Origin of the sequence: Streptomyces lunalinharesii (assembly GCF_039532155.1) — a bacterium.
GTDB lineage: Bacteria > Actinomycetota > Actinomycetes > Streptomycetales > Streptomycetaceae > Streptomyces > Streptomyces lunalinharesii.
This window is the reverse complement of record NZ_BAAARK010000015.1, coordinates 1-56,264: the sequence shown is the minus strand read 5'-3', so window position 1 is coordinate 56,264 and position 56,264 is coordinate 1. Positions and strand designations below refer to the sequence as shown.

The following is a 56,264-nucleotide window of genomic DNA, read 5'->3' as shown; positions in this document are numbered from 1 at the left end:
ATGCCCACCGCGGCGACGGTGGCGAAGCACATCAACGAGGCGCCACCGATGACGGGTTGGGGCAGGGAGGCGATCGTCTCGCCCAGTTTGGGCAGGGTCCCCAGGAACACCATCACCACGCCGCCGGCGGCGGTGACGTACCGGCTGCGGATGCCGGTCATGAGGGTCAGTCCGATGTTGCCGGCGAAGACGGTGTCGGGGAAGGAGTTCATGGCGCCGCCGAGCACCCCGGACAGGCCGTCGGCGGCCAGTCCGCGGCCCAACGCCCGGTCGGTCAGCGGCCGTTCGACCGCCTCGCTGACCGCGATCATCTGCGCGGTCGACTCGGCGAACACCACCAGCATCACCACGCACATGGACACCACGCCGGCGAGCGGGAAGGTCGGGGCCCCGAAGCGGAACGGGGAGACCAGCCCCCACCAGTCCGCGTCGGCGACGCCGGAGAAGTCGGTGAGCCCCATCGGCAGCGCCGCCAGCGTCCCGGCCAGCAGCGCCAACAACACGCTCACCTGGGCCAGGAAGCCGCGCAGGAACCGTCGGAGCAGCAGCAGGAAGCCGATCACCCCGCCGGCCAGGGCCAGGTGGGCGGGCGGGGCGTAGTCCGCCGCCGCGGGGTCCGGCCCGGCGATCATGCCGGGGGCGGCACCGATCAGCGCGAGCCCGACGACGGTGATCACCACCCCGCTGACCAGGGGCGGGAAGGTCCGCAGCGCCCGGGCGAAGGGGATCGCCACCAGCATCCCGAAGAGCCCCGCCGCGATCATCGAGCCGTAGACCGCGGGCATGCCGTACTGCCGGGCGATCATGATCATGGGGGTGACGCAGACGAAGGAGCCGCCGGTCACCAGGGGCAGCCGGACGCCGAGGAACCGCCCGGCGCCCAGGCTCTGCACGACGGTGACGATCCCGGCGACGAAGATGTCCGCGTTGACCAGGGTGCTGACCGCCGCTTCGTCCAGCCCGGCGCCGGCGCCGAACATCAGCGGGACGGCGATCGCGCCCGCGTACATCACCAGTGCGTGCTGCACCCCGAGGCCCAGGGTCCGCCCGGGGGTGGGGTGCGGGGCGCCGCCTGCCGGGGCGGGGCGGGGGCGGCGCAGGGACGCGCAGCGCGATGCCAGGGACATGACAGACCTCTCGGGCACGGAGGGGGCCGGGCGGTGGGGGGCGGCACCCGACCCCCGCTCGGTGCGGCGCGGGGCCGGTCGCAACTGACCTGCGGTACGGACGCGTCGGCGTCAGTCGCCGCGGGCCGCGAGCAGCCGGGCGGCTTCGCGCGGCGAGTTGGCGTTGGGCTTCCCGGCGCGCGAGCCGCCCAACTTCTCGGCGAGGTGCCGGCCGACGGTGGTGGGCGGGTACAGCGGATCGGCCCCCGCCGGCACGCAGCCGGGCAGGCAGCTGATCTCGGCGTCCCAGTTGCCGTCGTGGAAGAACGCGGCGGACCGGCGGCGCACCACGCGACCGCCGGCGTCGGTCGGCGGCAGCACCCGGTGCAGGGTCGACAGCCACCGGTCGTTGGTCCAACGGGCCAGCAGGTCACCGAGGTTGACCAGGAGGCAGCCCGGTTCCGGCAGGACGTCGTGCCAGCGCCCCTCGGTGTCGAGGATCTGCAACCCGGGGACCCGGTCGGCCCACAGCACGGTGACGATGCCATAGTCGGTGTGGGCGCCCATCCCCATCTGGTCGCGGTCGACGACCAGCTCCTGCTCGGGGACCAGGTAGTGGTTCATCCGGAGCACGTCGAGCGAATGGTCGGTGAACGGGGCGAAGTAGTCGGCGGGGAGCCCCAGCGCGTGCGCGAAGATCCCGGTCAGCCGCCGGGCGAGCCCGCCCGCCTGCGCGCACCACTCGGTCACCGCGTCCCGGAACCCCGGCACCGGCGGCCAGAGGTTGGCCGGGTAGTGCGCCTCGGGCAGCGCGAGGCCGGGGAAGGCGGCCGCTTCCGCGCCGACGTTGAACGCCTCGAAGAGGTCCTCGGCGGCCGCGGGGACGCCCAGGCTCAGGCTGAGCTTCTCGGTGCGCGGCGGGGTGTAGCCGCGGTTGACGTCCGGCGACGGGGCGCACAGCGCCTTCTTCTCGTCCATTGGGAGGCCGAAGAAGCCGTCCAGCGCCGCGGCGAACTCCCGCCCCGCGGCCTCGGGAACGCCGTGCCCCCGGATCTGCATGAATCCGACGGTGCGCGCCGCCTGGTCGATCTCGCCCGCAATGCCGGCCCGGTCGGCGGCGGTGCCGTCCGTCCAGGCGGAGATGTCGATGACGGGTACGTCGAGTACGCCGTTCACGGCCGTGGCCCTGCCCATCGCATGCCTTCCTTCCGTCGTGCTCGGTCCTCTCCGGCGGCGCCCCGCGGTCCCCCGCGGCGCCCACCCACCCCTATCCGCTTCAACAGTTTGATGAACGTCTTGTTAACGACCCCGCGGTGAACGAGCCGAAACCAGCCGCCCGTTGGCCGAGATGCCGGTTCGCCTCCCCTGTATCCGAGGAGGCCACGCCGCATACCGAACGACCGACGGACCGCCACCTCCACCCCGCTCCCCGCTCCCCGCTCCTCGCTCCCCGCTCAGCAACGCCCGCGCCCGCCGATCCCGCCGCCGGCCCGGCTGCGACCCGTCTCCGGGTGGGCGACGGGCGGACCACGGCGGGCGACGGGAGCCCGGGTCCGGCCCCGTCCTACGCCCGCAGGGCGACCGCCGCCCGGGACCAGACCTCGTCCGGCTCGGCGCTCGCCACCTCCCAGACGGACGAGGCAACGGTGCCGCACCCCCGGTACCGCCGCATGACCGCCACGTGCGCCGGGGCGCCCAGGAAGCCGGCCAGGGCGACCTGGTCCCGCCAGATCGCCACCGCCCCGCAGCGGCCTTGCCACGGACGGACCCAGAGCCACACGCCGTGCGCGCCGTCCAGGTCGGGCCAGTCGGCCGCGAGGCGGCGCGCCGCGCGGTACACGCCGGGCAGGTCGGCGCGGCGGCGCAGCCGCAGGTCGGTGACGCTGACGAGGGCGGGTCCGGGCCGGCCGTCGTCCGGGCCGGCGATCCACGAGGTCCGCATCATGCCGGCACCCGCCACTCCGGGGAGCGGCCCAGCACGGCCAGAACGCGGTCCAGCGCCCCGGCGTCCGCCGTGGCCGGGAGCCCGGGGCGGAACGCGCTGCCGGGCGCGAGCCGGGCCGCGCCGTCCGGGACGGCCCGGGCGATCGGGAGGGCCGCGTCGAGGAGTTCGGGGTCCGGGTCGTACCGCAGGCCCAGGCTCCGCGCAAGGTCCCAGCCGTGCACGACGTAGTCGATGAGGTGGAAGCCGACGGCCTGGACGGCGGGGAAGGTGCGGTCGGTGGTGAATTCCGGGAGGGCGAAGGGGCGGTCGGGGTCCGTCACCGTCGCGAAGGCCGCGAGGACGCCCTCGGCGGCGAGGCGGTAGCGCATCGCCGCCACCGCGACGTCGTCGCCGAGCGGACGGACCGCCCAGTGCGTCAGGTCCCGCCCCCGCCCCAGGGCGGCCGCCGCGAAACCGTGGTGCTGCGCCGTCAGGTGAGCGAGCAGCGCCGCCAGGTCCCAGCCCGCGCAGGGCGTGGGCCGGGCCAGGTCGCCGGGGGCCAAGCGGTTCACCAGCGCCACGCTGTCCCGCACCGCGCGGGCGTCGAGCCGGCGCAGCCGGTCCAGGGCCGCCGGCGCCGACGCGTCGTCCGCGTCGGCCCGTGCCGAATTCATATGCATGCGCTTACGATCTGCCCGAGCGTACGATCTGTCAAGGGGTATTTTCCTGTGCATGGCCGAGCACGCAGCACCCCGCGACACCCCGCCCGGAGGGCGCCCCACCGACCGTCCCGACCTGGCCGCGATGCTGGTCCCGTTGTGCCGGGCCCTGGTGGACGCCGAACGGCCGGTGCTCGACGCGCACGGGCTGGCGATGTGGGCCTACGCGGTGCTGCTGCACCTCGACGAGACCCCGATCCGCACCCAGGCCGCCCTGGCCGAGGCGATCCGGGCCGACAAGACCCGGATCATTCCGATCCTGGACGACCTGGAGGCCCGCGGGCTGATCCACCGCCGCCCCGACCCCGGGGACCGCCGGGTCCGGCTGGTCTCGCTCACCCCCGAGGGCCGACGGCTGCGGGACACCGTCCAGGCCGACATCCAGCGCGGCGAGGAACGCCTGCTCGCCCACCTCCCGGCCGCCGACCGGGACGGCTTCGTGCGCGGCCTCGTGGCGCTCCACGCGCTGCCTGAGATCCCCCCGCACCAGCCCTCGTCCGGCGCCTGAGCGGGCCGGCGCCACCCCGGCCGCCACACGACACAGAACGCCGGCCGGGCCACCCGAGGGCGGTGGTCCCGACCGGCATCCGCGGGCGCGGCGTCCGGGGGCGTCAGACGGCGCCCGCGTCCCTCACTTCCAGCCGCCGTGCTTGAACCGGCCCTTGTGGGCGCCGTCGTGGAAGATCGGGTTGCCGTTGATGATGGCCGCGTCGAACGAGTAGCCGGCGTACCACCCCTTGCCGTAGTGGTGGTGCTTCCCACCGGCCGATGCGGTGCTCGCCCCACCCAGGACGATGGCGGCGGTCAGGACGCCGGCTGCGATCGCGGCGCGGATGCGCATGTCTGCTCCTCAGGGGAATCGAGGGGGTTCAATCGACCCTCTCAGGAATCACCCCGACGAATATGATTAAAACCACCCCTACCGCCAATCGCGTGAGGCGTGGTCGGCTCGCGGACGGGCCGGCCGCACGACGTCAACTCCCGCCGTTGGAAGCGGTGTTGGCGGCCGGCGCCGGAGCGTCCTGGGAGCCGTCACTCGGCCGGGCGGGCCCCGGCCGCAACCCGAGCGTCGCCAGGACGACGGCGACCGCGAGGAAGCCGGCGAGCACCGCGAAACCGGTCAGGCTGCTCCCGGTGGCGTCGGTGAGCCAGCCCACCAGGTAGGGGCCGGCGAAGCCGCCGAGGTTGCCCAGCGCGTTGATCAGGCCCATCGCCACCGCCACCACCTCGAAGCGCAGGAACTGGCCGGGGATGGCCCAGAAGGGACCGTAGGGCGCGTACACCGCGGCGGCGGTGAGGCACAGCAGCAGCATGCGCGGCAACGCCCCGTCCACCACCTGGCCCAGCAGCAGGGCCACGATGCCGACGACCAGGGGGACGGCGACCGCCGGCCGCCGCCGGCCGGTGCGGTCCGACCAGGCCGCGTTGGCGATCATCACGACCAGCGCGACGGTGAACGGGATCGCGGTCAGCAGCCCGACCTCGGTGGCCGAACCGTCGTGCGTGAGTTCCTTGATGACGGCCGGCAGCCACAGGCTGAAGCCGTAGAAACCGGTGATCCAGAAGAAGTAGACCCCGATGAGGACCAGGACGGTGCGCTGGCGGACCGCGGCGAGGTAGGAGCCGCCGCCGACCGCGGGTTTGGCCGCCTCGTCGGCGGCGATCTCCCGTGCCAGGTGGGCGGCCTCCGCGCGGGAGATCCAGCGGGCCTCGGCGGGGCGGTCGGCGACCGCGAACCACCAGAGTGCCGCCCACAACAACGGCGGCACCCCCTGGAGCACCAGCACCCATCGCCAGCTCGTGTGGTCGAGCATCCAGCCGGAGAGCGGTGCCATCAGCACCGACGACAGCGGCAGGCAGGCCATCCACAGGGCGTTGGCGCGGGCCCGCTCGCGCAGCGGGAACCACGAGGCGAGCAGGATCAGCACGGCCGGCCAGACGCCGCCCTCGAAGAAGCCCAGCACGAACCGCGCGGCGTAGAACTGGGCGCGGGTCTGCACCAGCCCGGACAGCACCGCGGACAGGCCCCAGGCCACCATGAGGATCAGCACGGTCTTACGGGCGCTCCAGCGCTGGGCGAGGACCGCCGCCGGGATCTGCAGGAAGACGTAGCCGAGGAAGAAGATGCCGCCGGCCAGCCCCTTGTCGGCGTTGGAGAGGTCCAGGTCGCCGTGCATGTAGGGCAGGACCACGGAGACGTTGTTGCGGTCCAGGTACGCCAGCATGTACATGACCGCAGCGACCGGGATGACGTAGACCCAGCGCTTGGCCGGCACCCCGCCGGTCGGTGCGGTGGCGGCCGGGTGGTCACCGGTGGGCCGTGGAGCGTCGTTCATCGGGCCACGGCCGTCCCGTAGGCGGCGCGGATCCGGTCCGTGCAACGGCTGAAGTCGGCGGCGGCGCGGAAGGCGGCGGCCATGGTGGCGTGCGAGGCGCGCCCGCTGCCGGCGAGATCGAAGGCGGTGCCGTGGTCGACGGAGGTCCGCAGGATCGGCAGGCCGACGGTGACCGAGACCGTACCGGCGAAGTCGACCGTCTTGGCGGGGATGTGGCCCTGGTCGTGGAAGTGCGAGAGCACGCCGTCGAAGCGGCCTTCGAGCCCCTGGTGGAAGACCGCGTCGGCGGGCACCGGTCCGCGCACGTCCAGTCCGTCGGCCACCGCACCGGCCACCGCGGGGCCCAGCACGGTGATCTCCTCGTCGCCGAAGTGGCCGCCCTCGCCGCCGTGCGGATTGACCGCGGCCACCGCGAGCCGCGGCGCGTCGTGGCCGAAGACCCGCAGTGCGGTGACCGCGTGGCGGATGCTCGCGGCGACCCGGTCCTCGGTGAGCTGGTCCAGGGCCTTGCGGAGCGCGAGGTGCCGGGTGGTGAAGAAGATCTTCAGGCCGCGCACCACGAACATGGTGTCCACGCGGGCCGCCCCAGTCAGCTCGCCGAGCATCTCGGTGTGCCCCAGGTGCCGGGAACCCGCCGCCCAGATGGCCTCCTTGTTGATCGGCGAGGTGACGACGGCGTCGACCTCGCCGGCCAGCGCGGCCCGGGTGGCCGCCTCGATCGCGGCCACCGCCGAACGGCCGGCGAGCGCGTTCACCCGCCCCCAGGGCAGGTCGTCGGGGGCGACGCCGAGGTCCCAGACGTCGATGGTGCCGGGGGCGAACCGTGCCTCGCCGGGCCCGCCCACCGGGTTCACCCGGACGTCGAGTCCACAGAGCGCCACCGCGCGGCGCAGTACGGCGGCGTCGCCGACGGCCAGCCCGCGGCCGAGCGCGGCGCTCGCCGGGTCGGCGAGGGTACGGGCGGTGATCTCCGGCCCGATCCCGGCCGGATCGCCCAACGTCACTGCCAACAGCGGGAGTTGCCCGCCGGGCGACCGCCCGGATCTCGTCGTCTCGGTCGTTTCCGTCATCGTCAACCGTTACCTTTCCGGGGTGAGCGCGGTGCGGGTGGCGGCCGCGCGCAGGTGTTCCAGGCAGTCGCGGGCCGCGTCCGGCCCGCCGATCAGCCCGCCCTTCGTGGCGAAGGGCAGTCCGTCGCGGGGGCCGCCGACCAGGCGTCCGGAAATGGCCAGCGGCAGCACCTCGCTGTCGATGGCGAAGCCGTCGGCGCCCAGTGCCGCGGTGACCGCGGCGGCGACGTCGCCGCCCGAGGCGTACAGCCCGCCGGGGCGCAGCTCGTCCACCGCCCGCCGGGCGACGTCGGCCAGGCAGCGCAGGATGCCCGCCGCGGTGTCCGCCCCGCACGGCGCCGGCCCCGGTGCGGCGGGCCGGACCCGGACGCCGAGGACGGTGGCGCCCTCGGTCGCGGCGGTGCGCAGCCCGGCCAGTGCCCGCTCGGCGTCGGGACGGTCCGGGTCGAGTTCGGTCCAGCGGGCGCCGAGCGCCGCCTCGGTGCGGGCGAGTTGGTCGCGGGTGCGGTCGGTGACGCTGCCGACGACGGCGAGCACCCGGACCGGGGCGACGGCGGGCCGGATGCCGAGTTCGGTGGCGAGGGCGGCGCCGAACGGGCCGGAGTCCAGGGCCAGCCAGTGGATGCCGTCCCGCACCGCCAGTGCCGCGGCGGCCCGGGCGACCGTTTCGAGGTGGGCGTTGTCGGTGGCGTCGCAGACCACCACCTCGGCCGGGCTCGCCCGGAGCGCGGCGGCCACCGCGCCGGGGCCGCACTCGACCACGTCCAGCGGCAGTTCGCCCAGGGTGCGACGGCTCTGGGCGCCCAGCACGGCGGTGACCCGGGAGTGCCGGACCGGGTCGAACGGGTCGCGGGCCACCGCCGTGCGGGTCAGCGGCACCCCGTCGACGAGGTGCAGGCCGCCGACGGTGGTCCGGCCGGCGTCGGGGAAGGCGGGGACGGCCAGGACGCGCAGCCGGCCGGCGGGGGCGCGGGCCGCCAACGCGTCCGCCACCGCGTCGAGTTCGCTGCCCGGATTGCCGCGCAGGGTGGTGTCCACCCGCTTGACGACCAGCGGCGCGTCCCCGGCGGTGGCGGCGGCGGCCCGCACCGCCGCGTAGGCGCGGGCCGGGGACCAGTGCCGGGAGGCGGTGTTGACGACGAGGACGTCCACCCGGTGGGCGTAGCGGGCCACGTGGGTGGGGTCGCTGACGGTGACGGCCCGCAGGCCGCGGCGCGCGTACAGGGCGCCGGTGGCGTTGCTGCCGGTGAGGTCGTCGCCGATGACGAGCACCTGGGCCATGGGCTCCCCCTCCCGCCGGCTCCGCAATGACCGGACCGCGCAAGGAAGTTGCGCGATTCACGCACTGGCAGGGTGGCGAGCGGCGGGACGCCTGTCAAGAGCCGGGCGCCGGGCCGCGACCCTCCTCGGGCGCCGGCCGCCGGCCGCACGGCAGCACCGACCAGCCGGCCGCGGCGAACGCCGCCAGGCGCCGCGCGGCTCCCCCGTCGTCCCCCTCGCCCGCCCCGCAACCGGCCTCCGCGACGCCCGAGATGAGCCCGGTGCCGGACGGCACCGCCGCCCAGTAGGGGAAGCCCCCGCCGCCGGCCAGCTTGGAGCCGTCGGCGAGCACCCAGGCGGTGCGGGCGCACCGCGCCATGGTCTCCTTCAGCGCGGCCTGTTCCGGGTCCGGGCAGTTCACCCCGCGCCGCGGGTCCAGGCCGTCGACGCCCAGGAAGGCGAGGTCCGGGGTGATCCCGCGCAGCGCCTGGTCGGTGCGGGTGCCCAGCAGCGACTCGTTGGGCCGCCGCAGCCGACCGCCCAGCACCACCACCTCCACCTCCGCGTCGGCCAGTTCGACGAGGGTGGACAGCCCGTTGGTGACGACGGTGATGTCGGTGCGGGCGCGCAGTTCGTGCGCCAGCCGCGCCACCGTGGTGCCGGCGTCGAGCAGGACCACGTCGCCGCTGCGGACCAGGGCGGCGGCGGTCCGGGCGATGGCGTCCTTCTCGGTGCGGTGCTGGCGGGCCTTGTCGTGCCAGGACCGCTCGGCGGCCCGGTGGTCGACGGCACCGCCGTAGGTGCGGGTGATCCGGCCGTCCCCGGCGAGCGCGGCGAGGTCGCGGCGGACGGTGGACAGCGAGACCCCGAAGGCGGCCGCCAGGTCGTGCACGCTGCCGTCCCCGGCACCGAGCAGCTCCACCATGCGGTCCCGCCGGTGCCGGGTGGTCGGACGTTCCCCACTGGTCACGTGACTGCGCCCCTCCTCGTCGCGCGTCGCCGCTCTCCCGACTGCCCCGAGTTGCGTGGTTCGCGCAACATGAGGCTAGCAGCCGGGAGTTGTCCCGATCAGGGACCGGTGTCGTCGGGGGCGGGCGGCGGGGTCCGGCCCGGTTCGGGCAGCGCCTGCTCGGTCCAGATCACCTTGCCGTCGCCGGTGTAACGAGTGCCCCACCGCTCGGCCAGCTGCGCGATCAGGAAGAGGCCGCGGCCGCCCTCGTCGGTGCTGGCCGCGTGCCGCAGGTGCGGCGAGGTGCTGCTGTGGTCCGCGACCTCGCAGATCAGCGAGCGGTCGTGGACCAGCCGGACCCGGATCGGCCCGGCGGCGTACCGGATCGCGTTGGTGACCAGCTCGCTGAGGATCAACTCGGTGGTGAACGCCTCGTCCGCCAGCCCCCACTCGATCAGCTTGCGGACCGCGGCGGCGCGCACCTGGGCCACCGCGGAGGGGTCGGTGGGGACGTCCCAGTCGGCGATCCGACCGGCGGGCAGCCGGCGGGTGCGGGCGACGAGCAGGGCGATGTCGTCGGTCGGGCGGTCCGGCAGCAGCGCGTCGAGCGCGGCCTCGCAGGTCTCCTCCGGGGTCCGCTCGGGGCGGCCGCCGAGGGTGCGGCCCAGCACGGCCATGCCGTCGTCGATGGCCCGGGAGCGGTCCTCCACGAGGCCGTCGGTGTAGAGCACCAGGCGGCTGCCCTCCGGGAGCCGGACCCGGCAGGTGTCGAAGGGCATCCCGCCGAGCCCGAGCGGTGGTCCGCCGGGCACCTCGACGAACTCCGCGCTGCCGTCCGGCCGCAGCACCAGCGGCTGGACGTGCCCGGCGCGGGCCATGGTGCAGTCGCCGGTGACCGGGTCGTAGATGGCGTAGAGGCAGGTGGCACCGGTGACGCCGGCCTTGGCGTCGTTGCCGGCGCCCTCCGCGCCCTCGTCCTGGTCGATGCGGGTGACCAGCTCGTCGAGGTGCCACAGCAGCTCGTCGGGCGGGACGTCGAGGTTGGCGAAGTTGTGGACGGCGGTGCGCAGCCGGCCCATGGTGGCGGCGGCGTGCAGGCCGTGGCCGACGACGTCGCCGACGACCAGGGCGACCCGGGTGCCGGGCAGCGGGATGATGTCGAACCAGTCGCCGCCGACGCCGCCCAACCCGCCGAGTCCGGCGTGCGCCGGCAGGTAGCGGAAGGCGGCCTCGACGGCGTTCTGGTCGGGCAGGGCGCGCGGCAGCAGGCTGCGCTGGAGGGTGACGGCCATGGTGTGCTCGCGGGTGAAGCGGCGGGCGTTGTCGATGCTGACCGCGGCCCGGGCGACCAGCTCCTCGGCGAGCGAGCGGTCCTCCTCGTCGAACGGCTCGGGGGTGTGCGAGCGCCAGAAGAGGACCACGCCGAGGACCACGCCGCGGGCCCGCAGCGGGACCGCGATCATCGAGTGGATGCCGTGCGCGACGATCTGCCGGGCGCGTTCGGGGTCCTGCCGCTGCCAGCCGGAGAACCCGGCCAGGTCGGCCTCCAGGACCGGCTCGCCGGCCGGCAGCCGGGTCCCGAGCACGGTGCCGGGGTCAAACCGCATCGGCTCGCCCACCGGGTACAGCGACCCCTCGGGCACCTCGCCGCCGACCGCCGTGCGGCGCATCTCGACGGCCGGCCCGTTCGTCTCGGGCTCCTCGCCGTGCAGCACCGACACGGCCAGGTCGACGGTGACGAGGTCGCTGAACCGCTCGGCGCCGAACCGCGCCAGCTCCTCGCAGGTGCGCACCACGTCGAGGGTGGTGCCGATCTCGGTGCCGGCGTCGTAGAGCAGTTTCAGCCGTCCGCGGGCGAGGTCGGCGCGGCCGGTCAGGGCCCGGAGTTCGGTGGTGTCGCGGAGCGTGGTGACGCTGCCGGGCGGGCCGCCGGCGCGTTCGGTGGAGCGCTGGTTGACCGCGAGCAGCCGCTCCCCGACCGGATGCACCTCGTCGGTGACCACCCGGCCGGACTCCAGCAGCACCGCGGTGGCCGGGTCCAGTCCGATGGCGGCGATCTGCCGGCCCTCGACGTCCGGCGGCAGGTCGAGCAGGCGCCGGGCCTCGTCGTTGGCGAGCACCAGCCGCCCGTCGCCGCGGACGATGATCACGCCTTCCCGGACCGCGTGCAGCACCGCGTCGTGGTGCTCGTACATCCGCGTCATCTCGGCCGGTCCCAGCCCGTGGGTCTGGCGCCGCAGGCGGCGGCTGACCAGGGCGGTGCCGCCGGTGGTGAGCAGCAGCACCCCGGCCGCGGCGCCGAACAGCAGCGGGAACTGGTCGTTGACGACGCCGCTGACCTTGGTGATGGTGATGCCGGCGGAGACCAGTCCGACGACCTTGCCGTCGTGGCCGACCACCGGCACCACCGCCTGGACCAGCGGGCCGATGGTGCCGTTGACCTTCTCGGTGGTGACGCGGCCGGCCAGCGCGGGCCCGATGTCGCCGACGAACTTCTTGCCGATGCGGTCGGGAAGCGGGTGGGTGTAGCGGATGCCCTGCCTGTTCATGGCGACGAGGAAGTCGACCTGGGAGCCCTTGCGGGCGGCCTCCGCGCGGGGCTGGAGCACGGCGCTGGGGTCCGGGCCCGTCAGGGCGGCCGCGGTGCCCGGCGCGTTCGCGAAGGCCTGGGCCACGGCGACCGAACGGTGCCGGGCCTCCCGTTCGGAGTCGGTCCTGGATTGCAGCACCAGGGCCGCGATGGCGGCGGCGACGAGCAAGACGACGATCGCCACTTGCAGGAGAAAGACCTGACCAGCGAGGGTTCGCATCCTCAGAACCGAACGCGGGCGGCCGATGCGTCCGGCCATGTCCTCTTTCTACACCTCCCGCATACCGTGGGCGAGCCGCGTGCAGCGCAGCGCAGCGGACCCCGGAATCCTGCGGCGCAGCAGCGTCAGTAAAACCTTTCGGCGGGTTTCCCGGCTACGGTCGTGCACTCCCCGAACCGCCGCGTGTAACTCTTCCCACAGGTCAAACCGGTTGCGGACGGCCCCCGGATCTGCCGGCCGCGGCCCGAGCCGTGCGCAACGTCCCTGGTCAGCGGTGCTTACTCGGGAGTCCGTCGAGGCGCGGGGGCGGCCGGTGGGCGCCCGCGGCCGGGCCGGGGGCCGGCGGGCGCGTATGAGACGTTCGTGGGCATGCATGTTGCAGCAGAGGAGATCCGGGCCGAGGCGGCGGTGCTCATCGACCACCACGCGCGCGGCACGTGGCAGCCGAACGACGCGGACCGCCGGGCCGCGCTCGCGCTGTTCCGCTGCCTGGAGACGGGGCTGCCGCTCAGCGGCGAGCAGATCCGGACCGCCCTCACGGGCCCGGAGCCGGCGGCGCCGGCGACCGCCGGGCTGCGGGCGCTGCTGCGGGCCACCGCCGGTCTGCTGGACGACTCGGACGTGGCCGACGGCCCCGCTGGGCGGGACGCCGTCGACCACGTCTGTCTGCTGCTGGACGCGCTGGCCCTGGCCCGGCCGAACGGCCGGTGAGGGCGGCGCGGGCCGGTCAGGACCGATCCGGACCGGTGGCCGGTTCGTCCTCGGGGACCGAGATCACCCAGTGGCTGTCCTGCCGCGGGCGGAGGTACAGCGCCCAGTAGGCGGTGGCCACCACGATCAACCCGCCGGTGATCAGCAGGCTCCTGGCGCTCTGCTGCGTCAGCACCCAGGCCAGGACGAGCACGATCAGCACCGGGATCACCGGCCACAGCGGCATCCGCCAGGCGAGCCGCTGCTTGTGCTCGCCGCGGCGGGAGACCAGCGCGCCCAGGGCGACGAAGACGTACATCCCCGCGACGGCCACGCCGGTGACCTCGTTGAGGGTGTCGAGGGTGGCGAAGCACAGCGCGGCACCGGGGAGGCCGACCGCGAGGGTGGCCACCCAGGGTGCGCCGAAGCGCTTGCTGACGTGCGAGAAGACCCGGTTGACCGGGGTCGGCCAGGCGGCGTCGCGGGCCGAGGAGAAGACCACCCGGGAGTTCTGGATCACCATCACGATCGCCGCGTTGATGATCGCCAGGGCGATGCAGAGGCTGACGAAGGTGCCGATGGCGGAGTTGCTCCAGCCCTGCACCATGCCCGCGACGTCGCCGGCGCCGAGCGTCTTGAGGTCGGGGGCGCCGAGGGTGATGGCGACGACCGGGACGAGGACCACGGCGGCGCCGATGCCCAGCGTCCACAGCACGGTGCGGGAGACGTTGCGCCGCGGGTTCTCCATCTCCTCCGCGAGGTACACCGCGGTGGAGAAGCCCTGGAGGATGAAGAGCGCGGTGGCGAGGCCGGCCACGATCAGCCCGCCGGTGACCGCGGTGCTGGTGCCGTGTCCGGCGTCCATCACCGGGTGGACGAGGGTGGCGGCGGAGCGGTGCGTGTGGCTGAAGCCGAGGAAGGCCACGACGCCGGCGGCCACCACTTCCAGGACCAGGAAGATGCCGGTGATCCAGGCGTTGGCGCGCAGGTCGAGCAGGCCCATGGCGGTGGCCAGCAGCATCACCGCGGCGGCCGTCATCTGCTTGTCCAGGTGCACGATCGGGGCCAGGTAGTCGGCGGTGCCCAACGCGATGATGGGCGGCACGATCATGACGACGATCAGCGAGAGCACGAAGACCAGCCAACCGGCGAGCCGGCCCATCAGGGTGCCGACCATGGCGTACTCGCCGCCCGAGCTGGGGACGAGGGTGCCCAACTCGGAGTAGGTGAAGGCCACTCCCACGCAGAGCACCGCGGCGATGGCGATGGTCAGCGCCGTACCGGTGCCGAGCGTGGCGAACGAGTCCGGCACGATCACGAAGAGCGAGGACGCCGGGGTCAGGCAGGACAGGGTGAGCAGGGTGCCGCCGACCACACCGATCGACCGGGTGAGTTTGGGGCTGTCCGCCGGGGTCGTGCTCCGGACTTCCGGCGCTGCGGTGGCGGTGACAACGGGCGTGGTGGGCATATCGGTCATCCGGGTCCCATCGGTGCTGGAGGGCAGGAAGGGGCGGCACTGTCGGAGGGAGTGCCGGAAAGCGGTCGCACCAGAGGCACTGCGGGGCCGCTTCGGTGACCGGAATACAACCTCCGTCAGACACTCCCGTCAAGAGTTCGTTAACGCCGCATGGCAACGGAATCCGTAGCCGTCGGAGCACCAAACACGGTTATCCACGTCACGCAGGCACCGTCCGCGCGGATTCCGCGGGCCTGCGGCAGGCTGCGGATTCTTCGGCCGCACGGTCCGACGACTTTCCCCCCGCCGCCCCGCCGCGGCGGCCACGTCAGCCCTCGGGCCCCCGGACGCGGGCGATCAGCAGCGCCACGTCATCGTGGTCGTTGCCGTGCCGCAGCTCGCCCAGGAGGCGGTCGCAGAGTTCCTCCAGGGGCCGTTCGGGCTCGGCGAGCAGTCCCAGGAGACGGTCCAGACGGGCGTCGATGGCCTGGTCGCGGGTCTCGATCAGGCCATCGGTGTAGAGCACCAGCTGATCGCCGGCGTGCAACGGCACGGTGGTCTGCTCGAAGGTGACGTCGCCGACGCCGCCGACGCCGAGCGGGGCGCCGGTGGGCAGGTCGAGGAGTTCCGGCGGCCGGCCGGGGCGCACCACGACGGGCGGCAGGTGGCCGGCGACGGCGATCCGGCACTCCTCGCGGTGCGGGTCGTGCACGGCATACAGGCAGGTCGCGAAGGCCGGGTCGAGGCCGCCGGCGATGTGGTCGAGGTGGTGGAGCACGTCGGCGGGGGCGAGGTCGAGGTCGGCCAGTGCGCGGGTGGTGGTGCGCAACTGCCCCATGGTGGCGGCCGCGTTGATGCCGCTGCCCATGACGTCGCCGACGACCAGCGCGGTCTTTTCGCCGGCGACCGGGATGACGTCGAACCAGTCGCCGCCCACTTCGCTGGCCGCCTGGGCCGGCTGGTAGCGGTAGGCGATGTCCAGCGTGGTGGGCTTCGGCGGCCGGTGGTTCATCAGGTGCCGCTGGAGGGTGAGCGCGGTGCGCCGTTCGCTCTGGTAGGAGCGGGCGTTGTCGATGCAGACCGCCGCCCGGGCGGCCAGTTCGACGGCGAGCACCGCGTCGTCCTCGTCGAACGGCACCGGATTGTCCGTGCGGTACAGCGAGAGCGCGCCCAGCACCTCGCCGCGGGCGATCAGCGGCACGGCCAGGTAGGAGTGCAGCCCGGCCTCCCGCAGCAGCTCGGCGCCCTGCGGGTCGGCGGCGATGTGCCGCCGCTCGTCCGGGCCCACCTGCGAGACCAGCACCGGGCGGGCCTCGGTGACGCAGCGGGTGATCAACCGCTCGGTCTCGTAGGCGGCGAGCTGTCCGGTGGGGTCGGCGGCCCGGACGGCGGGCGTCTCGCCGGCCGCGGCGACCGCCAGGGCCCGGAAGCGGGCCGGTCCGCCGCGGCCGGGCATGGGCGGACGGCGGCCGTCCAGGACGGCGTCGAGGACGTCGACGGCGGCCAGGTCGGCGAGTTCGGGCACGATGACGTCGGCCAGTTCCTGCGCGGTCTGGCCCACGTCCAAGGTGGTGCCGACGGTCGCCGAGGCGTCCGCGATGATCGCGAGGCGCCTTCGGGCCCGGGCCGCCTCGGTCGCCGCCCGGTGCTGCTCGGTGACGTCCACGACCGAGGTGGCCAGGCCGAGCACCCGCCCGTTGGCGTCCTCCAGCCGGTAGTACGACACCGACCACGCCTGGTCGACGTCGGGGTGGGCGGCGGTGCGGCCGATCGAGAACTGGTCCAGCAGCGGCCGGCCGGTGGCCAGCACCTCGCGCATCCGCTCCTCGATGACGCCGGTCTCCAGGAACGACAGGGCGTCGCGGACGTGCCGGCCGAGGTGCGCTTCGGCCGGCAGGTCGTTGATCCGCTCCAGTGCCGGGTTGACCATCACGAACCGCAGGTCGCCGTCGAGCACCGCCAGCCCGATGGGCGACTGGGCCACCAGGCGCACCGACAGCGCCAGGTCCCGTTCCACCTCGCGCAGCACGGCCTGGTCGGTGGCGATGCCCAGCGCGTAGGAGGCTCCGTGCTCGTCCTGGAGCCGCATGTTGCGGAATTCGACCAGCCGGGTGCTGCCGTCCTTGTGCCGGACGGGGAAGACCCCGGCCCAGCTCTCGCCGCCGGACATCACCTGCGCGAAGAGGCGCAGGACGAGTTCGACGTGCTCGGGGTGGACCAGCAGCCGGGCGGCGGACCGGCCGAGCGCCTCCTCGGCGGTCCAACCGAAGAGCGCCTCGGCCTGGGGGCTCCACAGCGTGATCCGGCCGTTCGCGTCGAGCATGACGGCGGCCACGCCCAGCACGTCCAGCAGACCGCCGGGCTGCGCCGGCCCGGCACCGGCCTGGGCAGCACTGTCCGGGAACGCGTCGGTCGCACCCATCCAGGCACTCCTTCCGCCGGTCTCCTGACCGACAGCCGTGGCGCTCCGTGCACGGCCGGTTCGTGCCGTGCTGCCGCTGCCCTCCATCATCCCTCGACACCGGACGGACCCGCAGGCAGAGCGGGGCCCAGCACAGGCGGGGCCGTACCGGATGGAGCATTATGGGCCGCCCTCACCCGACCGGGCGACCCGGTTGACGATATTGATCCACTCGAAGGTGGCCGGACAACGCCCGCGCCGGGACACCCGACTTGGAGATGTCGATCTCTTGGGACTACCCTGACATTAGTTGCTGGAGGCAACCAATAAGAGATTGTCGGACCCCCGGCGTACCCCCATGCGCCGCCGGGGTCAGGAGGAAGCCCTCGATGCCCATATCCGACCAGCCGTTCCGCACGTACGTGGAGGAGAACCTCGATGCACTTAAGCGCGACCCGGACCTCGAAGTCCTCGTCCACCAGGGCCGTCGGGTCACCGGCGGCGAGTTCCGCAGCCTCGTGCTGCGGATGGCCCGCGCCCTGCGCGACCGCGGCGTCGCACGCGGCGCCACCGTCACCCTGCTGAGCGGCAACCTCCCCGAGACCGTCGCCGCCCGCTACGCCGCGAACCTCGTCGGCGCCCGGGTGAACCACCTGTACAACAAGCTCTCCGCCGACTCCCAGGCCGCGATCGTCCGCGACGTCGAGACCCGCGCCCTGATCGTGGACCCGCGGCTGGCCGAACGGGCCGCCGAACTGGTCGAGTTGGCGCCCGTCGACGACGTCCTGGTGCTCGGGCCGGCCAAGCTGGGCACCGACCTGCTGGAGCTCGCGGCCGGACAGCGCGACGAGCCGTTCGCCTCCGACGCCCGGCCCGAGGACATCTGCACCATCCGCCACACCGGCGGCACCACCGGCCACCCCAAGGGCATCTGCACCACCTTCCAACAGGTGCGCTGGTTCCAGGGCGTGCTCCCGGAGTACGAGGGCGTGCAGCACCGCCAGTTGGTCTGCACCACCCTCGCCCACGCGGCCGGGTACATGGCCGACACCATGCTCCAGTCCGGCGGCACCGTCGTCCTGCTCGACGACTTCGACGCCGAGGAGGTCCTCGCCGCCATCGAGCGCGAGCGGATCACCGCCCTGTTCCTGCTGCCGCCGCTGCTGTACCAGCTGATGGACCACCCCAACCGGCCGCAGACCGACACCTCCAGCCTGCGCATGGTCACCTACGGCGGCTGCCAGGCGTCGCCGGCCCGACTGGCCGACGCGGTGCGGACGTTCGGCCCGGTGCTCCTGCAGGGCTACGGCCAGAACGAGGCCGGCGGTATCAGCGTGCTGCTGCCCGAGGACCACGATCCGGACCGCCCCGACCGGCTGCGTTCGGCCGGCAAGGTGCTGCCCGACGTCGAGGTGGCGATCCGCGACGAGTCCGGTCGGGACCTGCCGCCCGGCGAGCACGGCGAGGTCTGCGTCCGCTCCGCCATGATCATGCAGGGCTACTGGAAGCAGCCGGAGCTCACCGCCGAGGTGCTGCGGGACGGCTGGCTGCACACCGGCGACGTCGGGTTCCTCGACGCCGAGGGCTACTTGACCATCGTCGACCGGCTCAAGGACATGATCGTCGTGGTCGGCGGCCACGTGTACACCACCGAGCTGGAGGACCTGCTGAACTCGCACCCGCAGGTGCTGCAGAGCGCCGTCTACGGCGTCCGCGACGCGGACCGGATGGAGCGGGTGCACGCGACGGTGGTGCGCACGCCCGGCGGCGACGTCGACGCGGAGCAGCTGCGCGCGATGGTCCGCGAGGTCCGCGGCACGATGTACGAACCGGCCCGGATCACCTTCGTCGACGCGCTGCCGCTGACCGACGCGGGCAAGCCGGACAAGAAGGAACTGCGCCGCCGCGCCGAGGAGTCGGGCGCCGCGGTCTGATCCGACCCGTCGGCGCCGCAACACCGGCGCCGGACGAGCAACGGCGGGCCGCCGCAGTGCGCAACTGCGGCGGCCCGCCGGGCTGCTAACGGTCAGAACCACCAGCCGAACAGGCCGTGGAGGATGCGTCCCAGCAGCCCCAGCTCGCGACCTTCGCAGCCCTCTCGGCCATGATGCCCCTGCCGGCCGTGATGGCCTTCACGGCCCTCGTTGCCGAACCGACCGAAGCCGAAGAAGCCGCACTCGTCGTGGCGGTGACGGAATTCGCGGCCGTGGTGGCCACGACCGTGGTCTCCGCTCACCGTAACGGTCTGGGCCTGAGGAGCGGCCTCGGCCATACCGGCAACGGGAACGACGGTCGCGGCGGCCAGCGCCGCGGCGGCCAGGGAACGCCCTATGAACTTACGCATTGCGTTTCTCCTGATTGGCAGGAAATCGGACAACGTGATGGGTACCTCGCGCCGCGGCGTTCTTCGCAGGCGCGGCCCGCGGCCACTCCAACGGCCGCCGCAATTGAGCCGATCGAGGCAGCACCGGGACGTCGGGGCGGGCCCTCGACCAGGGAGAATCCGCGGGTCACCGGGGCGTGCGGTCAGTGCTTGCGGGCCCGGCTCGGCTGGACCCGGGCCGGTTCGCCGGGCATCTTCGGGTGGTCCGGGGGGTACGGCAGGTCGCCCAGGCCCTCGTCCGCGGCCTGCCGGTCGGCCAGTTCCAAGAGGGACTCCAGACCGAAGGCGTGGTCCGCCATGTCCGCGTGTACGTCGCCGAGTTCGGCGAAGCGGGGCGGCACCGTCCGCAGGTCGAAGTCCTCGGGCACCGCGTCGGCCAGCTCTTCCCAGTGCAGCGGGGTGGAGACCGTCGCCCGAGGGCGGGCGCGCAGCGAGTAGGGCGAGGCGATGGTGCGGTCGCGGGCCATCTGGTTGTAGTCGACGAACACCTTCGCGCCGCGCTCCTCCTTCCACCAGGCGGCGGTCACCAGCCGTGGCAGCCGCCGCTCCAGCGCCCGGGCCACCGCGATGGCCGCCCGTCTGACCTCGGTGAACGTCCAGCGCGGGCGGATCGGCAGGTAGACGTGCACGCCGCGGCCGCCGGAGGTCTTCGGCCAGCCGCGCAGCCCGTGCTCGGCGAGCAGGGCGCGCAGTTCGTGCGCGACGGTGACGGCGTCGGCGAAGTCGGTGCCGGGCTGCGGGTCGAGGTCGATCCGGAGTTCGTCGGGGTGTTCGGTGTCCGCGCGGCGGACCGGCCAGGGGTGGAACGTCAGACAGCCCAGGTTGGCCGCCCAGATGACGGCGGCGGGTTCGGTGGGGCAGATCTCGTCCGCGAACCGGCCGCTGGGGAAGGCGATCCGGGCGGTGGGCAGCCAGTCCGGCAGCCCCTTGGGGGCCCGCTTCTGGTAGAAGAACTCGCCCTCGACGCCGTCCGGGAAGCGCTGCATGGTGGTCGGCCGGTCCCGCAGGCCGCGCAGCACCCCGTCGGCGACGGCCAGGTAGTACTGGGCGACGTCCAGCTTGGTGAAACCCCGCTCGGGGTAGTAGGTCTTGTCCGGGTTCGAGACGCGCACCGCGCGACCCGCGACGTCCAACTCCACCGCTCGGGTTCCGGCCATGCCTCCACGCTAGGTTCCGCCGGGTGCCCCCGCGCGTCGGGCGGTCCGCCGGCGAAGGGGCCCCTCCCGGCGGGCGGGAACGCCCGCCGGCCCGCAGGATCGGGACCATGGACCTGCCCGTGATGCCCCCGGTCTCCCCCATGCTCGCCAAGCCGGTGGCGAAGATTCCCGCCGGCATGCAGTACGAGGCCAAGTGGGACGGTTTCCGCGTCCTCGTCTTCCGGGACGGCGACGAGGTCGAGCTGGCCAGCCGCACCACCAAGTCGCTCAGCCGCTACTTCCCCGAGCTGCTGACGGCGGTCCGCACCGAGCTGCCGCCGCGCTGCGTGCTCGACGGCGAGATCGTGATCGCGCACGACGGCCGGCTGCACTTCGAGGAGCTGCTGGAGCGCATCCACCCGGCCGCGTCCCGGGTGCGGACGCTGGCCGCCCGCACGCCCGCCTCGCTGATCGCCTTCGACCTGCTGGCGCTGGACTCCGACTCGCTGCTGGCCGCACCGCAGACGGACCGCCGGGAGGCCCTGGTCGAGGCGCTGCGCCCGGCCCGGGCGCCGGTGCACACCGCGCCCGCCACCACCGACCGGGAGCTGGCGCAGCGGTGGTTCGGCCAGTTCGAGGGGGCCGGGCTGGACGGGGTGATCGCCAAGCCGCTGGACCTGCCGTACCGGCCGGGCGAGCGCGTGCTGTACAAGGTCAAGCACGCCCGCACCGCCGACTGCGTGGTCGCCGGCTACCGCCTGCACAAGAGCGGGCCGGTTCTCGGCTCGCTGCTGCTCGGGCTGCACGACGACGCGGGGCACCTCCAGCACGTCGGGGTGTGCGCGTCGTTCCCCATGGCCCGGCGGCGCGCCCTGGTCGAGGAGCTGGCGCCGCTGCGGATGGCCGACGACGAGACCGCCGACCACCCCTGGGGCGACTGGGCGGACGGGGCGGCGCACGCCTCCCGCCGGATGCCGGGCGGGCCGAGCCGCTGGAGCGGGGGCAAGGACCTGTCGTGGGTGGCGCTGCGGCCGGAGCTGGTGTGCGAGGTGGGCTACGACCACATGGAGGGCAGCCGGTTCCGGCACACCGCGCAGTTCCGCCGCTGGCGACCCGACCGGACGCCGGAGAGCTGCACCTACGCGCAGTTGGAGGAGCCGGTCGGCTACGACCTGGGGGAGCTGTTGGGCGACTGACCCGGTGCGGCCGGTCAGCCCTCCGGTGGCCAGCGGCGGCTCTCCCCCGGGGCCAGCCGGTCCACCACCTCGGCGAGTTCCCAGCAGACCTGCTCGATGCCCCGGCGGATGGTGTTCTGCTCGGTGACGATCGCCGACAGCAGCAGCGCGGTGAGCGCGGCCGAGGCATTGAGGGCCTGAAGGTTGACCATGGTCTCCAACAGGCTCAGGCCGCGGAACGGGCCGTACCGGCCGCTCGCCGCGCTGATCGCGAAGACCGAGGTCACCAGGACGCACGGCGCCGCGCCGACCAGTTGGAACCGCAGCGCCGCCCACACGATCACCGGGAACACCAGGAAGAGCAGGGACAGCGGGGACCGGGTCATCACCAGCGACACCAGCACCACGGTCCCCAGCAGCGCGGCCGCCTCGACCCACCGGTACAGGGGCATGTCCCGCGGCGGCCGGAACGTCCGGAAGGCGAGCACCAGCGGGGTGATCACCAGGACGCCCATCGCGTCACCGGCCCACCAGGAGGCCCACGTGCGCCAGAAGTCCCCGGTGGGCAGCGCCCCGGTGAGCACCTGGGTGCCGCTGCCCAGCGTGGCGCTGAGCAGCATCGCGGCGAAGGCGCCGAGGGCCACCAGCGCCACCCCGTCCCGCAGCCGGTCGAGTTCGATGCGGAAGCCCACCCGGCGCAGCATCAGACAGGCGCACACGGGGGCGGCGGTGTTGCCCGCCACGACGCCGATGCCCGCGACGTCCAGGCTGGTGAGGGTGGAGATGACCAGGAGGGTGCCGACGGCGATGCCCGGCCACATCCGCAGGCCGAGCAGGAGCAGGAAGCTCAACGCGATGCCCGTGGGCGGCCACAGGGGGGTGACCACGGCGCCCGCGACCACCACCTGCTCCAGCAGGCCGACCTTCGCGACCCCGTAGTAGACGGCGGCGAGCGCGAGGTTCCCCAGGACTGCCGGAGCAAGCCGACGGAATTCCCCGGTGCGCACCACACCCGCCATCAGACAACGCCGGTGGCCGGGCACCGGACGCGACACGCTCGCGCGCTCCGCGCTTCACCCGGCCCCGTGCCGCGCCGCGTCGTGGCGCAGCACGATCACCGCGGCGTCGTCGGTGTGGCCGGTCAGCTCGGCGACGCACATCACCGCGCCGGCGACCTCGGCGGGATCGGCCCCCGCCTTGGCCCGGACCAACCGGGCCACCTGCGCCAACCCGGCCTCGATGGGGAACGACGGCCCCTCGATCACCCCGTCGGTGAACAGCACGAACGCACCCGCCGCGGTGATCCGCCGGCGGGTGACCGGGTAGCGCTGCCCGGGCAACACTCCCAGCGGGATGCCTCCGGGGTCCTCGATCAGGCTCCAGCGCCGGTCGGTGGTCGCCCAGACGCCGGGGACATGCCCGGCCCGGGCGCTGCTCAGCTCCCAGGTCGCCGGGTCGAAGCGGAGGAAGGTGCAGGTCGCGAAGAGTTCGCAGTCGATGGACAGCAGCAGGTCGTTGGCGCGGCTGAGCACCTCGCCGGGGTCGGCGGCGTAGGCGGCGACGGCCCGCAGCCCGATCCGGATCTGTCCCATGAACGCGGCGGCCTCGACGTCGTGGCCCTGCACGTCGCCGACGGAGAAGGCCAACGATCCGTCCGGCAGCGCGAACCCGTCGTACCAGTCGCCCCCGACGGCGAGGCCGTGCCGGGCGGGGGCGTAGGTGGCGGCGGTGCGCAGACCGGGCAGCTCCGGGAGGGCGCCCGGCAGCATCTCGCGCTGCAGGGCCTCGGCCAGCTCCACCCTGGCCCGTTGGAACTCGGCGCCTTCCCGCGCCTGGGCGGTCAGCCGCCCCAGCGTGCTGAGCAGGTCGTCGGCGCTCGCCGACCGCGGGGGACGACGCCGAAGCATGGCCCCATCATATTTCGGGGGTGCGGCATCCGCTTGACGGCCTACGGACGGCCCGTGGGCTCAGGCGGCGGCCTGCCGGGCGGCGCTGAGCTGGCCGACGCCTGAGCGCACCGCCCAGAAGAAGACCGCCAGCGCGACGGCGGCGACGGTCAGCGAGTCGTACGGGGCGGGCAGGTGCCCGGAGCCCTTGAAGGTGCCCAGCCAGGACAGTGCGGTGAGGGCCAGGAGGTAGACCACCAGCCACGCGCCGGTGCGGAGTTCGGCCGCGAGCGGGCGCCGGGGTCCGGCGCCGTCGTCCACCGTCGCCCGGGCGCCGGGCCGCCGCATGCCCAGGAACAGCAACAGTCCGGCCAGGACCAGCGGCAGCGCCAACCGGAGGTGCTGCCAGCCCGACCAGTAGACGAACTCGCTGGCCACCACGAAGCTCAGCGGGGCGATCCAGCGCAGTCCCGGCACCCACCCGGCGGTGCCGCCGCCGGCCTCGGTGCGGAAGACCGCCACGGCGACCGCGGAGGCCGCGTAGATCAGCAGGTACATGTCGCCCATGACACTGACGATGTCCTGCCAGCCGCCGAACGGCAGCAGGAACAGCACGATCACGACGAGGTTGATCACCAGCGCCCGGCGCGGCATGCCGGAGCCCTCGTCGACCTTCATGAAGTAGCGGGGGATGGTGCCGTTCTTGGCCAGCGCGTAGGTGTGCCGGGCGTCGATCGCCACCCCGACGTAGGCCGAGCCGCCGGGCGAGAGCACCGCGTCGGCGTAGAGCAGGGTGGAGAGCCAGTGCAGGTTGAGGATCAGGGCCAGTTGACCGAAGGGCGAGTCGAAGGAGACGCCCTGCCAACCGCCGCCGAGGAGGTGCTCGGGGACGGTGAACAGGTAGGCGACCTGGAGCGCCAGGTACATCAGCAGGGCGAGGCCGATGCCGGCCAGGACGGCCCACGGGAGGGTGCGGCGGGGGTTGCGGGTCTCGCCGGAGAAGTCCAGCGGCGCCTGGAAGCCGTTGACGGAGTAGACGATGCCGCCGCCGGCCAGCGCGGTCAGGCAGGCGACGTAGCCGTACGGGGCGAAGCCGCCGTGGTCGGTGAGCCGGCCGGCGTGCCAGCCGGAGGCGACCAGGGCGAGGACGGTGGCGACCGGCACCGCGATCTTGAAGATCGAGACCAGGGTGTTGAGCCGCGCGAACAGCCGGACCGCGAACCAGTTCAGCGCGGTCAGCAGCACGGTCAGCCCGCACGCCAGCGCCAGCCCGGCGAGGGTGAGGGTGTGGCCGTTGTAGAGGCCGGGGAGGTAGTGCGCGGTGTACTGCATGATGGCGCTGATCTCGGCGGCGGTGCCGCCCACGGAGAGCAGCACCGACCAGCCGATGAGCGTGCCGACCAGCCGTCCGTTGGCGAACAGCGGCCACCGGACGGTGCCGCCGCCCTCCGGCCGGGACGCGCCCAGTTCGATCATGACCAGGGCGACCAGTCCGCACAGCAGGCCCGCGCCGATCCAGGAGAGCAACGCGGCCGGGCCGGCGGTCTGCGCCGCGTACATCGCGGCGAACAGCCAGCCGGAGCCGACGATGTTGGAGAAGCCGATCCCGGTCAGTCCCCAGAACCCCAGGTCGCGCCGCAACCGGCGCTCCTGCGCCCGCACTTCGGGCCCGGCGCCCTCGACGGACCCGCCCGATACCTGACGTCCCGCCACGGAACGGCACCTCCACTCGCTGTCTGCGCTGGTCAGGACCCTACTCGACATGTTCGCGCCAGCGGGTGGCCGTTTGTTGCAGCAACGTGAAGCGTGCCTGCGCCGGGCTCGCCGACCGGTGCGGCGGACGGGCGGTGTCCCTCGCCGGGCCCGTGGTGTTCGCGGCGGCCCCGGCCGGGTGCGCGCTCGCGGCGTCGGTCCCGGCACCGGTCGACCGCCGCCCGCCCGCTGCCGTCCCGTCCTGCGCGCCGGTGCCCCGGCGTCCGCGTCAGGCGGTCACGCGCAGGTCCAGCAGCCCGCCCAGCAGGAGGTGCGAGCCCGGTGGTTGCGCAGTTGGAGGTCGGTGAGTCCGCTGTCGGGGGGCTCCTTGTGCGGGCCGTCGGCGAGCGCGCGGGCCTGGGCCAGCCGGCCGTACACGACGACCAGCAGCGCGGCCAGCTCCTCGGGCTCGGCATGGCCCCGGACGATGCGCAGCGGCAGTTCGGCAGGGTCCTCGGTCGGGCGGGTCACACGGCCGACGCTAGGAGCGGGTGTCGGCGGCGGCGCGGCGGCCTGCGCCGTTCGGCGGCCGGGCGGCCACCCCAAGCGTGATTTCGATGGGCCCGGCCGTGTTGTTCCCGGAGCGCGCGAGGCCGGCGGCGAGGATCGCGGCTCGGATACGGACACGCACACCGGCGGCGCAGGTCGCAGTGGGGATGGTCGGGCGATGAGACGTGAGCGGACCGGCGACGACCGGAGCCAGGCGCAGGACGACGGGCGCCGGGGGTTCCTCAAGTACGCGGCGGGGGTCGCGGGAGTGGCGGCCGGCGCCGGGCTGGGCGGCTGCCCGGCGGCGGTGGCCGTGCCGGCGGGCCGGTCGGCGGACGACGGGGCGCCGCACGGGCCCGCGCCGCAGCGGGCCTCGGACGGCCGGACGCTGCCCCCGGACCGGGTGCCGTTCCACGGGCGCCACCAGGCCGGCATCCTCACCCCGCAGCAGTTGTTCTCCGGCTTCGCCGCGTTCGACGTGCTGGTCCAGGACCGGGCGGGCCTGACCCGGCTGCTCAAGGAGCTCACCGAGCGGTGCCGGGTGCTGACCGCCGGGGTGAAGCCGAAGGACGAGCGGACGGCCGCGGAGCCGCAGACCCCCGACTCGCTGACCGTCACGGTCGGCTTGGGGGCGTCCCTCTTCGACGACCGGTTCGGGCTGGCCGGCCACAAGCCGCGGCACCTGAAGGCGATGCCGGCGTTCCCCAACGACCGGCTGGAGCCGGCGCGCTGCCACGGCGACCTCTCCCTCCAGGTCTGCGCCGAGCACCCGGACGCGATCGTGCACGTACTGCGCGACCTGGCCCGGTACACGCACGGCATGATCCGGCCACGGTGGCGGATGGACGCGTTCATGAACCCGTCCCGCCCCTCGGGCTCGCCGCGCAACTTCCTCGGCTTCAAGGACGGCATCGTCAACCCCGACACCGCCTCGCGGGCCGAGATGGACCGGCTGATCTGGGTGACGCCGCCGTGCGGGGAACCGGACTGGGCCGAGGGCGGCAGCTACCAGGTGCTGCGGCTGATCCGGTTCCACTCCGAGTCCTGGGACCACGAGCCGGTGGACCGTCAGGAGAAGATCTTCGGCCGGCACAAGGCCAGCGGCGCGCCCCTGGGAGGCGTCAAGGAGGACGACGCGCCGGACTACCACGCCGACCCCGAGGGCCGGGTCATCCCGCTCGACGCGCACATCCGGCTCGCCAACCCGCGCACCCGGCACACCGACAAGTCCCGCTTCCTGCGCCGGAGTTACAACTACGACCAGGGCTACGACCGGCGCGGCCGGCTGGACCTCGGGCTGGTCTTCTGCGGCTACCAACAGAACGTGCAGCGGCAGTTCGCCACCGTCCAGCACCGCCTGCGGCACGAACCGCTGGCCCGTTTCATCACCCCGGAGGGCGGCGGCTACTTCTTCGCCCTGCCCGGCGTGCGGGACGAGAAGGACTGGTTCGGTTCCCGGTTGATGCGGGACACCCACTAGGCGCGCGGGCCCGAGGCCGCCGGCGGGACGAGGGTGGCCAGTCCGTCGAGGAGCCATTCCAGTACCTGCTCGAAGGACTGCTCTTCCGGGGCCAGGCGTTGGGGGTCGGCGGCCCACCTGCTGAAGTGGGGGTGGTGGCCCTCTGCCGCGATGCGCGCGAGGTAGGGGGCCGCGGCGGCGTCCAGGTCGCTGTCGGCGCGGAAGCCGACCCGGGCCCGCATGGTCTGCTCCTCCAACAGGGCGAGCCCGGAGCCGAGGGCGTGGCCGAGCACCGTCGAGACGAACCTCATGCGCCGCGCCGCGTCCAGTCCGAGCGGTTCGAGTTCGGCCAGCGCGGTGTCGTAGAGGCGCAGGGCGTTGGGCCCCATGGGGGGACGACTGAAGGCCAGGCGCGCGAACCACGGGTGCCGCTGCACCGCGTCCCAACTGGTGCGGCCGAGCCCGCGCAGCGCGTCCCGCCAGCCCTGCCCCTGCGGCACCGTCATCTGGCCGTAGACCTCGTCGGTCATGAGGTCGACCAGACCGTCCTTGCTGCCGACGTAGCGGTACAGGGCCATGGGGCTGCGCACGCCCAGGCGCGTGGCGAGCGCCCGCATGGTGATCTCGCCGGGCACCTGCTCGTCGGCGAGTTCCAGCGCGGCGGCCACGATGCGCTCGCGGCTGAGCTGCTCGGTGGCGCGTGGCGGCGCGGGCTCGTCGAACCACACCAGCCCACCGGATGCGGGCCGGCGTTCAGAAGGAGTCATGGTCCGGTCACTCTAACGTGGTGTACGTTGTCCACCATGAGTGGACAACGTACACAGGCGACGGAAGCGCTCGTGGTGGGCGGCGGACTGGTGGGGCTCACCTCCGCGTTGGTGCTGCGCCATCACGGCGTGGCGGTGACCGTGGTGGAGAAGCGGTCGACCACCTCGCCGCAGCCCAAGGCCCGCCGCTTCCACGTGCGCAGCATGGAGGTCTTCCGCGAACTCGAACTGGCCGGCCTGGTCCACCGGGCGGCCCGGGACCTCGCCGGCCACCACCAGATGGCCGCGGGGCGGACCCTGGTCGAGGCGGAGCTCCTGCCGCCGTGGCAGCCGTCCGGTGCGGGCGGCGCCGTCGTCGACGTCAGTCCGGAGGAGCCCTGCCTGATAGCCCAGGACGTGTTGGAGCCGGTGTTGCGCGACGCCGCGGTCGCGGCCGGGGCCACGGTGCGCTTCGGTACCGAACTCGTCTCCCTCGCGCAGGACGAGGACGAGGACGAGGTCGTCGCCCAACTCCTCGACCACGGCAGCGGGGAGCGGTCCCGGCTGCGGGCCCGCCAGGTGGTCGCCGCCGACGGCGCCCGCAGCCCCCTGCGCGAGGCGCTCGGCATCGGCCGCTCGGGCCGCGGGCCCGTGGGCGAGCCGAACGTGAGCGTCTACTTCCACGCGGACCTCGGCGCGGTCGTCGAGGGCCGGGAGTTCAACCTCTGCCAGATCGAGCACCCGGACGCCCCGGGCGCACTGGCCTCGGTCGACGGCCGCCGCCGCTGGGTGTTCATGGGCCCCGGCGACTCCACGGACCGGGACTGGCCCGCCGTGCTCCGCACCGTGCTCGGCGTCGCCGCCCCGGACCTCGACGTCCGCAGCGTCCTGCCGTGGCGGGCCGAGATGCTCGTCGCCGACCGCTACTCCCGCGGCCGGGTCCACCTGGCCGGCGATGCCGCGCACGTCATGCCGCCCTTCGCGGCCAGCGGCGCCAACACCGGCATCGCCGACGCCCACAACCTGGGCTGGAAGCTCGCCGCGGTGCTCCACGGCCGGGCGGCGCCGGCACTCCTGGACAGTTACGACGCGGAGCGGCGGCCGGCCGGCTGGTTCGCGGCCGACCAGTCGAGCCGCCGCACCCAGGGCCTGCGCGCGCTGGCGGCCGGCCCCGACCCCGCGCTCGCCCACCCGTTCGTGCTGGCCGCGGGCGGTTTCCAGTACGCCGAGGGGGCCCTCGTCCACGGTCCCCAGGGGCTCGACGACCCGGAGCCGATCTCCGCGTTCGAGCCGGTCGGCCGGGTCGGGACCCGCATCCCGCACCGCTGGCTCGACCGGGCCTGCACCCGGTCGACGATCGACCTCGCCGGGCCCGGCTGGGCCCTGCTGACCGGGACGGGGACGCCGGTCGCCGAGCCGGGTCCGGGCGGCCTCGCGGTGCACCGCCACGACGTGGACTTCCTGGCCGCCGGGGAGTTGCTGCTCATCCGGCCGGATCACGTCGTCGCGTGGCGGGGCACCGACGCCGCCGCGGCCACCGCGGCCTTCGTCGGGCTGTTGACCGGCCGGCACGCCGCGCCGGAGCCCGCCGGGGCGTAGCGCGGGGGCGAGCCCGCAGGTCAGCGCGGTGTGTGGGGGTCGGGCCGACCCGCGCGCGGTACCGGCCCCGATGGCCGCGACGGTCGGGCCCGTGCGGTGCCACAGTGGAGGTTGTGGACGTCACAGAAAGGTGGCCACCATGCTGCTACTGGGACTGCTTCTCCTCGCTGCTACCGGCGCGTTCATCGGCGTGCTGATCGCCGACAACCTCGCCGGCGGACCGGACTACACCGTGGCGGTGTTCGGCAACCGGATCACCACCATGAACAGCCTCGCGATCTTCCTCGCCGGAATCGCGCTCACCTTGATCCTGGGCCTCGCCCTGGCCATGATCACAGCCGGCATGGCGCGGGGGCGCCGGCGCCGTACGGTCGTCCGCGAAGCCCGGACGGCCACCGCGGCGCGCGGCCCGGCCGACGAGGCGCCCGCGGCGGCGGGCGGCACCGCGACCAAACCGCCCAAGCGCCACCACTTCCGATTCGGCCACTGAGCGACCGGGGCCCGGTCGTCGCCGGCACGGGTTCCGCGCCGGCGACGGCCCCCGGTCAGCAGCTCAGCTTGTCCCCCGGCGTGGTGCCGAGGATCTGCACGAAGTTCTTGTAGTTGTCGATCCGGTTCTGCACCTGGGCGGGGTTCCCGCCGTTGCACTCCAGGGAGCCGTTGATGCTGCGGATGGTCTCCCCGAAGCCGGCGCCGCTGACCATGGCCTGGTGCGCGGTCATGGTGCCCGGACCCTTCTGGGTGTTCCAGTACCACAGCGCGGTCTTCCAGGCGACGGCCGGATCCTGCTCCACCAGGTAGGGGTTGTTCAGCAGGTCGATCCCCAACGCGTCACCCGCGGCCTTGTAGTTGAAGTTCCAGCTGAGCTGCATCGGCCCGCGTCCGTAGTAGGCGGCCTGTCCGGCCGGACATCCGTACGGCTGGGTGGCGTCGCAGTAGTGCGGGTAGTTGCCGGTGTTCTGCTCCACCACGTAGACCAGACCGCCGGTCTCGTGGCCGACGTTGGCCAGGAAGGCCGCGGCCTCCTGGCGCTTGACCGTGTCGCTGCCGGTGTTGGCGAACTCCGGGTAGGCGCTCAGTGCGGCGGTCAGGCCGGCATAGGTGTAGAACGGGTTCCGGTTCGGGAACATCTGGTTGAACTGGGCCTCGCTGACGACGAATCCCTCCGCCCGGGTGGCGGCGCCGGCCGGGGCCGTGCAGGACGGGCAGTCCGCCGTGGCCGCCGCGGGCGACGCCGGTACGACGAGGGCGAGGCCCACGGCCATGGTGGTGGCGCTCAACAGGGCGGCGAGGCGAGTTCTCATGGCGGTGACTCCTTCGTGCGGCGCCGGGCTCCGGCGGACGGTCCGGCGGCCGCGGTGGGGGGAAGTTCCGTACGAGAGGTGCATGTTGACGCACCGTCACCAGCCGTCGGTCGCGAGGATCGACGGGAACGGCGGTCTAGACCAGGTCACCCTACGAGTGGACATGTGAGCATGTCCATACCAATCCGTGGATCAGTCGGTGCGGCGGCGCGAACCGGCCGCAAGCGCCCGCTCACGGGCCCCCGGCCGCCGTCCGCGGGCCCGACACCCGCCCCCGCTCAACCTCCCGCGATCCCCCGCCGGCCGGCCGGCCCCCGAGGAAACACCCCCACCTTCCTGGCCGGAGGACCCCAGGCGCCTCCGCAGCACGTCCGCGCACCCCACCCTCCGCCCCCACCACCGTCTCCGCCGGCTGGTCGACCCTCTGGCGCCTCGGCTGACTCCCGGGCGGCTCCGCCGTGATCAGCGAACGCGACACCTCCACGCTCTCCGGCTCGGACACGGTGTTCCGGATCGAGCTGCGCCAACGACAATCGCCCGACAACTGCCGGCGCTTCAGCGGCAGTTGTCGGGCGATGGGTGGGCGACGGGCGGACGGTGGGCAGGCCGGCCCCGGTCCGTCGGCCGCCCGCCCGGGACCGGCGGATCCGATTCAGCAGATCCGGTTCAGCAGATCCGGGGCAGTTGCTCGCCCAGCGGCAGGTCGACCACGCGCGTGCCGCCGAGCGGCGTGCGGGCCACCACCATGCCGGGGTGGGCGGCGACCGCCTCACCGATCACCGCGGCCCCGGCGCCCAGCGGGTGGGCGCGCATCGCGTCCAGCACCGCGTCGGCGTGCTCGCGGGGCACGAACGCGACCAGCTTGCCCTCGTTGGCGACGTACATCGGGTCGAGGCCGAGGATCGCGCAGGCGTTGGCGACGGCCGGCGGGACGGGCACGGCGCGCTCGTCGATGACCACGCCGGTGGCGGAGGCGGTGGCGATCTCGTTGAGCGCCGCGGCCAGTCCGCCGCGGGTGGGGTCGCGCAGCACGTGCAGGTCGGGGGTGACCGCGAGCATGGTCTGGACGAGTCCGCCGAGCGCCGCGCAGTCGCTCTCGATCTCGACGCCGAACTCCAGGCCCTCGCGCACGCTCATGATGGCCACGCCGTGCAGGCCGATGGGCCCGCTGACGATCACCACGTCCCCGGGCACCACCCGCTGCGGACGCAGGTCCACGCCGGGCGGGACCACCCCGATGCCGGCGGTGTTGAGGTAGATCCCGTCGCCGTGGCCGGCCTCGACGACCTTGGTGTCCCCGGTGGCCACCTCCACGCCGGCAGCCCGGGCCGCGGCGCCCATCGCGTCCGCGACACCGGCGACCACCGGCATCTCCACGCCCTCCTCCAGGATGAAGCCGCAGGAGAGGTAGGCGGCCCGGGCGCCGCTCATGGCGAGGTCGTTGACGGTGCCGTTGACCGCGAGGTCACCGATGCTGCCGCCGGGGAAGAACAACGGCCGCACGACGTAGGAGTCGGTGGAGAAGGCCAGCCGCTGGCCACCGAGCGCGAAGACCGCGGAGTCGCCGAGCTGGGCGAGGAGTTCACCGCCGAACGCCGGCGCGAAGATCTGCTGGACGAGTTCGGCGGAGAGCGCCCCGCCCCCGCCGTGCCCCATGACGACGCGCGGCGTCTCGCGCAGCGGCGTCGGGCAGGTCCAGCCGGTGATGTCGACGGTGGGCAGGTCCCGCGGGCCGTGCGCAGCGGTGGGGGCCTGGGGGGTGGTGTCAGACAACGGGGGTCGCCTCCAAGAGGGTCGGCGTGCTGCCGAGCCGGCGGTACAGGAAGTAGGCGGCGCAGGCGCCCTCGCTGGAGACCATGGTGGCGCCGAGCGGGTTGCGCGGGGTGCAGGTGGTGCCGAACGCCTCGCACTCGTGGGGTTTGATCAGCCCTTGCAGGACCTCGCCGCTGCGGCAGGCCGCGGGCTCGCGGGTGGCGATGCCCTCGACCGAGAAGCGGTGTTCGGCGTCGTAGTCGCGGTAGCGCTCGGAGAGTCGCCAGCCGCTGGCGGGGATGGTGCCGATGCCGCGCCAGGAGCGGTCGGCGACCTCGAAGACGTCGGCGAGCATGGCCCGGGCGGCCGGGTTGCCGTCGGCGCGGACGGCCCGCGGATAGGCGTTGTCGACGGTGTGCTCGCCGCGCTCCAGTTGCCGGACGGTGCGGCGGATGCCCTCCAGGATGTCCAGCGGCTCGAAGCCGGTGACGACGATCGGCACCCGGAAGCGGTCGGCCAGCGCCGGGTACTCGTCCATGCCCATCACGCTGCACACGTGTCCGGCGGCCAGGAACGCCTGGACCCGGCAGCTGGGCGAGGTCATGATCGCCTCGATCGCGGGCGGTACCCGCACGTGCGAGACCAGCATGCTGAAGTTGCGGATGCCCAGCCTGCGGGCCTGATAGACCGTCATGGCGTTGGGCGGGGCGGTGGTTTCGAAGCCGATGCCGAAGAACACCACCTCGCGCTGCGGGTTCTGCTGGGCGATCTTCAGGGCGTCGAGCGGGGAGTAGACCACGCGCACGTCGCCGCCCTCGCTGCGCACCCGGAACAGGTCGCGGTCGGTGCCCGGCACCCGGAGCATGTCGCCGAACGAGCAGAAGATCACGTCCGGGCGGGCGGCGATCTCCAGCGCCTTGTCGATGACGGCCAACGGCGTGACGCACACCGGGCATCCGGGCCCGTGGATCAACTCGACCTCTTCGGGCAGGAGTTGGTCGATGCCGTGCCGGATGATGGTGTGCGTCTGGCCGCCGCAGACCTCCATCAGCGCCCACGGGCGGGTCACCGTGGCGCGGATGTCGTCCAGCAGTCGCCGGGCCAGCTCCGGGTTCTGGAACTCGTCGAGGTACTTCACTGCCGCGCCTCCTGCGCCTGTGGTCCGTCCTGGCCGGCGGCCGCTTCCCACGGATCGCCGAACTCCTCCTGGAGCAGCCCGAGTTCCTCGAACAGGGCCAGGGTCCGCCGGGCCGACTCCTCGTCGAGCCGCTGGAGCGCGAAGCCCACGTGGACGATCGCGTACTCACCGACCGCGAGGTCCGGCACGTATTCCAGGCACACCTCCTTGACCACCCCGCCGAAGTCGACGGTGGCCATCCGGGTGCCGTCCCGTTCCTCGATCTCCATCACCTTGCCGGGCACCGCCAGGCACATGGCTCCTCCTCGTCGTGCGGGTGCGGATGCGGGTTCGTGGGGTCAGGCGCCGCGCCGGCGGGCCGCGACCAGCAGTTGGCCGAGCGCCAGCCCGCCGTCGTTGGGCGGGACCAGCCGGTGCCGCAGCACGGTGAAGCCGTCCTGCCGCAGCATCCGGGCCGCGGTCTCGGCCAGCAGCGCGTTGCCGAAGACCCCACCGGTCAGTGCCACGGTCGCCAGGCCGGTGCGTTCCCTGGCCAGCCCGCAGCAGCGCCGGACCAGTGCGGCGACCGCGGTGTGGAAGCGCGCGGCGACCAGCGCCGGGTCGGTGCCGGCGGACACGTCCTCGACGACCGCGGCGAGGACCGGGCCGGGGACGGCGACCAGCGCGGCGCCGGTGCCGGCCGCGGTGCCGGTGCGCAGCGCGAAGGTGTAGCCGGGGCCGCGGTCGTCACCGACGGTGCGGGCGGCGGCCTCCAGCGCGACGGCGGCCTGGGCCTCGTAGCCGGCGTGGTGGCAGATGCCGGCGAGCGAGGAGACCGCGTCGAACAGTCGGCCCATGCTGGAGGTCGGCGCGCAGTTGAGGTCGCGCTCCAACTGGCGTTCCAGCAGGCGTAGTTCGTCCGGCGGGCAGGCGCCGACCGGAGGCAGCTCCGCGGTCCATGGCAGGCCCGCGGCGTGCAGGTGGGCCAGGGCCATCCGGTAGGGACGGCGGACGGCGGTGTCGCCACCGGGCTGCGGCACGTAGTCGAGTTGGGCGAAGCGGCGGTATCCGGCGTAGTCGGCGAGCAGGATCTCGCCGCCCCAGATCGCGCCGTCGTCGCCGTAGCCGGTGCCGTCGAAGGCGACTCCGATCACCGGCTGCCGGCCGTCCAGCCCGTGTTCGGCCATGGCGGCGGCGATGTGGGCGTGGTGGTGCTGGACCCGGACCAGCGGCCGGCCGGCGGTGTGTCGGCGGGCCCACTTGCCGGTGCGGTAGGCGGGGTGCAGGTCGGTGGCGAACAGGCGCGGCCGGACCCCGGTGATGGTCTCCAGGTGCGCGCCGGCCCGTTCGAACGCCAGCTGGGTGGCCAGGTCGTCCATGTCGCCGATGTGCGCGGACAGCCAGGCCCGGTGCCCCTCCCCCAGGCACAGCACGGTCTTGAGGTCGCCGCCGGTGGCCAGCGCCGGCCGCACCGGCACCGGGAGCGGCACCGGGTACGGTGCGCAGCCGCGCGAGCGCCGGACGTAGAGCGGTTCGCCGTCGCTGATCCGGACCACCGAGTCGTCGCACGGGACCTGGATCGCCCGGTCGTGGCCGAGCCAGGCGTCCGCCAGGTTCGCCAGTCGCACCACAGCGTCGGCGTCGTCGGTGACGAGCGGGTCGCCGGCCACGTTGCCGCTGGTCATCACCAACAGCCGGGGTCCGCGCGGGTCACCGGGCAGGCCGAACAGCAGGTGGTGCAGCGGGGTGTAGGGCAGCATCAGCCCGAGGTCGGGGCAGCCGGGGGCGACCGCCGCGGCGACCGCGGGCGCCCCGGGCGCGGGTCCGGCGGCGCGCCGGCGCACCAGCACGATCGGCCGCACCGGCCCGGTGAGCAGCGCCCGTTCCTCCACCCCGAGGTCCACCAGCCCCGCCACGTCGTCGACATGACGGGCCATCAGGGCAAATGGTTTGTCGCCGCGTGCCTTGCGGCGGCGCAGTTCCCGCACCGTGCGGTCGTTGCCCGCGTCGCAGACCAGGTGGTAGCCGCCGAGCCCCTTGACGGCGACGATCGCGCCCTCGGCGAGCAGCCGCCGGGCCCCCGCCACCGGGTCGCCGGGCACCGGTCGCGGTGCACCGCCGGGGTCGTCCGGGTCGGCGGCCCGCAGGTGCAGCCGCGGGCCGCAGTCGTGGCAGGCGACGGGCTGGGCGTGGAACCGTCGGTCGGCCGGATCGGCGTACTCGGCCGCGCAGCGCGGGCACATCGGGAAGCCGGCCATGGTGGTCTGGGCGCGGTCGTAGGGCAGCGCCCGCACGATGGTGAAGCGGGGGCCGCAGTGCGTACAGGTGACGAAGGGGTGCCGGTAGCGGCGGTCGGCCGGGTCGGTCAGCTCCGCCAGGCAGGCGTCGCAGGTGGCGGCGTCCGGGGCGACCAGGGTGCGGGCGGGGCCGTGGGCGTGGGAGGGGAGGATGGCGAAGCCGGTGCCGCCGGTGACCGCGATGTCCTCGCCGTCCACCGCCTCCACGACCGCCAGCGGCGGCGCCTCGGCGCGCAGTCGGGCGCCGAAGCGGTGCAGCGCGCCCGGGGGTCCCTCGACCTCGGTGACCAGGCCCTCGCCGGTGTTGCTGACGTGGCCGCTCAGGCCCAGCTCGGTGGCGAGTCCGTGGACGAACGGGCGGAATCCGACGCCCTGGACGATGCCGCGCACGGTGATCCGACGGCGGGCGGCGGCCGCGTCGACATCGACGGGGCGCCCGGTGCGCAACGCTCCGGCGATCGGCGCCTGCCCCGCGCTTCCGGCGCCTGCCTGCGGCAGCGGAGTCGATGCCTCGGGGGCGGGCGCGAGAGGGTGTGGAGCGGTGCGTGCACCGGGCTGCCCGACGGTCATGAGCGGCTCGACCCCACCGTGCCGCGCTCGCCGATCCGGTCTTCGGGGTCGTCGTGCAGGTGGTGCGACTGGCGGGTCATCACCGGGATGTGCGCCGGGCCGTCGTCCCGGGCGGCCAGCGCCCGCTCCAGCAGCGTTCCGACGCCCTCACCGCCGCGGACCGAGGTGCGGACCACCTCGGCGCCGGGGTTGACCCGCTCCACGTTGGCGCGGAACGCCACCTCGTCGAACTCCACCGCCGCCGCGATGTCGGTCTTGGTGACCAGGACCAGGTGGGCCAGGCCGAAGGCGGTGGGGTACTTGAGCGGTTTGTCCTCGCCCTCGGTCACCGACGCGAGCACCACCCGCAGCGTCTCCCCCAGGTCGTAGGAGGCGGGACAGACCAGGTTCCCGACGTTCTCGACGAACAGCAGCCGGGTGCCGGTGGGCAGCCAACCGTCCAGGTGCCCGCCGAGCATCTCGGCCTCCAGGTGGCACAGGCCGTCGGTGAGCACCTGCTTGACCGGAACCCCGGAACGGGCCAGGCGGACCGCGTCGTTCTCGGTGGCGAGGTCGGCGGTGAGCGCCGCGACCGGCACCCCGCGTTCCCTGGCCAGGGTCAGTTCGCGTTCCAACAGGGCGGTCTTGCCGCTGCCGGGGCTGGAGAGCAGGTTGACGACCGCGGTTCCGCGCGCGGCCAGTTCCTCGCGCAGGGTGTGGGCGCAGGCGTCGTTCTTGGCGAGCACCGCCTGCTGCAGGTCAAGGACACGGCACATGGGATCAACGCTCCTCGTGTGTCGGAGGGGGTGCCGGGGCGTCCAGCCAGCTGACGTCGGCGATCCGCAGTTCGCGGCCGGACAGCAACTCCACGGACGCCCCGCCGCACCCGGGGCAACTCAGGCGCGGCGGCATGCCCGCCGGCCAGGTCCGGTCGCAGGAGGCGCAGCGGGCGCGGGCCGCGACCGGTTCGGTGATCAGCTCGGCGCCGGCCAGGACCGTGCCCTCGCAGGCGAGTTGGAAGGAGAAGGCCAGGGCGTCGGGGACCACGCCGGCCAGTTCGCCGACCAGGAGCCGGACGCGGCCGACCGCGCTCGCGCCGGCGGGCCGTACCGCGCTCTCCACCTGGTCGACGACCGCCAGCGCGATGGACATCTCGTGCATCGGCCCGTCTCTCTCTGGTGTGCCGACCGGTTGCCGCCGGCCTCATTAGACGGTGCGGCCCCCGGGCGGACCGGGTGCCTCGCCGGGGTGGCGCGGCGGCATACACCGTTCGGTGCAGCCGCACCCGCCACCCGTGGGACCGGGCCGCGTCACATGGCGCGCATCCGCAGGTAGCGCCGGACGTCGGGCAGGTTGCGCAGGGCCAGTGCGAGAGCGGCGGCCAGGACGCCGCCGAGGGCGAACTTCAACATGGTGTGGTGTTCCTCTCCGTGGTGGCCGGGGCAGCGGTGGCGGCCGGCTCCGATGCGTCGGTCCCGGCGCCGACCAGCCGCAGCACGAGCCGGACGGCCTCGTCCACGGCGGCGGCGACCGGCGGGCTCAGGCCGATCCCTTCGGCGGTGTCGGCGGGTTCGCAGCCGACGACCAGGACGCGTTCCGGGCGCCGCGCGCCGGTGCCCGCGCTGAGCGTGTCGAGCAGCGCCAGGACGGCGTCCGGGGTCATGTGGTGGGCGTCGATCGGGGTGGTGCCGGGGCGGGGGGCGGCGTCGGCCGGGTCGGTGGCGTCGAGGAGGTAGAGCGAGCCGGGCTCGCCGCCGCGCGCCGCGGCGTCCACCAACAGCACCGTCGCGTAGCCGTCCAGCATCCGATAGGCGAGGTGGACGCCGCGGACGCCGGCGTCGACGAGTTCCACCCCGTCGGGGAGGGCGTGCGCCCCGAGCGCGCGGACCGCCTCGACGCCGAAGCCGTCGTCGCCGAGGAAGATGTTGCCGACGCCCGCGACCAGCGTGCGGCCGGGCGGCGGGGGGACGGGCGCGGCGCTGTTCACTCGTTCTCCAGGGGCGCGAGTTCGTCGGGTTGGAAGTAGAGGAAGCGGCCCTGTGCGCGCCGGATGTCGGCGCCCGGGTCGCCGTCGACGGTCACCGCGAGGTGCACTCCGCCGTCCACGTCGTGCAGGACCGCCTCGACCTGCGCGGCGCGGCCGTGCAGGAAGAGGTCCTGGGCGTCGGTGCGGCGGCGTCCGGGGCGTAGGACGACGCGGCTGCCGGCCCCGACCGAGCGGCCGTCGAGGGTGATCCGGTCGGTGAGCGGGTCCACGTCGCGGTCGCCGCCCGGGTCCCACCAGGGCGTGTCGGGGCGGTCCGGTGCCGGCGCCGGGTCGGGCCCGGTGACCTCGCGCAGCGCCCGGACGGCACCGTGCAGCCGCTCCAGCACCTCGGGCGGCATGTCGTCGGCGAGGTCGATCACCTCGGCGGCCCGGGGGTCGGTGCCGCGGGCCTCGCGCTTCTCCTGGTCGGTCAGGGCCGCGGTGCGCAGGGCGAGGATCTCGTCGATCTCCAGGGAGTCGTAGAGCGCCCCGGGGCTCTCGGGGGCGATCGCCGGGTGGTCCTCCAGGATGATCGGGGCGGACAGCATCACCTCGGCGCTCCCGGGCGGACCGGCCAGCACCGGCCAGGTGTGTTCGTTGCGGCAGTCGGCGACCGCGCCGCGGGCCCATTCGGGCGGGTCGGTCTGGGAGTGGAACCGGCCGGCCGTCACGCCGAGGAAGAGGTGCGCGGCGACGAGGGAACGGGGCAGCGCCGCGTCCCGGTCGTCGGCCGCCGGGTCCGGCACCCAGCCGCTGGTGTTCCGCACCGTCGCGGTCAGCTTCAGCACCGCGTACGGGCCGGCGACCTCCTGCGCGGTCAGCCGCAGCACCGCGCTGATCTCCTCGCGGCGGCGCACCAACCGGCCGACGACCCGGCCGTCCGCGTCGTGCACCGACTCGGTGTCCTCGCCCGGGGGCCAGACCAGCGGGACGGTGACGCCGTCCCCGGCGAGGTCGGCGACGGCCACGTCGAGCGGGCAGCGTTCCTCGGTGCCCTCGTCCCACGGGACCAGTACCCGGTCGGGCAGCTCCAGTTCCGCGACGGTCTCGAACTCCCCGTCGGGGGTGCGCCGTTGGACGGTGCGGTGCTGGGTGCGCAGGAACCGCAGCTCGACGGCGAGCCGGGCGCCGGCGCGGGGTTCGACGAGGCATTCGGTGCGCTGGTGGGAGTGTTCGGCCCGGTCGGTGCCCCAGCCGGGCGGCACGAGGACGCCGAACTGCCAGCGCAGCCGGTTCTTGGCGGCGGACGCCCGGTAGGGGTAGAGGACGTAGCCCTCGAAGAGCACGGCGTCCGCGACCTGCCGGGCGGCGGCGAACCGGTCCGCCGGGGTGTCCGTGGGCGCGGTGGTGGTCACGGTGCGGTCCTTTCGGTGGCGGGGCGGACGACGGCGCTGGGGAAGCCGCGGGAGCCCGGCCCGCTGCCCTCCGCGGCGGCCAGCAGCGCCGCGACGGTGGCCTCCCAGGACGGCAGGGCGTGCCGGGACCGGAACGCCAACAGCGCGTCCAGGCTCTCGCGCGGCAGCCGCAGCCAGCCGCAGCCGGGGAAGTGGGTGTCGGTCATCTCCCGCCACACGGCGGTCGGGAGCCGGCACTCGGCTTCCTTGTGCCAGGGCACCGGGGAGACCTGGAAGCCGCCCGGGCCGGAGAAGACGGTGCCGGAGAAGAGCAGCAGCAGCGGGACCTCGCCGTCGCGCAGGGCGTGCATGTAGCGGCCGGCAGCGACCTCCAGGTCGTAGCTGCACGGGACCGGCAGGTCCACCTCGCTCTCGCCGGTGAAGCCGGGGACCACCTGGGAGACCTGGGCGAACTGGAGCGGCTTGAGGGTGTTGCCCCACCGGGACCGGGCGCCGAAGAGGTCCGCCAGCGCGGCGGTCTCCTCGGCGTCGTAGTCGCGGCGGGCCGGTTCGATGCGCAACTGGCAGCGCAGCGCCAGGGCGTGCACCCGCGCCCCGTCGGCGGCGGAGATCTTCAGCCGGAAGAGGAGCGTCGGGGCGGCGGCGTAGCGGTCGGCGCGGACGCCGGTGCAGACGAAGGACAGCTCGGTCACGGCCGCCGGGCCTCCTCGCGCGGTTCGCGGGCCCGGCAGGTGACGTCGGCGAAGAAGTCCGCCAGGGCGGCGCGGGCCTCGGCGCCGCCGTCGAAGCCGCGCCACAACAGCCGCAGCCGGCCGGTGAGTTCGTAGGCAAGGTCGACCGGGATCAGATGGCAGTCGGTGCGGTCGTCGTCGCGGTGCAGCAGCAGGGCCTCGACGTCGGGTGCGAGCAGGTCGGCGAGCCGGGTGGCGTCGCGGACGGCCTGCCAGGCGGCCGGGTCGAGTTCGCTCTCGGTGGCGCCGGCCGGGCTGGGGTAGAGCGCCACCACCCGACCCAGGGCGGTGTTGTCCAGCAGGAAGGCGACGCCGACGGGGATCCGCAGCCGGTCCCAGACGACTTCGTCGAGGCGGTGCGCGGGGTCGGTCAGGAAGCGGTCCGGGACGGTGCGGAACTGTCCGCCGCCGGCCCCCGGCCGCTCGAAGAGCAGCGCGCAGTGCGGGCAGGCGCAGGCCAGTCCGCGGTTGCGGGTGTCGACCAAGTGGCGGTGCCGGCCGCCGAGTTCGGCGCCGCACAGTTCGCAACGTTCGGGCGACGGGGGCGCGGGGGCCCGGAAGCGCCGCAGGCCCCGGTGGGCGGCGGCGGTCGGCGGGGCGCTCACGTCGCCGGGGCGACGGTCGGCGGACGGCGGGAGATCTGGAGCAGGGGCGGCTCCGGCGCGACGGCCCGGGTCTCCCATCCGACCGAGGTCACCTCCGGTGCGAAGCACGACAGCGCGCCCTCGACCGCGGACCGGTCGGCCCCGCCGCCGCACCCGCAGCCGCCGGAGGCGCTCTCCAGCAACCGCAGCGCCCCGGTCTCCGGGACGAACTCCTCGACCGTGACGGCGTCCTGGCTGCGGGCACTGGCCAGCGCCCGGTCGATCCGGGTGGCGGCGTCCTCCGGGTGCAGGTCGTGCAGCACCAACAGGCTGCTGACCAGGGCGTCGCCCAACAGGGCGGCCCGCGGCCCGGCGTCGCCGGTGCGCCGCTCGACCAGTTGCATGACGCGGGTCAGCCCCGCACCGTAGAAGTCCATCAGGACCCGGACGAGTTCCTCGGCGGTCGACACGGTCGCGGCGTCGCCCTGCCCGGCGAGCCGGTCCAGCAGTTCCTCGACCCGACGGCCGGTCAGTTCGGCGTCCGGGGCGGCGACGGGCGCGGTCATCCGGCCAGCCCGCTCAGCCCGGTGGGCACGTGCATGGTCTCGACGGTCCGGCCGCCGACGTACATGTGCACGCCGCAGGGCAGGCACGGGTCGAAGCTGCGCACCGCCCGCATGATGTCGATGCCCTTGAAGTTCTCCGGGGAGTTCTCCTCGAAGATCGGGGTGTTCTGGACGGCGTCCTCGTAGGGGCCGGGGGTGCCGTAGGAGTCGCGGGTGCTGGCGTTCCAGGGCGTCGGCGGGTACGGGTGGTAGTTGGCGATCTTCCCGTCGCGGATGACCATGTGGTGCGACAGGACACCGCGCACCGCCTCGGTGAAGCCGCACCCGATGGACTCGTCGGGCACCTCGAACTTCTCCCACGTCTGGGTGCGTCCGGCCCGGACCTCCTCCAGCCCCTGCTCGGCGAAGTGCAGTGCCATGGCCGCCGCGTACGCCTGGAAGTAGGTGCGGGCCCGGTTGCGCTCCAGCGCGTTGCTCCACTTCGGGATCTTCCACTCGAAGCGGGTCTCGGGCCGGGTCATGCTGCGCGGCAGGTCGATGACGACGCTGTGGCCGGTGGCCTTGACGTACGGGGTGTCGACGAGCCCGGAGAGCGCGGTGGACCACAGGCGGGCGATCGGACCGCCGCCGGTGTCCAGCGCCAGGTGCTCCTTGCCGTCGAACCAGCGCGGCGACATCACCCAGCTGTACTTGTCGTTGAAGTCCCGCTTCTGCGGGGCGGGGATGGTGTGCTGGTTCCAGGGGTGGCGCGGGTCGATGGGGTTGCCGAGCGGGTCGTGCGTGACGAACTGCTCCTGGCCCTCCCAGTCCTGGTAGTAGGAGCTGCCGAGCAGGATGCGGATGCCGAGGTTGATCTCGGTGAGGTCGTTGGTGACCAGCTTCCCGTCCACGATGATGCCGGGGGTGACGAACATCCGCCGACCCCAGTCCGTCATGTTGCGGTAGGTGAAGTCGCAGTGCTCGGGGTCGTTGAGGGCGCCCCAACAGCCGAGCAGCACCCGCCGCCGGCCGACCTCCTCGTAGCCGGGCAGCGCCTCGTAGAAGAAGTCGAAGAGGTCGTCGTGGAGCGGCACCACGCGCTTCATGAACTCGACGTAGCGCATCAGCCGGCTGAGGTAGTCGGTGAAGAGCTGGACGCTGGCGACCGTGCCCACGCCGCCCGGGTAGAGCGTGGAGGGGTGCACGTGGCGCCCCTCCATCAGGCAGAACATCTCGCGGGTGTAGCGGCTGACCTGGAGCGCCTCGCGGTAGAACTCGCCCTCGATGGGGTTGAGGGAGGTCATGATGTCGGCGATGGTGCGGTAGCCGTGCTCGCCGGCGTGCGGGGCCTCGGTGCGCTGGGCCAGTTCCCAGACGCCCGGGTTGGTCTCCCGCACCATCTTCTCGCAGTAGTCGACCCCGACCAGGTTCTCCTGGAAGATGTTGTGGTCGAACATGTACTCCGCGGACTCGCCGAGGTTGATGATCCACTCGCCGAGGTGCGGGGGCTTGACGCCGTAGGCCATGTTCTGTGCGTAGACGGAACAGGTGGCGTGGTTGTCGCCGCAGATCCCGCAGATCCGGCTGGTGATGAAGTGCGCGTCGCGCGGGTCCTTGCCGCGCATGAAGACGCTGTAGCCGCGGAAGACGGACGAGGTGCTGTAGCACTCGGCGACGCGCTTCTGCTTGAAGTCGATTTTGGTGTGGATGCCCAGGCTGCCCACGATCCGGGTGATCGGGTCCCAGGACATCTCCGTCAGACCGCTGCCGTCACCGGCCGTCTTGGTCTTCGGTGCCATTTCTGTGCCATGCCCTTCTTCGCGTGCCGGAGTGGGGATCTGACGGAGCGTCGGTTCGGGGTGGGGTCACCAGGGCCGGCGGTAGCCGGTGGTCAGCTGCTCGCCGCGGTGCCGCCACTTGGGTTCGTGGTCCACGGTCCGGGCGGTGATGCCGCGCAGTCGGCGGACGACGTTGCCGTAGGCGGAGCTGGCGGTGCTGGAGAGCTTGGCGCCGGGCGGCTCGTCCATGAACGGCATGAACTTGTCGGGGAAGCCGGGCATGGTGCAGGCGATGCAGACCCCGCCGACGTTGGGGCAGCCGCCGATGCCGTCCATCCAGCCCCGCTTGGGCACATTGCATTTGACCACGGGACCCCAGCAACCGATCTTCACCAGACACTTGGGCGAGTCGTAGGTGGTGGCGAACTGGCCCTGCTCGTAGTACCCGGCCCGGTCGCAGCCCTCGTGCACGGTCTCGCCGAAGAGCCAGGTGGGCCGCAGCTGGTCGTCCAGCGGGATCATCGGGGCCGCGCCGGCCGCCTGGTAGAGCAGGTAGACCAGGGTCTCGGAGAAGTTGTCCGGCTTGATCGGGCAGCCCGGTACGCACACGATCGGGATGCCGGCCTTGGACTTCCAGTCCCAGCCCAGGTAGTCCGGCACGCCCATGGCACCGGTCGGGTTGCCGGCCATGGCGTGGATGCCGCCGTACGTGGCGCAGGTGCCGATGGCGACGACGGCGAGCGCCTTGGGGGCCAGTCGGTCGATCCACTCACTGGTGGTGATCGGCTGTCCGGTCTCCGGGTTGTCGCCGAAGCCGCACCAGTAACCCTCCGGCTTGATGGCTTCGTTGGGGATGGACCCCTCGACGACCAGCACGAACGGGTCGATCTCACCGCGCTCGCCCTTGAAGAACCACTCGATGAAGGTGTCCGCGCCCTGGGTGGGCCCGCACTCGAAGTCGATCAGTGGCCAGTGCACCTGGATCTTGGGCAGACCCGGCAGCACGCTCAGCGCGATCTCTTCGATACTCGGTTGGGTCGCGGCGGTCAGCGCGACCGAGTCACCGTCGCAGCTCAGGCCGGCGTTGATCCAGAGGATGTGGATCGGGGACTCTTCCTCGTCCTTCCGTGCGGACGGGGCGGTCGCGGTGGCAGGTGCGGCATCCATGGCGATGTGCCTCCTCGGGGAGGTGGGCAGCGGAAGCGCTCGACACGGCTTCCGTCAACCTTGGTAACACCGCCGAGGGGGCGAGGAGAGCCGACGAGGGCCGTTCCGGTGACGCACCAGCGCCGGAACGGCCCTCGGGCCCGGGGAGGGACTGCCGTCAGGACGGCACTCCCGACTCCACCGTGGTGACGGTGAAGGTGCCGCCGCACACCCGCAGCCCGCTGCTGCCGGTGGTCATGGACTCCTTGGAGCCGGGCGGGTAGACGAACACGATCTGCGAGTTCTTCCAGCACGGGATGTCCGAGACGCCCTCGTTGACCGTGTGCAGCACCGCGTGCGCGCTCTGTCCGGGCTGCAGCCGCACGCTGCCGCCGGCGCCGCCCTCGCGGGAGGCGGGCGTGCCGACCGACGAGCCGTCGCGCTGGATCAGCGAGACGCCCGGGAAGCCGCGCAGCGAGCACGCCTTCTTGCCCTTGTTGGTGAAGACCAGCGGCACGCGGATGTTGCCCGCGCCGATGTCGGTGCGGCCCATGTGCAGCGACATGTTCGCCGCGGTGCAGCGGTCCGGGTCGGTCATGCCCGAGGGGTTGGCCTTGCTCGCGTTGGGAACCCCGGCGGAGCCGGCGGACGGCTTGGCCACACCGGAGGGCCGGGCCCCGTTGCCGGCGGACTGCGCACTGCCACCGGCCGACGGCGCACCGTTCGCGCTGGACGTGGCGGGTGCCGCGGCCGAGGAGGACTTCGATGCGCTGTCCGTGCCGTTCTGGCAGGCGGAAAGCGTCAGCGCGGTGACGGCGATCAGCGATCCGGCGGCGACACGGCGGCCGCGGCCGAGGGTCTTGAAGGTGAGCGACATGAGTCCCCCTCGTCTGGGGTTGGTGGGTACCCTCGTATCAGTGGGTGCGTACGGTCCGTCCGTTGCTCTTCCAGCGTGCTCCCGAGCACTGCCGGTCCGCTAACGAGGCACTAACACCCCACTAACGACGCCGCACGCCCGGCTCGACGCTGCGCCGGCGCCCGGTGTGACCAGGCGGAACTCCGGTGCGCCGCCCAGGCTCGCAGAAATCCGCGCGCTTGCGGGCGCGGCACTACGAGGTTCGGCCGTTTCAGCCTTCCTGCTCACGGGCCTCAGAAAACCCATGAATTCCCAGGCGCCCCACCTCGCGGGCCCATGCCCCTGGTAAGTGCGCAGGGCCGATCCCCGAGCGCCGGTGCCGAGGGAGTCGCTGCGCGCCCGGGGCGGACCGGGGGTCCGCACTCGACCGAAATCCCACCATAGGGTGTGGACGAGACGCTCTCCTTGACGCCGAGGTTGCACGGCGACGGCGTTTTCCAGCCACCGGGCACCGGCCATCCGGCTGCGCCACCACACCGCCGCACCGTCCGTATCCGGCCGCACCTCCGAGCCGCACTCCTCCGCCGGCCCTCCCCCGCTCCACCCGACGGCCGCCGGGCAGACGACCTCGGCGCGGGCAGCCCTCGGGACCGGGGCGGCGCCGGGCGCGGAGACGACCGGGGTGGCAGGGGCCCGGGCGTCGATGCGGAGGCCCGCCCGGGGGTTACGTTCGCGGGCCGACGGTCGCCGCTGGCGAACCCCACACGGCTAATCCCGCATCGCGACGCCCGCCGGGCGGACCCCCATCGCCGAGGAGGGCCAGGCCTCGCCCCACCACCACTACGCTCCCGCGCCTACCAATTGCGGGGCGGCGAGGCGGAGTTGACGGCTCTCCGCTGACGACTCTCCGCCAACCGTAGACAGGCCCGGGCCTGTCGGCCGCGGCCAGGGCCGACGAAGAGTCGTCGCGCGACGGGGGTGTCAGCGCCCGCCGGTGGCGCCCGGTTGTGTCAGGTCGAGGTCCAGTCGCTCGTTCGCACCGCCCGTCAGGGATATGGGCTCCGCGTGCGGCGGGTACCCGGCCGCCGACAGCGTGTACTGACGGCCCTGCAGGTCCGCGAAGGCGTAGGCGCCGTCCGGCCCGGTGACGGCGTGGCCGGTGACCGTGCCGTCCTCCAGCAGCGTCACGGCGGCATCCGCCAACGGCCGTCCGTCAGGCCCGCGGACGGTGCCGCGCACCGTGGCCGTCGGCCGCAACCGCACGTCCTGGCTGCCCGGCCGGTTCGGGGAGTCCGCCCCTTCACCGCCGGTCAACTGCACGGCACGGGCCTCCGGCTGGTGCCCCGCGGCACTGAGGACGAGCGTGTAGTCACCGTCCGGCAACTGGCCCACCTCCCAGCGCCCCTCGGCATCGGTGGACGTGCAGGTCACCACGTCCCCCCGGCCGTCGGTGACCACCACGCCGGCGTCGGCCAGCGCCGCGCCGTCCGGACCGCCCCGCAGGGTGCCGCGGAGCCGGCTGCCGGTGGGCACCAGGGCCAGTCGCACCTCGGCCACCGTGCCCTCGCCGTCGTGCGTGGCCGAGGCGGCCTGCGGGGTGTGGCCCGCAGCGGCGCCGGTGAGGACGTACGTGCCGGCGGTCGGGGCGGCCAGCGCGAAGCTGCCGTCGGCCGCGGCCGTGGTGACCCCGGCCTGCTGCCCGTGCCGGTCGATCAACGTGACCGTGGCGCCCGCGACCGGCCCACCGGCGGAATCGACGACCCGCCCGCGGAAAGCGGCACCGACCTCCTCGCCCGCTCCGGCCGGCTCCGCGACCGGCGCCCCGGTCGCACGCGGCTCCTCGGACGCGGCGGCAGCCACCGGGGAACCGGCCGGCGGCCGGACCGCCGTCGACTCCTGGCCGGCGGCCGGGGCGCCCTCCGCGCTCTGCGCCACCCGCGTGCCGGCCGCCTTCCGCTGGGACGGCAGGAACGCCGCCACCAGCACACCGAGCACGACCGCGGCCGTGGCGATCAGGAACGAGAACCGGAACCCGGCCATCGTGGGCACCACGATCGGCCCCAGCGGCTCGGACATGTGGGCGAGCACCATGCCGATCACGGCGCTGGACACGGAGGTGCCGATCGAACGCATCAGGGTGTTCAGGCCGTTGGCCGCGCCGGTCTCGGACGGGTCGACGGCCCCGATGATCAGCGCCGGGAGCGAGGAGTACGCCAGGCCGATGCCCGCGCCGACCACCACCGCGATGATCACGGTCTGCCAGGGGGCCTGCATCAGGCCGATCCCCCCGCCGTAGCCGATGCCGATGATCAGCATGCCCAGCAGCAGCGAGACCTTGGGGCCGCGGCGGGAGGCGATCCGGGCGTACAGCGGCGCCACGCACATCATCGTCAACCCCAGCGGTGCCACGCACAGCCCGGCGACCACCATCGACTGGCCGAGGCCGTAACCGGTCGACTTGGGCAGTTGGAGCAGCTGCGGCAGCACCAGCGAGATCGCGTAGAACGCCACTCCGACGGTGATGGACGCGAGGTTGGTGAGCAGCACCTCGCGCCGGGCGCTGGTGCGCAGGTCGACCAGCGGATCGGCGATCCGCAGCTCCATCACGCCCCACAGGACCAGGATCACCAGCGCGACCCCGAACAGGACGAGGGTGCGCGGCGATGCCCAACCCCAGTCACTGCCCTTGGTGATCGGCAGCAGGAGGGCGACGAGTCCGACGGACAGGCCGATGGCGCCGGCGACGTCGAAGCGTCCGGGCGCCCGCACCGGGGTCTCCGGAACGGCGAACAGGGTGAGCAGGATCGACAGCACGCCGAGCCCGGCGGCGGCGAAGAACAGCGCGTGCCAGTCGGCGTGTTGGGCGATCAACGCCGCGGCGGGCAGCGCCAGACCACCACCGACGCCGATGGAGGAACTCATCAGGGCCATGGCCGAGCCGAGCCGCTCCCGGGGCAGCTCGTCACGCATCAGCCCGATGCCGAGGGGTATCGCGCCCATCGCGAAGCCCTGGAGCGCCCGGCCGACGATCATGATGACCAACTGGCTGGTGAATCCGCAGATCAGGGAGCCGACGACCATGACGGCCAGGCTCACCAGCAGCATCCGGCGCTTGCCGTAGAGGTCGCCGAGGCGCCCCATGATGGGGGTGGCGACGGCCCCGGCGAGGAGGGTGGCCGTCATGACCCAGGTGGCGTTGCTGGAGGCGGTGCCGAGCAGCGTCGGCAGGTCCTTGATGACCGGTACCAGCAGCGTCTGCATCACCGCGACGACGATGCCGGCGAAGGCGAGGACGGGGACGATGCCGGCGCGCGTTCTGCGGTGCCCGCCCGCGGGGAGCAGGGCGGGCGGCGGCCCGGCGGCGGAATCCGCCGTCCTCACGGGAAGCTGGTCGGTCGTCGTCGGGGTCATGCGGGCGGCCTCCAGGGCGGCAGGAGCAAGCGAAAGGGTGCGCCGTGCGCTGCGGTGCGCGCTACGCGGGCAGGGGAATGCACCCCCTGATACGTGCATGACGAACGTTTCAACACAAGGGGCTATTCCAAGCCAGCGGGCCGTCTCACCCCACGAGCAGTGATCTCCCTCACGCTCCTCGGGTAGTGCCTCGCGCTACACCAACTTCCGTACGCCGCACGACTGATCGCCCCCTCCCACTCCGGAGCCATCCCGGCCCGCGCGCCCCTCGATCCGCGCCCGCCTCCGCTTGCCGTCCCTGCCATCGGCTCTCCCCCGAACTCGTCACTGACACTGGATCCAGTGAAGCGCACGCCACTGACATTCATCCGGCCGGGGGACCAGGAGCGGGTCAAGGAAGGAGCGTTCCGATCGATGTCACGCCGGGACAGAACCGACTTTCCGGACCAGCGGCGGAACTTCCGCCCTCGCCGGGGCCGCGCGACGACGAGCCACCGCTTCCGTTACGGCGCCACGTCCAACAGGTTCGGCCCGTCCTCGGCGAGGTGCTCCTCGTCCTCCAGGGCGGCGTGCCGCTGGAGTTCCGCGTCGAGTTGCGCCCCCCGCTCCGGATCGACTCGGAGCTTGGCGAGTATGGCGGGCACGGCGATGGTGGGAAGGGTGTGCTCGAAGAAGACGGTGAGCCGTTGGCTGAGGTCGGTCTGGTCGGTGAACGCCTTCGACATCATCTGGAGCCCGGCGAAGGCACCGACGAACAACTCGGCGGTGTCCCGTACGTTGACGCTGCCCATCACCTCGCCCCGCGCCTTGGCTTCCTTCAGGAGCCCTTCGACGAAGGACGACCACGCCGACATCGACTGTTTGCGGTCAAGGTGGTTCGAGCTCTGCTCGATGGCGAGACGGGCGGCACCACGCTGGATCGCGTCGTGGCGGAGCCGGTAGGCCAGGATCTGCCCGGCGTCCACGAACTCCTGCAGCTTGATCGCCTGTGGCCGTACGGCGATATCCAGCACCTGCTCGTGAAGTACCGCAAGCGCAAGATCCTCTTTGGAGGGGAAGTGGAAATACAGGGCGCCCTTGGTCACGCCCGCGCGCGTGAGGATCTCCGCGATCGTCGCGCGGTCGAAGCCGAACTCGTCGAAGACCGACGCAGCGGCTTCCAAGATCACTCGCCGAGTCCTGATCGCGCGGTCCTGACGTGCCACAGAACGCCTCCCGTCCCTCAAAGGCCTGAGCCTCTCAGCAATTCGCTACGACCCAAGTCTCCTCCAGATTCACAGCTGCTCCGTACCTCGACATCGGCATTGAAAAGAAAACCGGATGGTACGTATCTTAATCGTTGTCCGGAAGTCCTCTGTATTGATGCCTAGGGGCGGTCATGAGCGACACGTTGCAGGTCAGCGCCACAGATCGGCCCACGACCCGACGTCACACGCAGCCCGCGTGGAATCGACCCGCTGCGGTCCGCCTGGAGCACGGCGGGAGTCTCGCCGTGCCCGGTGCGTTCGTGCACCGCCCGCACGTCGAGGACATCCTCATCACGTCGTGGCGGCGGGTCGACGAGAGCCGTTTCACCGTCGATGCCCGGTGGCCCCATGATCACCCGTACTTCGTCCCGAGCCACGGCCGGCCCCACGTCATGCTCGCCGGCGAAACCATCCGCCAGGCAGGTCTGCTGCTGTCGCACGCCGAGTTCGGCGTGCCGCTCGGCCACCACTTCATCCTCGACGACCTCGTCTACACGACGGATCCCGAACACCACGTCCTCGGGGACGCACCGACTCGGCTGACCATCGACGTCCTCTGCCGCAAGACCCGCATGCGGGCCGGCGTACTGGCCAGCAGCCGGTTCGACATGACGCTCCGCGCCGGGGGCCGCATCGTCGCCACGGGTCACTCCAGCGTGAACGTCACCACACCCGCGGTCTACCGCCGGCTCCGGGGCCAACGCCTCGCGGCCCGCCGCGCCACGGGCCCGATCAGCCCCGCAGTGGCCCCGGAGTTGACCGGAAGCGTCACCGACCACGACGTGCTGCTCGCCCCCACCGGCCGGTTCGACACGTGGCTGTTGCGGATCGCCCCCGGACACGCCACGGTCGTCAACCCCGAGAACGATCACGTCCCCGGGCTGTCGCTCCTCGATGCGGCGCAGCAGGCCGCCCGCGCACTGACCGCGCCCGAGACCTTCGTCCCGTACGCCTTCGGCACGGAGTTCCGCCGCTACGCGGAGCACGGCAGCCCCTGCCTGATCGAAGCGCGCCGGATCCCGAGCGCGATTCCCGGCACCACCACGGTGGAAGTCACCGGCTCCCAACACGGCGAACCGGTCTTCGTCTCCACCCTGACCGCACTGGACATGTGCCGGTCCCCCCTCTGAGTCCCCACGGCTCACATCCGATTTCACGAGCCTCAGGGCTCGTGCCGTGTGCGGGTGAGCAACGGGTCGGACCCGGGCGCGGCCGCACCATGCTGCTGACTCACCGGACGGCCCGACGTGCCCGCGCATCCACCGGTCACGGTGACAACGAACCGCGCTCAGCACTACGGAAGGCCGACAACCACCATGGGTGACCTCTACGGAAAGACCGCACTGGTAACGGGATCCAGTCGCGGCATCGGCCGGGGCATCGCACAGCGCCTCGCCCAGGACGGCGCGCTGGTCGCCGTCCACTACGGGACCAACGACATCGCGGCCAAGGAGACCGTCGAGAGCATCCAGGAGGCCGGCGGCCGGGCGTTCGCGATCGCCGCCGAGCTGGGCGTCCCGGGCGACGCGGAGGCGCTGTTCGCCGCCTTCGACGCCGAACTGTCCGCGGCCGGCGCGGAACCGGGCCTGGACGTCCTCGTCAACAACGCCGCGATCAGCCTGCCCGGCCATATCGACGACGTGACGCCGGAGGAGTTCGACCGCACCATCGCGATCAACACCAGAGCCCCGTTCTTCCTGATCCAGCACGGGCTGCGGCGGATGCGGGACGGCGGGCGGATCGTGAACGTCTCGTCCGCGGTGACGACCACGGCCTTCCCCTCGACGATCGCCTACGGGGTCTCCAAGGGGGCGATCGACACCCTCACCCGCACCCTCGCCAAGGACGTCGGCGACCGCGGCATCACGGTGAACACCGTGGCGCCCGGATTCATAGAAACCGACATGAACGCCGCCATGCGGGCAACTCCCGAGGCACACGCGGCACTTGCCGCCATTTCGGTGTTCAACCGGCTGGGCAGGCCGGCCGACGTGGCCGACGTCGTCGCCTTCCTCGCCTCCGACGCATCCCGTTGGATCACCGGGCAGCGCATCGACGTGACCGGCGGGTCGATGCTGTGACGGCCGCGCCCGGGTGCTCCGACCCCCGTGCGGAGCACCCGGGCCGGGCCGCGCCGTCTTAGGCGGCGTCCGGTGCCACGCCCTCCAGTCCCAACAGCAGCCGCTTGCGGGCCAGGCCGCCCGCGTATCCGGTGAGCGAGCCGTCGGCGCCGATGACGCGGTGGCAGGGGCGGACCACCAGGAGCGGGTTGGCGCCGATGGCCGTGCCGATGGCGCGGACGGCGCCGCGCGGCGCGCCGATGGCGGTGGCGATCGCGCCGTAGGTGGTGGTCGTGCCGCGCGGGACGGCCTCCAGCGCGGTCCAGACGCGCTGTTGGAATTCGGTGCCGCGGGGCACGCACTCGACGGTGAACGGTGCCGTCGCGCCGTCGAAGTACGCGCGGAGCTGGCGGGCGATCTCGGCGAACGCGGCCGGGTCGTGGGTCCAGCCCTCCTGGACGACCGCCCCGCGCTTCTGGTCCGGTACCGAGAGCGAGGCCAGTGCGGTGCCGCCGGGCGCGGTCGCCGATCGCTCGCCCACCAGGAGGAGTTCGCCCAGGGGGCTGTCGAGGGTGGCGTACAGGGTCATGCGTCGATCCGTTCTTCCTGGGGCGAGTGCCGGGCCGGGGTGCCGGCAGGGTCGGCCGCGTGGAGGTAGTGGGTGGCGTAGGAACGCCAGGGGCTCCAGAGTGCCGGAGTGGTGCCCGGGGGCGGTGCGCCGAGGAGGACGTCGGGGTCGCCCAGGGCCCGCATCCGTACGTAACCGGCGGTCCACGGGCCGATGCCCGGCAGTGCGCGCAGGGCGCGTTCGGCCCGGTCGCGGTCGGTGCCGGCGTCCAGGACGACGTCCCGGGCGGCGAGCGCCGCGGCGAGGGACCGCAGTGCGGCGGCCCGCGACGGGGACGGGGCGAGCCCGGCGAGCGGGGCCCGGGCCAGTTCAGCGGCCCGCGGGAACAGGTGGGTGAGGCTGCCGACCGGGCGCGGCAGCGGCTCCCCGTAGCCGGCGACCAGGCGTTCGCCCAGGTCCCGGCCGGCGCCGGTGCCGGTTCGGCGGGCGAGGACGGCCCGCACCGCGAGTTCGACCGGGTCCACGGTGCCCGGGGACCGCAGCCCGGGGGAACGGGCGACCAGCGGGGCCAGCACGGGATCGGCACCGAGCCGTTCGCCGACCGCGTACGGGTCCGCGTCGAGGTCGAACAGGCGGCGGACGCGCTGGGTGGCGGTGGTGAGGTCGCGCAGTTCGGCGAGGTGCAGGCGGCAGTCCAACCAGCCGTCGCCGACGGCCTCGTCGACCTCCACGATGCCGGTGCCGTGCGGCAGTCGCAGGGTCCGCCGGTAGGTGCGGCGGCCGGGCGCCCCGGTGACCTCCTCGATCCCGCCGAGCGCCCGCGCCTGCAAGTGGTCGAAGACCTGCCGCGCCGCGTACGGGCCGCGGAACGCCAGCCGCAGCGGCAGCACGCCGGGCGTGCCGGACGGGGACGTCGGGCCGCTGCGGGTGCCGGGGCGGACCGCCCGCAGGCCGCTCGGGGTGAGGGCGTAGATCTCCTTGACGGTGTCGTTGAACTGCCGGACGCTGGCGAAGCCGGCGGCGAAGGCGATCTCGGCGATCGGCAGGCCGGTGGTCTGCAACAGGACCCGGGCGGTGTGCGCGCGCTGCGCCCGGGCCAGTGCGGTGGGCCCGGCGCCGAGTTCGGCGGTCAGTTGCCGCTGGAGTTGCCGGGCGCTGTAGCCCAGCCGGGACGCCAGCCCGGCGACGCCCTCCCGGTCGACGACGCCGTCCCCGATCAGTCGCACCGCCCGTCCCACGACGTCGGCCCGGGCGTTCCACTCGGCCGAGCCGGGGACCGCGTCGGGGCGGCACCGCCGGCAGGCCCGGTAGCCGGAGCCCTGGGCCGCCGCGGCGGTCGGGAAGAAGCTGACGTTGCGCCTTCGCGGGGTGGTGGCGGGGCAGCTCGGCCGGCAGTAGATCCCGGTCGTGGACACCGCGAAGAAGAACGCCCCGTCGAACCTGGCGTCCCGGCTCCGCACCGCCTCGTACCTGCTGTCCTCGCTCATCACACCCCCCACTGTGCGCCATCGCGCGCCCGCGCTCTGGCGGGAATCGGACATGGCGTTGGGTGGTGCGGTGGATCGGTGGATGCCTCAGCGGGCGGCGCCCGGTCCACGGGCCGGGGGCGTCACGCCGGCGGCATCGGCCAGTCGTCCAGGGAGCCGCCGCGCCACTCGATCAGGCGGGGGTCGTCCAGCGTGACGTCGTGGGCCGGATCGGCGACGCCCGCGCGGCGCAGGAACTCCGCGACGTCACCGCGGCCGTGGGCCAGGCCGACGATCTGCCCGTGCACGGTCACCCGGCGTCCACCGGACGGTGTCGGTGGGTGCACGATGACAGGCGGATGCTCGGACATGCCTCCAGCGTGCGCCGGGCTCCGCGCGCTCGCACGTCGGCGGCGGGATCTCACCCGGATGGTTGGGATCCCGGCCGGGCGGCACCGCCGGCGCCGGTGCGGGCGTGGTCCCCGGGCCGGTCCGGGACGGCGGGCGCGGACTCGAACCGCGAACGAGAGCCGAGGACGCCTGTGAACGACCCCATGGAATCCGCCGAGTTCTCCCGGGATCCGTATCCGCTGCTCGCCGCGCTCCGGGCGCGCGGCCCGGTGCAGCGGGTACGGACCGGGAAGGACCGCACGACGTGGGTGGTGACCGGCTGGGCCGAGGCGCGCGCGGCGCTGGCCGACCCACGGCTGTCGAAGGACACCGCCCGCTACTTCGCGGACCGGCCCTCCGGCCGCGATCTGGCGCCGGCGGTCAGCCGGAGCATGCTCGCCACCGATCCGCCGGACCACGCCCGGCTGCGGAAACTGGCCATGGCGGCCTTCACCCCGGCGGCGGTGGGCCGGCTGGAGCCGCGGATCCGACAGATCGCGGAGGGGCTGGCCGCGGGGCTGGGGCAGTCCGCGGCGGCGGCCGGCGGTCCGGTCGATCTGGTCGAGGGGTTCGCGGTGCCGCTGCCGATCGCGGTGATCTGCGAGTTGCTGGCGGTGCCGGAGGGAGACCGGGCCGCGGTGCGCCGGTGGTCCGACGACCTGTTCGCGGCGGCGGACCCGGACACCACCGACCGGGCCTCGCACGCCCTGGCCGGATACGTGGCGGAGCTGATCGCGGCCCGGCGCACGGCGCCCGGGGACGACGTGCTCAGCGCGCTGATCGCCGCCCGGGACGCCGGCGACCGGCTGTCCGAGCACGAACTCGTCTCGCTGGCCGTGCTGTTGGTGGTCGCCGGGCACGAGACCACGACGCACCTGATCGGCAACGGGACGCTGGCCCTGCTCCGCGACGACGCGCTGCACGCCCGCCTGCGGGACGATCCGGGGCTGCTGCCGGCCGCGGTGGAGGAGTTCCTGCGGTACGAGGCTCCGGTGACGCTGGCGACCTTCCGCTACGCCACCGAACCGTTCGAACTCGGCGGGGTCCGCATCGGAGCGGGCGAGGTGGTGCTCGTCTCCCCCGGTGGCGCCAATCGCGATCCGGCGCGGTTCGACGAGCCGGACGCCGTGCGGCTGGACCGGTCGGGCCCGGGCGGGCACCTGTCGTTCGGGCACGGTCCGCACCACTGCCTGGGGGCGTCGCTGGCCCGCGCCGAGGCCCGGATCGCGTTCGAGGTCCTGCTCGCACGGTTCCCCGGACTGCGGCTGGCGGCCGGCGGGCGCCAGGGCGCCGAGGGTTCCGACGGCACGGACGGGGTGACGTGGCGGCGCACGCGGTTGATGCGCGGACCGGCCCAACTGCCGGTGTTCCTAGGCCCGTTGCGGGAGGCTTCGGAGGGGCGGGACTGAGCGCTCCCCCGGAGGCGGGCAGGAAGGGCACTCACCTGCCCGCTGCCGCGCGCTGTGCATCGCTGGTGGGGCCTGGTGGTCCTGGGCCTGGCCGTCGTCGGCGGTCGGGCGCATCCGGAAACGGCGAACCGGCGTCGTGACCGCAGTGCGGCGGTCACGGCGCCGGTTGTCCGGTGCCGGTCGCGGTCCGGGACCGCTACCGGGTCTCAGCCCTTGAGGTCGTATCCGGAGAGGCGTTCCACGCCGCGCAGGAGGGCGGAGTGGTCCAGGCCGCCGTCGCCCTGGGCGCGCAGGGAGGCGACGAGGGAGGCGACGACGGAGCCGACG

50 protein-coding genes and 1 pseudogene (1 of these 51 running past the window's edge) are annotated in these 56,264 nt (G+C 73.7%); 10 read left to right on the top strand and 41 right to left on the bottom strand.

Annotation, left to right across the window (positions count from 1 at the left end; all coding sequences use genetic code 11):
• The 4 genes from ABD385_RS22470 to ABD385_RS22455 form a co-directional block, all read right to left on the bottom strand.
• On the bottom strand, nt 1–1,127 hold the 5' portion of the coding sequence (locus tag ABD385_RS22470) for a nucleobase:cation symporter-2 family protein (protein ID WP_344578986.1). It extends 226 nt beyond the left edge of the window; the window shows 1,127 of its 1,353 coding nt (coding positions 1–1,127); it begins with the start codon at nt 1,125–1,127; the stop codon falls past the left edge of the window.
• A gap of 111 nt (nt 1,128–1,238) precedes the next feature.
• Nucleotides 1,239–2,300, bottom strand: a complete 1,062-nt coding sequence (locus tag ABD385_RS22465; RefSeq protein WP_344578984.1) for an isopenicillin N synthase family dioxygenase — start codon at nt 2,298–2,300, stop codon at nt 1,239–1,241.
• Between the two features lie 370 nt (nt 2,301–2,670).
• Nucleotides 2,671–3,051: a hypothetical protein gene (locus ABD385_RS22460; RefSeq protein ID WP_344578982.1), complete on the bottom strand. Its 381-nt coding sequence runs from the start codon at nt 3,049–3,051 to the stop codon at nt 2,671–2,673.
• Entirely contained in the window at nt 3,048–3,710 is a 663-nt protein-coding gene (locus ABD385_RS22455; RefSeq protein WP_344578980.1) for a TIGR03086 family metal-binding protein, read from the bottom strand. Before ABD385_RS22455 ends, ABD385_RS22460 begins: the two co-directional genes overlap by 4 nt.
• A gap of 52 nt (nt 3,711–3,762) precedes the next feature.
• Here ABD385_RS22455 and ABD385_RS22450 point away from each other — a divergent pair, with 52 nt between their 5' ends.
• The gene (locus tag ABD385_RS22450; protein ID WP_344578978.1) at nt 3,763–4,257 is read left to right on the top strand and encodes a MarR family winged helix-turn-helix transcriptional regulator; all 495 of its coding nucleotides are present in this window, start codon (nt 3,763–3,765) and stop codon (nt 4,255–4,257) included.
• Nucleotides 4,258–4,380: 123 nt separating this feature from the next.
• On the opposite strand, the gene ABD385_RS22445 is transcribed toward ABD385_RS22450, so the two are convergent.
• From ABD385_RS22445 to ABD385_RS22420, 6 genes are all read right to left on the bottom strand, one after another.
• Complete coding sequence (locus tag ABD385_RS22445) at nt 4,381–4,590, bottom strand: hypothetical protein (RefSeq protein WP_344578976.1); 210 nt, start codon at nt 4,588–4,590, stop codon at nt 4,381–4,383.
• A 133-nt stretch (nt 4,591–4,723) separates the two neighbouring features.
• Nucleotides 4,724–6,085, bottom strand: coding sequence for an MFS transporter (locus tag ABD385_RS22440; RefSeq protein ID WP_344578974.1), 1,362 nt, complete (start codon nt 6,083–6,085; stop codon nt 4,724–4,726).
• Nucleotides 6,082–7,155 (bottom strand): 4-hydroxythreonine-4-phosphate dehydrogenase PdxA, encoded by a 1,074-nt coding sequence (gene pdxA, locus ABD385_RS22435; protein WP_344578972.1) that lies wholly within the window; start codon nt 7,153–7,155, stop codon nt 6,082–6,084. Before pdxA ends, ABD385_RS22440 begins: the two co-directional genes overlap by 4 nt.
• A gap of 9 nt (nt 7,156–7,164) precedes the next feature.
• Nucleotides 7,165–8,436, bottom strand: coding sequence for a four-carbon acid sugar kinase family protein (locus ABD385_RS22430; RefSeq protein WP_344578970.1), 1,272 nt, complete (start codon nt 8,434–8,436; stop codon nt 7,165–7,167).
• Between the two features lie 94 nt (nt 8,437–8,530).
• The gene (locus tag ABD385_RS22425) at nt 8,531–9,385 is read right to left on the bottom strand and encodes a DeoR/GlpR family DNA-binding transcription regulator (RefSeq protein WP_344578968.1); all 855 of its coding nucleotides are present in this window, start codon (nt 9,383–9,385) and stop codon (nt 8,531–8,533) included.
• 98 nt (nt 9,386–9,483) lie between these two features.
• Nucleotides 9,484–12,213 (bottom strand): SpoIIE family protein phosphatase, encoded by a 2,730-nt coding sequence (locus ABD385_RS22420; RefSeq protein WP_344578966.1) that lies wholly within the window; start codon nt 12,211–12,213, stop codon nt 9,484–9,486.
• A gap of 330 nt (nt 12,214–12,543) precedes the next feature.
• On the opposite strand from ABD385_RS22420, the gene ABD385_RS22415 reads away from it, so the two are divergent.
• Entirely contained in the window at nt 12,544–12,885 is a 342-nt protein-coding gene (locus ABD385_RS22415) for a hypothetical protein (RefSeq protein ID WP_344578964.1), read from the top strand.
• A gap of 16 nt (nt 12,886–12,901) precedes the next feature.
• Here ABD385_RS22415 and ABD385_RS22410 read toward each other — a convergent pair whose 3' ends face one another.
• Together ABD385_RS22410 and ABD385_RS22405 are read right to left on the bottom strand one after the other, a co-directional pair.
• Nucleotides 12,902–14,341, bottom strand: a complete 1,440-nt coding sequence (locus tag ABD385_RS22410; protein WP_425585454.1) for an APC family permease — start codon at nt 14,339–14,341, stop codon at nt 12,902–12,904.
• Between the two features lie 307 nt (nt 14,342–14,648).
• On the bottom strand, nt 14,649–16,742 hold the full coding sequence (locus ABD385_RS22405) for a SpoIIE family protein phosphatase (RefSeq protein ID WP_344578962.1): 2,094 nt from the start codon (nt 16,740–16,742) through the stop codon (nt 14,649–14,651).
• 368 nt (nt 16,743–17,110) lie between these two features.
• Here ABD385_RS22405 and ABD385_RS22400 point away from each other — a divergent pair, with 368 nt between their 5' ends.
• Entirely contained in the window at nt 17,111–18,655 is a 1,545-nt protein-coding gene (locus ABD385_RS22400; RefSeq protein WP_344578960.1) for an AMP-binding protein, read from the top strand.
• Between the two features lie 92 nt (nt 18,656–18,747).
• Here the strand turns inward: ABD385_RS22400 and ABD385_RS22395 are convergent, their stop codons facing one another.
• The gene (locus ABD385_RS22395) at nt 18,748–19,098 is read right to left on the bottom strand and encodes a hypothetical protein (protein WP_344578958.1); all 351 of its coding nucleotides are present in this window, start codon (nt 19,096–19,098) and stop codon (nt 18,748–18,750) included.
• Nucleotides 19,099–19,247: 149 nt separating this feature from the next.
• Entirely contained in the window at nt 19,248–20,261 is a 1,014-nt protein-coding gene (gene ligD / locus ABD385_RS22390) for a non-homologous end-joining DNA ligase (RefSeq protein ID WP_344578956.1), read from the bottom strand.
• 107 nt (nt 20,262–20,368) lie between these two features.
• On the opposite strand from ligD, the gene ABD385_RS22385 reads away from it, so the two are divergent.
• Nucleotides 20,369–21,436: an ATP-dependent DNA ligase gene (locus tag ABD385_RS22385; RefSeq protein ID WP_344578954.1), complete on the top strand. Its 1,068-nt coding sequence runs from the start codon at nt 20,369–20,371 to the stop codon at nt 21,434–21,436.
• A 14-nt stretch (nt 21,437–21,450) separates the two neighbouring features.
• On the opposite strand, the gene ABD385_RS22380 is transcribed toward ABD385_RS22385, so the two are convergent.
• From ABD385_RS22380 to ABD385_RS22365, 4 genes are all read right to left on the bottom strand, one after another.
• Nucleotides 21,451–22,425, bottom strand: a complete 975-nt coding sequence (locus ABD385_RS22380; RefSeq protein WP_344579227.1) for an MASE1 domain-containing protein — start codon at nt 22,423–22,425, stop codon at nt 21,451–21,453.
• A gap of 63 nt (nt 22,426–22,488) precedes the next feature.
• Nucleotides 22,489–23,322: a PP2C family protein-serine/threonine phosphatase gene (locus ABD385_RS22375; RefSeq protein ID WP_344578952.1), complete on the bottom strand. Its 834-nt coding sequence runs from the start codon at nt 23,320–23,322 to the stop codon at nt 22,489–22,491.
• A 60-nt stretch (nt 23,323–23,382) separates the two neighbouring features.
• Complete coding sequence (locus tag ABD385_RS22370; RefSeq protein ID WP_344579224.1) at nt 23,383–24,942, bottom strand: APC family permease; 1,560 nt, start codon at nt 24,940–24,942, stop codon at nt 23,383–23,385.
• Between the two features lie 348 nt (nt 24,943–25,290).
• The gene (locus ABD385_RS22365) at nt 25,291–25,524 is read right to left on the bottom strand and encodes an acyl-CoA carboxylase subunit epsilon (protein ID WP_344578950.1); all 234 of its coding nucleotides are present in this window, start codon (nt 25,522–25,524) and stop codon (nt 25,291–25,293) included.
• Nucleotides 25,525–25,720: 196 nt separating this feature from the next.
• Here ABD385_RS22365 and ABD385_RS22360 point away from each other — a divergent pair, with 196 nt between their 5' ends.
• Nucleotides 25,721–27,022: a Dyp-type peroxidase gene (locus tag ABD385_RS22360; protein WP_344578946.1), complete on the top strand. Its 1,302-nt coding sequence runs from the start codon at nt 25,721–25,723 to the stop codon at nt 27,020–27,022.
• On the opposite strand, the gene ABD385_RS22355 is transcribed toward ABD385_RS22360, so the two are convergent.
• Nucleotides 27,019–27,768: a TetR/AcrR family transcriptional regulator gene (locus ABD385_RS22355; protein ID WP_344578943.1), complete on the bottom strand. Its 750-nt coding sequence runs from the start codon at nt 27,766–27,768 to the stop codon at nt 27,019–27,021. The genes ABD385_RS22360 and ABD385_RS22355 overlap by 4 nt on opposite strands.
• Nucleotides 27,769–27,804: 36 nt before the next feature.
• Between ABD385_RS22355 and ABD385_RS22350 the strand changes: the two genes are divergently transcribed.
• Both ABD385_RS22350 and ABD385_RS22345 read left to right on the top strand, forming a co-directional pair.
• Entirely contained in the window at nt 27,805–29,346 is a 1,542-nt protein-coding gene (locus ABD385_RS22350) for an FAD-dependent monooxygenase (protein ID WP_344578940.1), read from the top strand.
• Nucleotides 29,347–29,485: 139 nt separating this feature from the next.
• Nucleotides 29,486–29,836: a hypothetical protein gene (locus tag ABD385_RS22345; RefSeq protein WP_344578937.1), complete on the top strand. Its 351-nt coding sequence runs from the start codon at nt 29,486–29,488 to the stop codon at nt 29,834–29,836.
• A gap of 55 nt (nt 29,837–29,891) precedes the next feature.
• Here ABD385_RS22345 and ABD385_RS22340 read toward each other — a convergent pair whose 3' ends face one another.
• The 18 genes from ABD385_RS22340 to ABD385_RS22260 all read right to left on the bottom strand — a co-directional run bounded on the left by ABD385_RS22340 (nt 29,892) and on the right by ABD385_RS22260 (nt 50,002).
• Nucleotides 29,892–30,650, bottom strand: coding sequence for a chitinase (locus ABD385_RS22340; RefSeq protein WP_344578934.1), 759 nt, complete (start codon nt 30,648–30,650; stop codon nt 29,892–29,894).
• Between the two features lie 666 nt (nt 30,651–31,316).
• Nucleotides 31,317–32,423, bottom strand: coding sequence for a hydrogenase expression/formation protein HypE (hypE, locus tag ABD385_RS22335; RefSeq protein ID WP_344578932.1), 1,107 nt, complete (start codon nt 32,421–32,423; stop codon nt 31,317–31,319).
• Complete coding sequence (gene hypD / locus ABD385_RS22330) at nt 32,416–33,540, bottom strand: hydrogenase formation protein HypD (RefSeq protein ID WP_344578929.1); 1,125 nt, start codon at nt 33,538–33,540, stop codon at nt 32,416–32,418. Before hypD ends, hypE begins: the two co-directional genes overlap by 8 nt.
• Nucleotides 33,537–33,836 carry a HypC/HybG/HupF family hydrogenase formation chaperone gene (locus ABD385_RS22325; RefSeq protein WP_016570315.1) on the bottom strand — a complete coding sequence of 100 codons (300 nt, stop codon included), beginning with the start codon at nt 33,834–33,836 and terminating at the stop codon, nt 33,537–33,539. Before ABD385_RS22325 ends, hypD begins: the two co-directional genes overlap by 4 nt.
• A 42-nt stretch (nt 33,837–33,878) precedes the next feature.
• On the bottom strand, nt 33,879–36,386 hold the full coding sequence (gene hypF / locus ABD385_RS22320; RefSeq protein WP_344578926.1) for a carbamoyltransferase HypF: 2,508 nt from the start codon (nt 36,384–36,386) through the stop codon (nt 33,879–33,881).
• Nucleotides 36,383–37,141 carry a hydrogenase nickel incorporation protein HypB gene (gene hypB / locus ABD385_RS22315; protein WP_344578922.1) on the bottom strand — a complete coding sequence of 253 codons (759 nt, stop codon included), beginning with the start codon at nt 37,139–37,141 and terminating at the stop codon, nt 36,383–36,385. The genes hypF and hypB overlap by 4 nt, the downstream gene beginning before the upstream one ends.
• A 4-nt stretch (nt 37,142–37,145) precedes the next feature.
• Nucleotides 37,146–37,526, bottom strand: coding sequence for a hydrogenase maturation nickel metallochaperone HypA/HybF (locus ABD385_RS22310; protein ID WP_344578919.1), 381 nt, complete (start codon nt 37,524–37,526; stop codon nt 37,146–37,148).
• Nucleotides 37,527–37,675: 149 nt separating this feature from the next.
• Nucleotides 37,676–37,777, bottom strand: coding sequence for a DUF6893 family small protein (locus ABD385_RS41355; protein WP_413471176.1), 102 nt, complete (start codon nt 37,775–37,777; stop codon nt 37,676–37,678).
• The gene (locus tag ABD385_RS22305; protein WP_344578915.1) at nt 37,771–38,352 is read right to left on the bottom strand and encodes a hydrogenase maturation protease; all 582 of its coding nucleotides are present in this window, start codon (nt 38,350–38,352) and stop codon (nt 37,771–37,773) included. Before ABD385_RS22305 ends, ABD385_RS41355 begins: the two co-directional genes overlap by 7 nt.
• Nucleotides 38,349–39,746: a hypothetical protein gene (locus ABD385_RS22300; protein ID WP_344578913.1), complete on the bottom strand. Its 1,398-nt coding sequence runs from the start codon at nt 39,744–39,746 to the stop codon at nt 38,349–38,351. The genes ABD385_RS22305 and ABD385_RS22300 overlap by 4 nt, the downstream gene beginning before the upstream one ends.
• Nucleotides 39,743–40,438 carry a DUF6084 family protein gene (locus tag ABD385_RS22295; RefSeq protein WP_344578911.1) on the bottom strand — a complete coding sequence of 232 codons (696 nt, stop codon included), beginning with the start codon at nt 40,436–40,438 and terminating at the stop codon, nt 39,743–39,745. The genes ABD385_RS22300 and ABD385_RS22295 overlap by 4 nt, the downstream gene beginning before the upstream one ends.
• Nucleotides 40,435–41,082, bottom strand: a complete 648-nt coding sequence (locus ABD385_RS22290) for a DUF5947 family protein (RefSeq protein WP_344578910.1) — start codon at nt 41,080–41,082, stop codon at nt 40,435–40,437. The genes ABD385_RS22295 and ABD385_RS22290 overlap by 4 nt, the downstream gene beginning before the upstream one ends.
• A complete protein-coding gene (locus ABD385_RS22285; protein WP_344578909.1) occupies nt 41,079–41,627 on the bottom strand; it encodes a hypothetical protein in 549 nt (182 codons plus the stop codon). Before ABD385_RS22285 ends, ABD385_RS22290 begins: the two co-directional genes overlap by 4 nt.
• Nucleotides 41,624–43,405 (bottom strand): nickel-dependent hydrogenase large subunit, encoded by a 1,782-nt coding sequence (locus ABD385_RS22280; protein ID WP_344578907.1) that lies wholly within the window; start codon nt 43,403–43,405, stop codon nt 41,624–41,626. The genes ABD385_RS22285 and ABD385_RS22280 overlap by 4 nt, the downstream gene beginning before the upstream one ends.
• A gap of 66 nt (nt 43,406–43,471) precedes the next feature.
• Nucleotides 43,472–44,551 (bottom strand): NADH-quinone oxidoreductase subunit B family protein, encoded by a 1,080-nt coding sequence (locus ABD385_RS22275; RefSeq protein WP_016573947.1) that lies wholly within the window; start codon nt 44,549–44,551, stop codon nt 43,472–43,474.
• A gap of 157 nt (nt 44,552–44,708) precedes the next feature.
• Nucleotides 44,709–45,407 carry a DUF4232 domain-containing protein gene (locus ABD385_RS22270; RefSeq protein WP_344578904.1) on the bottom strand — a complete coding sequence of 233 codons (699 nt, stop codon included), beginning with the start codon at nt 45,405–45,407 and terminating at the stop codon, nt 44,709–44,711.
• Nucleotides 45,408–46,367: 960 nt separating this feature from the next.
• A complete protein-coding gene (locus tag ABD385_RS22265; RefSeq protein WP_344578902.1) occupies nt 46,368–48,797 on the bottom strand; it encodes an MFS transporter in 2,430 nt (809 codons plus the stop codon).
• Between the two features lie 503 nt (nt 48,798–49,300).
• Nucleotides 49,301–50,002, bottom strand: a complete 702-nt coding sequence (locus tag ABD385_RS22260) for a ScbR family autoregulator-binding transcription factor (protein ID WP_344578899.1) — start codon at nt 50,000–50,002, stop codon at nt 49,301–49,303.
• Between the two features lie 173 nt (nt 50,003–50,175).
• Here ABD385_RS22260 and ABD385_RS22255 point away from each other — a divergent pair, with 173 nt between their 5' ends.
• Nucleotides 50,176–51,174 (top strand): ScbA/BarX family gamma-butyrolactone biosynthesis protein, encoded by a 999-nt coding sequence (locus ABD385_RS22255; RefSeq protein WP_344578897.1) that lies wholly within the window; start codon nt 50,176–50,178, stop codon nt 51,172–51,174.
• Between the two features lie 186 nt (nt 51,175–51,360).
• Complete coding sequence (locus ABD385_RS22250; protein ID WP_344578892.1) at nt 51,361–52,125, top strand: SDR family oxidoreductase; 765 nt, start codon at nt 51,361–51,363, stop codon at nt 52,123–52,125.
• Nucleotides 52,126–52,183: 58 nt separating this feature from the next.
• Here ABD385_RS22250 and ABD385_RS22245 read toward each other — a convergent pair whose 3' ends face one another.
• The 3 genes from ABD385_RS22245 to ABD385_RS22235 form a co-directional block, all read right to left on the bottom strand.
• Nucleotides 52,184–52,693: a methylated-DNA--[protein]-cysteine S-methyltransferase gene (locus ABD385_RS22245; protein ID WP_344578886.1), complete on the bottom strand. Its 510-nt coding sequence runs from the start codon at nt 52,691–52,693 to the stop codon at nt 52,184–52,186.
• Nucleotides 52,690–54,159, bottom strand: coding sequence for an AlkA N-terminal domain-containing protein (locus ABD385_RS22240; protein WP_344578883.1), 1,470 nt, complete (start codon nt 54,157–54,159; stop codon nt 52,690–52,692). Before ABD385_RS22240 ends, ABD385_RS22245 begins: the two co-directional genes overlap by 4 nt.
• A 122-nt stretch (nt 54,160–54,281) precedes the next feature.
• The gene (locus tag ABD385_RS22235) at nt 54,282–54,509 is read right to left on the bottom strand and encodes a hypothetical protein (protein ID WP_344578879.1); all 228 of its coding nucleotides are present in this window, start codon (nt 54,507–54,509) and stop codon (nt 54,282–54,284) included.
• A gap of 171 nt (nt 54,510–54,680) precedes the next feature.
• Between ABD385_RS22235 and ABD385_RS22230 the strand changes: the two genes are divergently transcribed.
• Nucleotides 54,681–55,937, top strand: coding sequence for a cytochrome P450 family protein (locus ABD385_RS22230; RefSeq protein WP_425585453.1), 1,257 nt, complete (start codon nt 54,681–54,683; stop codon nt 55,935–55,937).
• 206 nt (nt 55,938–56,143) lie between these two features.
• Here the strand turns inward: ABD385_RS22230 and ABD385_RS22225 are convergent.
• Nucleotides 56,144–56,264: pseudogene (locus ABD385_RS22225) on the bottom strand (2-hydroxy-3-oxopropionate reductase); the annotation flags it as partial.

Coding starts and splice junctions, on each gene's coding strand:
- ABD385_RS22405 (WP_344578962.1), bottom strand. CDS start 16,742: ATGGGTGCGACCGACGCGTTCCCGGACAGTGCTGCCCAGGCCGGTGCC.
- ABD385_RS22240 (WP_344578883.1), bottom strand. CDS start 54,159: ATGAGCGAGGACAGCAGGTACGAGGCGGTGCGGAGCCGGGACGCCAGG.
- ABD385_RS22245 (WP_344578886.1), bottom strand. CDS start 52,693: ATGACCCTGTACGCCACCCTCGACAGCCCCCTGGGCGAACTCCTCCTG.
- hypF (WP_344578926.1), bottom strand. CDS start 36,386: ATGACCGTCGGGCAGCCCGGTGCACGCACCGCTCCACACCCTCTCGCG.
- ABD385_RS22360 (WP_344578946.1), top strand. CDS start 25,721: ATGAGACGTGAGCGGACCGGCGACGACCGGAGCCAGGCGCAGGACGAC.
- ABD385_RS22265 (WP_344578902.1), bottom strand. CDS start 48,797: ATGACCCCGACGACGACCGACCAGCTTCCCGTGAGGACGGCGGATTCC.
- ABD385_RS22445 (WP_344578976.1), bottom strand. CDS start 4,590: ATGCGCATCCGCGCCGCGATCGCAGCCGGCGTCCTGACCGCCGCCATC.
- ABD385_RS22455 (WP_344578980.1), bottom strand. CDS start 3,710: ATGCATATGAATTCGGCACGGGCCGACGCGGACGACGCGTCGGCGCCG.
- ABD385_RS22385 (WP_344578954.1), top strand. CDS start 20,369: ATGGACCTGCCCGTGATGCCCCCGGTCTCCCCCATGCTCGCCAAGCCG.
- ABD385_RS22430 (WP_344578970.1), bottom strand. CDS start 8,436: ATGGCCCAGGTGCTCGTCATCGGCGACGACCTCACCGGCAGCAACGCC.
- ABD385_RS22355 (WP_344578943.1), bottom strand. CDS start 27,768: ATGACTCCTTCTGAACGCCGGCCCGCATCCGGTGGGCTGGTGTGGTTC.
- ABD385_RS22460 (WP_344578982.1), bottom strand. CDS start 3,051: ATGATGCGGACCTCGTGGATCGCCGGCCCGGACGACGGCCGGCCCGGA.
- ABD385_RS22325 (WP_016570315.1), bottom strand. CDS start 33,836: ATGTGCCTGGCGGTGCCCGGCAAGGTGATGGAGATCGAGGAACGGGAC.
- pdxA (WP_344578972.1), bottom strand. CDS start 7,155: ATGACGGAAACGACCGAGACGACGAGATCCGGGCGGTCGCCCGGCGGG.
- ABD385_RS22375 (WP_344578952.1), bottom strand. CDS start 23,322: ATGCTTCGGCGTCGTCCCCCGCGGTCGGCGAGCGCCGACGACCTGCTC.
- ABD385_RS22350 (WP_344578940.1), top strand. CDS start 27,805: ATGAGTGGACAACGTACACAGGCGACGGAAGCGCTCGTGGTGGGCGGC.
- ABD385_RS22345 (WP_344578937.1), top strand. CDS start 29,486: ATGCTGCTACTGGGACTGCTTCTCCTCGCTGCTACCGGCGCGTTCATC.
- ligD (WP_344578956.1), bottom strand. CDS start 20,261: ATGGCCGGAACCCGAGCGGTGGAGTTGGACGTCGCGGGTCGCGCGGTG.
- ABD385_RS22235 (WP_344578879.1), bottom strand. CDS start 54,509: ATGTCCGAGCATCCGCCTGTCATCGTGCACCCACCGACACCGTCCGGT.
- ABD385_RS22450 (WP_344578978.1), top strand. CDS start 3,763: ATGGCCGAGCACGCAGCACCCCGCGACACCCCGCCCGGAGGGCGCCCC.
- ABD385_RS22400 (WP_344578960.1), top strand. CDS start 17,111: ATGCCCATATCCGACCAGCCGTTCCGCACGTACGTGGAGGAGAACCTC.
- ABD385_RS22275 (WP_016573947.1), bottom strand. CDS start 44,551: ATGGATGCCGCACCTGCCACCGCGACCGCCCCGTCCGCACGGAAGGAC.
- ABD385_RS22420 (WP_344578966.1), bottom strand. CDS start 12,213: ATGGCCGGACGCATCGGCCGCCCGCGTTCGGTTCTGAGGATGCGAACC.
- ABD385_RS22310 (WP_344578919.1), bottom strand. CDS start 37,526: ATGCACGAGATGTCCATCGCGCTGGCGGTCGTCGACCAGGTGGAGAGC.
- ABD385_RS22250 (WP_344578892.1), top strand. CDS start 51,361: ATGGGTGACCTCTACGGAAAGACCGCACTGGTAACGGGATCCAGTCGC.
- ABD385_RS41355 (WP_413471176.1), bottom strand. CDS start 37,777: ATGTTGAAGTTCGCCCTCGGCGGCGTCCTGGCCGCCGCTCTCGCACTG.
- hypB (WP_344578922.1), bottom strand. CDS start 37,141: ATGTGCCGTGTCCTTGACCTGCAGCAGGCGGTGCTCGCCAAGAACGAC.
- ABD385_RS22285 (WP_344578909.1), bottom strand. CDS start 41,627: ATGACCGCGCCCGTCGCCGCCCCGGACGCCGAACTGACCGGCCGTCGG.
- ABD385_RS22280 (WP_344578907.1), bottom strand. CDS start 43,405: ATGGCACCGAAGACCAAGACGGCCGGTGACGGCAGCGGTCTGACGGAG.
- ABD385_RS22415 (WP_344578964.1), top strand. CDS start 12,544: ATGCATGTTGCAGCAGAGGAGATCCGGGCCGAGGCGGCGGTGCTCATC.
- ABD385_RS22410 (WP_425585454.1), bottom strand. CDS start 14,341: ATGACCGATATGCCCACCACGCCCGTTGTCACCGCCACCGCAGCGCCG.
- ABD385_RS22270 (WP_344578904.1), bottom strand. CDS start 45,407: ATGTCGCTCACCTTCAAGACCCTCGGCCGCGGCCGCCGTGTCGCCGCC.
- ABD385_RS22465 (WP_344578984.1), bottom strand. CDS start 2,300: ATGGGCAGGGCCACGGCCGTGAACGGCGTACTCGACGTACCCGTCATC.
- ABD385_RS22340 (WP_344578934.1), bottom strand. CDS start 30,650: ATGAGAACTCGCCTCGCCGCCCTGTTGAGCGCCACCACCATGGCCGTG.
- ABD385_RS22255 (WP_344578897.1), top strand. CDS start 50,176: ATGAGCGACACGTTGCAGGTCAGCGCCACAGATCGGCCCACGACCCGA.
- ABD385_RS22440 (WP_344578974.1), bottom strand. CDS start 6,085: ATGAACGACGCTCCACGGCCCACCGGTGACCACCCGGCCGCCACCGCA.